Annotated in this window: 49 protein-coding genes (2 of these 49 only partly in view); 37 read left to right on the top strand and 12 right to left on the bottom strand. The window is 62.6% G+C overall.

Features of this window, described 5'->3' with window-relative positions; all coding sequences use genetic code 11:
- Nucleotides 1-1,787: the 3' portion of a methionine synthase gene (metH, locus tag PQQ86_RS01215; protein ID WP_408270012.1), read on the top strand. The gene continues 979 nt to the left of window position 1, outside the view; the window shows 1,787 of its 2,766 coding nt (coding positions 980-2,766); the start codon falls outside the window, past its left edge; it ends in the stop codon at nucleotides 1,785-1,787.
- Between the two features lie 158 nt (nucleotides 1,788-1,945).
- Complete coding sequence (locus PQQ86_RS01210) at nucleotides 1,946-2,155, top strand: hypothetical protein (protein WP_054035664.1); 210 nt, start codon at nucleotides 1,946-1,948, stop codon at nucleotides 2,153-2,155.
- Nucleotides 2,156-2,287: 132 nt separating this feature from the next.
- On the opposite strand, the gene PQQ86_RS01205 is transcribed toward PQQ86_RS01210, so the two are convergent.
- The gene (locus PQQ86_RS01205; protein ID WP_054035663.1) at nucleotides 2,288-2,614 is read right to left on the bottom strand and encodes a DUF1840 domain-containing protein; all 327 of its coding nucleotides are present in this window, start codon (nucleotides 2,612-2,614) and stop codon (nucleotides 2,288-2,290) included.
- Between the two features lie 450 nt (nucleotides 2,615-3,064).
- Between PQQ86_RS01205 and argS the strand changes: the two genes are divergently transcribed.
- From argS to PQQ86_RS01175, 6 genes are all read left to right on the top strand, one after another.
- Nucleotides 3,065-4,855, top strand: coding sequence for an arginine--tRNA ligase (gene argS, locus PQQ86_RS01200; protein ID WP_408264285.1), 1,791 nt, complete (start codon nucleotides 3,065-3,067; stop codon nucleotides 4,853-4,855).
- A gap of 61 nt (nucleotides 4,856-4,916) precedes the next feature.
- Nucleotides 4,917-5,735: an SPOR domain-containing protein gene (locus PQQ86_RS01195; protein WP_408264282.1), complete on the top strand. Its 819-nt coding sequence runs from the start codon at nucleotides 4,917-4,919 to the stop codon at nucleotides 5,733-5,735.
- 184 nt (nucleotides 5,736-5,919) lie between these two features.
- Nucleotides 5,920-6,558 carry a thiol:disulfide interchange protein DsbA/DsbL gene (locus tag PQQ86_RS01190; protein WP_093645709.1) on the top strand — a complete coding sequence of 213 codons (639 nt, stop codon included), beginning with the start codon at nucleotides 5,920-5,922 and terminating at the stop codon, nucleotides 6,556-6,558.
- A gap of 16 nt (nucleotides 6,559-6,574) precedes the next feature.
- Nucleotides 6,575-7,348 (top strand): SDR family oxidoreductase, encoded by a 774-nt coding sequence (locus PQQ86_RS01185; RefSeq protein ID WP_408264280.1) that lies wholly within the window; start codon nucleotides 6,575-6,577, stop codon nucleotides 7,346-7,348.
- A gap of 3 nt (nucleotides 7,349-7,351) precedes the next feature.
- On the top strand, nucleotides 7,352-8,170 hold the full coding sequence (locus PQQ86_RS01180; RefSeq protein WP_408264279.1) for a helical backbone metal receptor: 819 nt from the start codon (nucleotides 7,352-7,354) through the stop codon (nucleotides 8,168-8,170).
- A 234-nt stretch (nucleotides 8,171-8,404) separates the two neighbouring features.
- Complete coding sequence (locus tag PQQ86_RS01175) at nucleotides 8,405-9,991, top strand: ABC transporter substrate-binding protein (RefSeq protein WP_408264277.1); 1,587 nt, start codon at nucleotides 8,405-8,407, stop codon at nucleotides 9,989-9,991.
- 84 nt (nucleotides 9,992-10,075) lie between these two features.
- Here the strand turns inward: PQQ86_RS01175 and PQQ86_RS01170 are convergent, their stop codons facing one another.
- Nucleotides 10,076-11,146 carry an MBL fold metallo-hydrolase gene (locus tag PQQ86_RS01170; RefSeq protein WP_408264275.1) on the bottom strand — a complete coding sequence of 357 codons (1,071 nt, stop codon included), beginning with the start codon at nucleotides 11,144-11,146 and terminating at the stop codon, nucleotides 10,076-10,078.
- 188 nt (nucleotides 11,147-11,334) lie between these two features.
- Here PQQ86_RS01170 and PQQ86_RS39745 point away from each other — a divergent pair, with 188 nt between their 5' ends.
- The 12 genes from PQQ86_RS39745 (at nucleotide 11,335) to bioB (ending at nucleotide 25,644) form a co-directional block, all read left to right on the top strand.
- Complete coding sequence (locus PQQ86_RS39745) at nucleotides 11,335-11,739, top strand: MerR family transcriptional regulator (RefSeq protein ID WP_459252421.1); 405 nt, start codon at nucleotides 11,335-11,337, stop codon at nucleotides 11,737-11,739.
- An 86-nt stretch (nucleotides 11,740-11,825) separates the two neighbouring features.
- Entirely contained in the window at nucleotides 11,826-13,655 is a 1,830-nt protein-coding gene (gene aceK, locus PQQ86_RS01150) for a bifunctional isocitrate dehydrogenase kinase/phosphatase (RefSeq protein ID WP_408264273.1), read from the top strand.
- 94 nt (nucleotides 13,656-13,749) lie between these two features.
- Nucleotides 13,750-14,526 carry a carbonate dehydratase gene (gene can, locus PQQ86_RS01145; RefSeq protein WP_408264271.1) on the top strand — a complete coding sequence of 259 codons (777 nt, stop codon included), beginning with the start codon at nucleotides 13,750-13,752 and terminating at the stop codon, nucleotides 14,524-14,526.
- Nucleotides 14,527-14,533: 7 nt separating this feature from the next.
- Nucleotides 14,534-15,742, top strand: a complete 1,209-nt coding sequence (locus PQQ86_RS01140; protein WP_408264269.1) for an acetyl-CoA C-acetyltransferase — start codon at nucleotides 14,534-14,536, stop codon at nucleotides 15,740-15,742.
- A gap of 39 nt (nucleotides 15,743-15,781) precedes the next feature.
- Nucleotides 15,782-16,459: an SDR family oxidoreductase gene (locus PQQ86_RS01135; protein WP_408264267.1), complete on the top strand. Its 678-nt coding sequence runs from the start codon at nucleotides 15,782-15,784 to the stop codon at nucleotides 16,457-16,459.
- A 48-nt stretch (nucleotides 16,460-16,507) separates the two neighbouring features.
- Nucleotides 16,508-17,638 (top strand): acyl-CoA dehydrogenase family protein, encoded by a 1,131-nt coding sequence (locus PQQ86_RS01130; protein WP_408264265.1) that lies wholly within the window; start codon nucleotides 16,508-16,510, stop codon nucleotides 17,636-17,638.
- A 7-nt stretch (nucleotides 17,639-17,645) separates the two neighbouring features.
- Nucleotides 17,646-18,095 (top strand): YchJ family protein, encoded by a 450-nt coding sequence (locus PQQ86_RS01125; RefSeq protein ID WP_408264263.1) that lies wholly within the window; start codon nucleotides 17,646-17,648, stop codon nucleotides 18,093-18,095.
- 587 nt (nucleotides 18,096-18,682) lie between these two features.
- Nucleotides 18,683-19,963: a dienelactone hydrolase family protein gene (locus PQQ86_RS01120; protein WP_408264262.1), complete on the top strand. Its 1,281-nt coding sequence runs from the start codon at nucleotides 18,683-18,685 to the stop codon at nucleotides 19,961-19,963.
- A gap of 1,290 nt (nucleotides 19,964-21,253) precedes the next feature.
- Complete coding sequence (gene bioA / locus PQQ86_RS01115) at nucleotides 21,254-22,603, top strand: adenosylmethionine--8-amino-7-oxononanoate transaminase (protein WP_408264260.1); 1,350 nt, start codon at nucleotides 21,254-21,256, stop codon at nucleotides 22,601-22,603.
- Complete coding sequence (gene bioF / locus PQQ86_RS01110) at nucleotides 22,603-23,787, top strand: 8-amino-7-oxononanoate synthase (RefSeq protein ID WP_408264258.1); 1,185 nt, start codon at nucleotides 22,603-22,605, stop codon at nucleotides 23,785-23,787. Before bioA ends, bioF begins: the two co-directional genes overlap by 1 nt.
- Nucleotides 23,787-24,515 carry a dethiobiotin synthase gene (bioD, locus tag PQQ86_RS01105; protein WP_408270003.1) on the top strand — a complete coding sequence of 243 codons (729 nt, stop codon included), beginning with the start codon at nucleotides 23,787-23,789 and terminating at the stop codon, nucleotides 24,513-24,515. Before bioF ends, bioD begins: the two co-directional genes overlap by 1 nt.
- Nucleotides 24,516-24,549: 34 nt before the next feature.
- A complete protein-coding gene (gene bioB / locus PQQ86_RS01100; RefSeq protein WP_408264256.1) occupies nucleotides 24,550-25,644 on the top strand; it encodes a biotin synthase BioB in 1,095 nt (364 codons plus the stop codon).
- A 93-nt stretch (nucleotides 25,645-25,737) separates the two neighbouring features.
- Here bioB and PQQ86_RS01095 read toward each other — a convergent pair whose 3' ends face one another.
- Complete coding sequence (locus PQQ86_RS01095; protein WP_408264255.1) at nucleotides 25,738-26,763, bottom strand: sulfate ABC transporter substrate-binding protein; 1,026 nt, start codon at nucleotides 26,761-26,763, stop codon at nucleotides 25,738-25,740.
- Between the two features lie 122 nt (nucleotides 26,764-26,885).
- Nucleotides 26,886-27,488 carry an RBBP9/YdeN family alpha/beta hydrolase gene (locus PQQ86_RS01090; protein ID WP_408264253.1) on the bottom strand — a complete coding sequence of 201 codons (603 nt, stop codon included), beginning with the start codon at nucleotides 27,486-27,488 and terminating at the stop codon, nucleotides 26,886-26,888.
- 290 nt (nucleotides 27,489-27,778) lie between these two features.
- Between PQQ86_RS01090 and PQQ86_RS01085 the strand changes: the two genes are divergently transcribed.
- The 6 genes from PQQ86_RS01085 to PQQ86_RS01060 all read left to right on the top strand — a co-directional run bounded on the left by PQQ86_RS01085 (nucleotide 27,779) and on the right by PQQ86_RS01060 (nucleotide 32,089).
- Nucleotides 27,779-28,720 (top strand): 2-hydroxyacid dehydrogenase, encoded by a 942-nt coding sequence (locus tag PQQ86_RS01085; protein ID WP_408264251.1) that lies wholly within the window; start codon nucleotides 27,779-27,781, stop codon nucleotides 28,718-28,720.
- A 223-nt stretch (nucleotides 28,721-28,943) separates the two neighbouring features.
- Entirely contained in the window at nucleotides 28,944-29,870 is a 927-nt protein-coding gene (locus tag PQQ86_RS01080; RefSeq protein WP_408264249.1) for a hydroxymethylglutaryl-CoA lyase, read from the top strand.
- Between the two features lie 66 nt (nucleotides 29,871-29,936).
- Entirely contained in the window at nucleotides 29,937-30,458 is a 522-nt protein-coding gene (locus PQQ86_RS01075; RefSeq protein ID WP_408264248.1) for a YbaK/EbsC family protein, read from the top strand.
- A 4-nt stretch (nucleotides 30,459-30,462) separates the two neighbouring features.
- Nucleotides 30,463-30,690, top strand: a complete 228-nt coding sequence (locus tag PQQ86_RS01070) for a DUF1289 domain-containing protein (protein WP_408264246.1) — start codon at nucleotides 30,463-30,465, stop codon at nucleotides 30,688-30,690.
- A complete protein-coding gene (locus PQQ86_RS01065) occupies nucleotides 30,687-31,172 on the top strand; it encodes a MaoC family dehydratase (protein ID WP_408264244.1) in 486 nt (161 codons plus the stop codon). Before PQQ86_RS01070 ends, PQQ86_RS01065 begins: the two co-directional genes overlap by 4 nt.
- On the top strand, nucleotides 31,169-32,089 hold the full coding sequence (locus tag PQQ86_RS01060) for an MBL fold metallo-hydrolase (RefSeq protein WP_408264243.1): 921 nt from the start codon (nucleotides 31,169-31,171) through the stop codon (nucleotides 32,087-32,089). The genes PQQ86_RS01065 and PQQ86_RS01060 overlap by 4 nt, the downstream gene beginning before the upstream one ends.
- 342 nt (nucleotides 32,090-32,431) lie before the next feature.
- Here PQQ86_RS01060 and PQQ86_RS01055 read toward each other — a convergent pair whose 3' ends face one another.
- Nucleotides 32,432-33,331 (bottom strand): DMT family transporter, encoded by a 900-nt coding sequence (locus PQQ86_RS01055; protein WP_408264241.1) that lies wholly within the window; start codon nucleotides 33,329-33,331, stop codon nucleotides 32,432-32,434.
- A 114-nt stretch (nucleotides 33,332-33,445) separates the two neighbouring features.
- Here PQQ86_RS01055 and PQQ86_RS01050 point away from each other — a divergent pair, with 114 nt between their 5' ends.
- Complete coding sequence (locus PQQ86_RS01050; RefSeq protein ID WP_408264239.1) at nucleotides 33,446-33,916, top strand: Lrp/AsnC family transcriptional regulator; 471 nt, start codon at nucleotides 33,446-33,448, stop codon at nucleotides 33,914-33,916.
- Nucleotides 33,917-33,991: 75 nt separating this feature from the next.
- Here PQQ86_RS01050 and PQQ86_RS01045 read toward each other — a convergent pair whose 3' ends face one another.
- A complete protein-coding gene (locus tag PQQ86_RS01045; RefSeq protein WP_408264238.1) occupies nucleotides 33,992-34,882 on the bottom strand; it encodes an alpha/beta fold hydrolase in 891 nt (296 codons plus the stop codon).
- 323 nt (nucleotides 34,883-35,205) lie between these two features.
- Here PQQ86_RS01045 and PQQ86_RS01040 point away from each other — a divergent pair, with 323 nt between their 5' ends.
- Nucleotides 35,206-36,165: an NAD(P)H-dependent flavin oxidoreductase gene (locus PQQ86_RS01040; RefSeq protein ID WP_408264236.1), complete on the top strand. Its 960-nt coding sequence runs from the start codon at nucleotides 35,206-35,208 to the stop codon at nucleotides 36,163-36,165.
- A 60-nt stretch (nucleotides 36,166-36,225) separates the two neighbouring features.
- Here PQQ86_RS01040 and icmF read toward each other — a convergent pair whose 3' ends face one another.
- The 4 genes from icmF to PQQ86_RS01020 all read right to left on the bottom strand — a co-directional run bounded on the left by icmF (nucleotide 36,226) and on the right by PQQ86_RS01020 (nucleotide 43,240).
- Complete coding sequence (icmF, locus tag PQQ86_RS01035; RefSeq protein WP_408264234.1) at nucleotides 36,226-39,801, bottom strand: fused isobutyryl-CoA mutase/GTPase IcmF; 3,576 nt, start codon at nucleotides 39,799-39,801, stop codon at nucleotides 36,226-36,228.
- Between the two features lie 78 nt (nucleotides 39,802-39,879).
- The gene (locus PQQ86_RS01030) at nucleotides 39,880-40,818 is read right to left on the bottom strand and encodes a LysR family transcriptional regulator (protein ID WP_097391018.1); all 939 of its coding nucleotides are present in this window, start codon (nucleotides 40,816-40,818) and stop codon (nucleotides 39,880-39,882) included.
- Between the two features lie 218 nt (nucleotides 40,819-41,036).
- Nucleotides 41,037-42,125, bottom strand: a complete 1,089-nt coding sequence (locus tag PQQ86_RS01025) for a porin (protein ID WP_408264232.1) — start codon at nucleotides 42,123-42,125, stop codon at nucleotides 41,037-41,039.
- Nucleotides 42,126-42,691: 566 nt separating this feature from the next.
- Complete coding sequence (locus PQQ86_RS01020) at nucleotides 42,692-43,240, bottom strand: hypothetical protein (RefSeq protein WP_408270000.1); 549 nt, start codon at nucleotides 43,238-43,240, stop codon at nucleotides 42,692-42,694.
- 556 nt (nucleotides 43,241-43,796) lie between these two features.
- Here PQQ86_RS01020 and PQQ86_RS01015 point away from each other — a divergent pair.
- The 9 genes from PQQ86_RS01015 to PQQ86_RS00975 all read left to right on the top strand — a co-directional run bounded on the left by PQQ86_RS01015 (nucleotide 43,797) and on the right by PQQ86_RS00975 (nucleotide 55,989).
- Complete coding sequence (locus PQQ86_RS01015) at nucleotides 43,797-44,825, top strand: bile acid:sodium symporter family protein (protein WP_408264230.1); 1,029 nt, start codon at nucleotides 43,797-43,799, stop codon at nucleotides 44,823-44,825.
- Nucleotides 44,826-45,101: 276 nt separating this feature from the next.
- Nucleotides 45,102-46,955, top strand: a complete 1,854-nt coding sequence (locus PQQ86_RS01010) for an EAL domain-containing protein (protein WP_408264228.1) — start codon at nucleotides 45,102-45,104, stop codon at nucleotides 46,953-46,955.
- A 200-nt stretch (nucleotides 46,956-47,155) separates the two neighbouring features.
- Nucleotides 47,156-48,142, top strand: coding sequence for a LacI family DNA-binding transcriptional regulator (locus tag PQQ86_RS01005; protein WP_408264226.1), 987 nt, complete (start codon nucleotides 47,156-47,158; stop codon nucleotides 48,140-48,142).
- A complete protein-coding gene (locus tag PQQ86_RS01000) occupies nucleotides 48,139-49,413 on the top strand; it encodes an AGE family epimerase/isomerase (protein ID WP_408264224.1) in 1,275 nt (424 codons plus the stop codon). Before PQQ86_RS01005 ends, PQQ86_RS01000 begins: the two co-directional genes overlap by 4 nt.
- 5 nt (nucleotides 49,414-49,418) lie before the next feature.
- The gene (locus tag PQQ86_RS00995; protein WP_408264223.1) at nucleotides 49,419-50,336 is read left to right on the top strand and encodes a carbohydrate kinase family protein; all 918 of its coding nucleotides are present in this window, start codon (nucleotides 49,419-49,421) and stop codon (nucleotides 50,334-50,336) included.
- A 133-nt stretch (nucleotides 50,337-50,469) separates the two neighbouring features.
- Nucleotides 50,470-50,700: a hypothetical protein gene (locus tag PQQ86_RS00990; RefSeq protein WP_408194319.1), complete on the top strand. Its 231-nt coding sequence runs from the start codon at nucleotides 50,470-50,472 to the stop codon at nucleotides 50,698-50,700.
- A 61-nt stretch (nucleotides 50,701-50,761) separates the two neighbouring features.
- The gene (locus PQQ86_RS00985; protein WP_115781641.1) at nucleotides 50,762-51,007 is read left to right on the top strand and encodes a hypothetical protein; all 246 of its coding nucleotides are present in this window, start codon (nucleotides 50,762-50,764) and stop codon (nucleotides 51,005-51,007) included.
- A 182-nt stretch (nucleotides 51,008-51,189) separates the two neighbouring features.
- Nucleotides 51,190-52,173 carry an ion channel gene (locus PQQ86_RS00980; protein WP_408264222.1) on the top strand — a complete coding sequence of 328 codons (984 nt, stop codon included), beginning with the start codon at nucleotides 51,190-51,192 and terminating at the stop codon, nucleotides 52,171-52,173.
- Nucleotides 52,174-52,401: 228 nt separating this feature from the next.
- The gene (locus PQQ86_RS00975) at nucleotides 52,402-55,989 is read left to right on the top strand and encodes an indolepyruvate ferredoxin oxidoreductase family protein (RefSeq protein WP_408264221.1); all 3,588 of its coding nucleotides are present in this window, start codon (nucleotides 52,402-52,404) and stop codon (nucleotides 55,987-55,989) included.
- 117 nt (nucleotides 55,990-56,106) lie between these two features.
- On the opposite strand, the gene PQQ86_RS00970 is transcribed toward PQQ86_RS00975, so the two are convergent.
- Nucleotides 56,107-56,808, bottom strand: coding sequence for a copper homeostasis protein CutC (locus tag PQQ86_RS00970; protein WP_408264220.1), 702 nt, complete (start codon nucleotides 56,806-56,808; stop codon nucleotides 56,107-56,109).
- 111 nt (nucleotides 56,809-56,919) lie between these two features.
- A protein-coding gene (locus tag PQQ86_RS00965; RefSeq protein WP_408264218.1) for a sensor domain-containing phosphodiesterase crosses the window boundary here: on the bottom strand, nucleotides 56,920-57,671 show its 3' portion. It continues 517 nt past the right edge of the window; the window shows 752 of its 1,269 coding nt (coding positions 518-1,269); the start codon falls outside the window, past its right edge — the gene reads right to left on this strand; its stop codon occupies nucleotides 56,920-56,922.

The raw sequence follows: 57,671 nt of genomic DNA, 5'->3' as shown, positions 1-57,671 counted from the left end.
AAGAAGAGAACCTCGAGTGGCGTAACCAGCCTGTCGAGAAGCGTCTCGCGCACGCACTGGTGCTAGGCATCACCAACTTCATCGTCGAAGATACTGAAGAAGTGCGCGCGAAGATCACCGCTGCCGGCGGCCGTCCGATCAACGTGATCGAAGGCCCGCTGATGGATGGTATGAACATCGTTGGCGACCTGTTCGGTCAGGGCAAGATGTTCCTGCCGCAGGTCGTGAAGTCGGCGCGCGTGATGAAGCAGGCGGTCGCGCATCTGATCCCGTACATCGAAGAAGAAAAGAAGCTGCTGGCCGAAGCCGGCGCCGACGTACGCGCGAAGGGCAAGATTGTCATCGCCACGGTGAAGGGCGACGTGCACGACATCGGCAAGAACATCGTCTCGGTGGTGCTTCAGTGCAATAACTTCGAAGTGATCAACATGGGCGTGATGGTGTCGTGCAACGACATTCTCGCTAAAGCGAAGGTCGAAGGCGCGGACATCATCGGCTTGTCCGGACTGATTACGCCGAGCCTCGAAGAGATGGCCTACGTCGCCTCGGAAATGCAGCGCGACGACTACTTCCGTGTAAAGAAGATCCCGTTGCTGATCGGCGGCGCGACCACCTCGCGCGTGCACACTGCGGTAAAGATCGCACCGCATTACGAAGGCCCGGTGGTGTACGTGCCAGACGCGTCGCGCTCGGTCTCCGTGGCGTCGAGCCTGCTGTCCGATGAAGGCGCAGCGAAGTACGTCGACGACCTCAAAGCCGACTACGACCGTATCCGCGATCAGCACGCCAACAAGAAAGCCCTGCCTATGGTCACGCTCGCCGAAGCCCGCGCGAACAAGACCAAGGTCGATTGGGCGGGCTACCAGCCGGTCAAGCCGAAGTTCATCGGCCGCCGCGTGTTCAAGAACTTCGATCTGAACGAACTGGCGAACTACATCGACTGGGGTCCGTTCTTCCAGACCTGGGACCTGGCCGGCCCGTATCCGGCGATCCTGAACGACGAGATCGTCGGTGAATCGGCCCGCCGCGTGTTCTCGGATGGCAAGTCGATGCTCGCGCGCCTGATCCAGGGCCGCTGGCTGCAGGCCAATGGCGTGATCGCGCTGTTGCCGGCCAACACGGTGAACGACGACGACATCGAGATCTACACGGACGAATCGCGCTCGGAAGTGGCGCTGACGTGGCGCAACCTGCGTCAGCAAAGCGTGCGGCCGGTGGTGGACGGCGTGATGCGGCCGAACCGCTCTCTCGCCGACTTCATCGCGCCGAAGGATTCGGGCGTGGCCGACTATATCGGCATGTTCGCGGTCACGGCGGGTCTGGGCGTGGACGTGAAGGAAAAGCAGTTCGAAAAGGATCTCGACGACTACAGCGCGATCATGCTCAAGGCGCTCGCCGACCGCTTTGCCGAAGCATTCGCCGAAGCGATGCATGCCCGCGTGCGCCGCGATCTCTGGGGCTACGCGAACGCCGAAACCCTCTCCAATGAAGACCTGATCGCTGAAAAATACCACGGCATTCGCCCGGCGCCGGGTTACCCGGCCTGCCCGGACCACCTCGTGAAGCGCGACATGTTCGACGTGCTGCAAGCCACTGAAATCGGCATGAGCGTGACCGAATCGCTGGCCATGCTGCCGGCGGCCAGCGTCTCCGGCTTCTACCTGGCACACCCGGACAGCACTTATTTCTCGGTCGGCAAGATCGGCCAGGACCAGCTGGAAGACTACGCAAAACGCATGTCGTTGTCGAAAACAGACGCTGAGCGGGCGCTCGCGCCTTTGCTGTAAGCCTTGCGGGGGCGGGCAACCTACTATATCGGGCACGCTAGGCTGAATATTTGCGGCAGTGTAATTTTCGGCTTTGTAGACTGAAACGGCATCAACCCGCCAGACGCGGCCAAAACGCGTCGGCTTATCAAATTGCAATCGTCAACGGAGAAAATCGTATGAAGAAGCTGACGCTGTTATTGACTGCTGTTTCGCTCGCCGCAGGCGCCTCAGTGGCGCTGGCCCAGCCCGCCGCTCCGGCCGGTTCCAGCGCGGTCAGTTCGTATTCGCCGCCCACTGTGAAGCACGTCAAGAAGCCCAAGAAGCAAAAAATGAAGAAGGGTGCGTCGGCACCGATGGCTGCCCCGGCGGACGCCGCCAGCCAGTAAGCAGGTTCGGCAGACGGGCCATCAAGCCCCGTGAAAGACAAAGAGCCCGCAAATGCGGGCTCTTTTCATTGACACGTCACGACCAGCGCCGCGAGACGCGGCGAACACCACCGCCGGCGGACCGCCGCGGGATCAGAGACCCCAGACGATATCCGCGTTTTCCTTCTGCGCGGCGCGCAGCATGTCGAGGAACGGATACGCACGCTGGGCGAGTCCCGGCGGGATCTCATGATGCTCGTGGCCGTCTTCGCCTTCGTGAAAATGGCCGTCGTGCTCGGCACGTTCCTGTTTGTCGACGCTGATCGCCGATTCGAGTTTCGTGATCGCGACGCTCAGTTCGTCGTGGGTGATGACACCACGCTCACCCAGGCGCTTGCCGACAATGCCGACCAGATACTGAGCGAGATTCTCCAGCATCATCACGTCCGGCGCGGCGCGACATTTGAAAGTAATCAGCATGACTGTTCCCTTTTTCGTTATGTTGGATTGACGCGCGAACGGCTGTAAGGCGGCCGTCGGCGCGCGTTACGTTGGCACGCCGATCAGGCACGGCGGCCACGGCCCTTGGTGGGCATCTCATTGAACATATTAGCACCTGCTAAAATCCGTCTGGACGGAAAAGCGCGCTGCAATGCTCCGCGTGCGGCATAGCGAAGGTGGCGTGGCTGGGCCCCGGTTGGCCTCACCCGCCTGCTGCCGCACCAGGCCGCCGCAGCAAGCGTCCTGGTCTGGCGCCGCGCACCGCGCCAGACGCGTTGCACGCTACGTGCCTGATAACGCCCCGAAGTGCCTGGCGCGTTCCGGCGGGTGCATCGCCGCTTTCCACGCTTCTGACGAATCGGCTGCGCCTCGCGCGCGGCCGCCGCTTCTTCCGCATCACCGGATTGCCTCACTGGACTCGCAACAAGCATGCTGCCTGCACATAAACATACCCTCGAAACACTGCTCGCCGACACGGTGAAGCAGGTTGCTGACGCAACCCAAGGCGCGAGCGAAGCCGCCTTCGTGTCGCCCACGATCACGCTGGAGCGTCCCAAGGTCGCCGCGCACGGCGACGTCGCCTGCAATGTGGCGATGCAACTCGCCAAGCCGCTGCGCGCCAATCCGCGCCAGCTGGCGCAACAGATCGTCGACGCGCTGCTCGCGCAACCGCAGGCCAAGGGTCTCGTGGAAGCCGCCGAAGTGGCCGGCCCCGGCTTCATCAACCTGCGCCTCGCGGCCGTCGCCAAGCAGGCGGTGATCGCCGCCGTGTTCGCCGAAAAGGATGCCTTCGGCCGTTCGCAACGCGAAGCCGGCAAGCATGTGCTGATCGAATTCGTCTCGGCCAACCCGACCGGCCCGCTGCACGTCGGCCACGGCCGCCAGGCCGCGCTCGGCGACGCGCTCTCGAGCGTGCTGGCCTCGCAAGGCTGGGACGTGCACCGCGAGTTCTACTACAACGACGCCGGCGTGCAGATCCAGACGCTCGCCCTGTCGACCCAGGCGCGCGCCCGTGGCCTCGCCCCGGGCGACGAAGGCTGGCCGGCCTCGGCGTACAACGGCGAGTACATCGCCGACATCGCCAGAGACTATCTGAACGGCGTCACGGTTGCCGCGAGCGACGGCGAACCCGTCACGGGCGCGGCCGACGTCGAAGACCTCGAAGCGATCCGCCGCTTCGCGGTCGCCTACCTGCGCCGCGAGCAGGACATGGACTTGCAGGCCTTCGGCGTGAAGTTCGACGAGTACTACCTCGAGTCGTCGCTGTACAAGGAAGGCCGGGTCGAGAAGACCGTCGCGGCGCTGATCGCCGCCGGCAAAACCTACGAACAGGAAGGCGCGCTGTGGCTGCGCACCACCGACGACGGTGACGACAAAGACCGCGTGATGCGCAAGACCGACGGCACCTACACGTACTTCGTGCCGGACGTCGCCTACCACGTCGCCAAGTGGGAACGCGGCTTCACCAAAGTCATCAACATTCAGGGCTCGGACCACCACGGCACGATCGCACGGGTGCGCGCCGGCCTGCAAGGTCTCGGCATCGGCATTCCGAAGGGCTATCCCGACTACATCCTGCACAAGATGGTCACGGTGATGCGCAACGGCGAAGAGGTGAAAATCTCGAAACGCGCCGGCAGCTATGTGACGGTGCGCGACCTGATCGAATGGTCGGGCGGCGCTACGCCGGGTTCCGAAGCCGCCGTCGACCTGATCGACGAAGAGACGATTCGCCGCGGCCGCGACGCCGTGCGCTTCTTCCTGATTTCGCGCAAGGCGGATACGGAATTCGTGTTCGACATCGACCTCGCCTTGAAACAGAACGACGAAAATCCGGTGCACTACGTGCAGTATGCGCATGCGCGGATCTGCTCGGTCATCGCGGAATGCAAGGCGCGCTACAGCACGGACGAAAGCACGCTGGCGGAGGTGGACGTGTCGCCGCTCACCAGCGAACGCGCCATGGCGCTGCTGAACAAGCTCGCCGAATTCCCGGACATGCTGGAGCATGCCGCCGGCGAACTCGCGCCGCACGCAGTCGCGTTCTATCTGCGCGACCTCGCCGGGGAATTCCACTCGTTCTACAATGACAGAGCCGAACGCGTGCTGGTCGACGACGCTGCCGAGCGCAATGCGCGCGTCGCGCTGCTTGCGGCCACACGTCAGGTGCTGGCCAACGGTCTCGCGACGATCGGCGTCTCCGCTCCCGTCAAGATGTAAGTCCTCCGGCGCAACATGCATGCGGCCGTCGTTATAATCGACGGCCGTTCCAGGATTCTTTTTGCAGGTGATTCATACGATGGCAAAACCACGCCGCACAACAAAGCAATCGCAATCGAAACAAACCGGGGGGACTTTTCTCGGCATCGTGCTGGGCCTGATCGTCGGTCTCGCGATCGCGGTAGTGGTGGCGCTGTATATCACCCGTGCGCCTACGCCGTTCGTCTCGAAGGTCGCGCCGCCCGCGGCGCCCGACACCGGTGCGAGCCAGGCACAGCAATACGACCCGAACCGTCCGCTGCAAGGCAAGACGCCGGGCCAGCCGGTGCCGCAAGCCGCGCAACCGGCGCCGCCGAACACCGCGCCGGGCCAGACCAACGCGCAGACGCAGTCGGGCATGCTGGAAGAACCGCAGATCGTCGAAGTGCCGCCGTCGAGCGGCAATGCGAACGGCACGGCAGTCGCACCGAAACCCGCGCAGGACAACGGCAACGGCACGGCCACCGCACCGGCGAAAAAACCGCAAGGCGCAAGCGCGCCAGCCGCCACTGCGGCAGGCTCCGCGCCGAAGGGTACGTCGCCCACCACGGCAGCGAACGCCAAGCCGGGTTCGGGCGCGGCGCCGGCACCGGGTGACGCGAACACGGGTTACTTCCTGCAAGTGGGCGCCTACAAGACCTCGGCCGATGCCGAGCAGCAGCGTGCGCGTCTCGCTTTCCAGGGCTTCGAATCGAAGGTCACGCAGCGCGATGCGGGCGGCGTGACGTACTACCGCGTGCGTATCGGGCCGTTCTCGAAGTTCGAGGACATGAATTCGAGCCGTCAGCGTTTGTCCGACGCGGGCGTGGATACAGCCGTGATCCGCTTTACGAAGCAATAAGCAAACAATAAACAAACGGTGATTTGCCGGAACGCGCCGCCGCCGAACTATCGGCGTGCGGCGCGGGTCACAAGCACAACCGACAAGCGCAACGGACGACTAGAGCGTCTAACGCCGACATTGAAAACGGTGACGGGCATTTGCGTGGCGCCACCGCTTTACCGCCTACTTGGGTCATCACAACATGAAAAAACTGCTGAGCATTCTGTTCCTCTCGCTGGGCCTGGTTGCCGCCACGGCGCATGCATCGCCGGCCGCGCCGGTTTCCGGCAAGGACTACACCGTGCTGTCCACGCCGCAACCTACGGACGTGCCGGCCGGCAAGATCGAAGTCACCGAATTCTTCTGGTACGGCTGCCCGCACTGCAATGAATTCAACCCGTACCTCGAAGCATGGGTGAAGAAGCAAGGTCCGGACGTCGTGTTCAAGCGCGTGCCGGTTGCCTTCCGCGATGACTTCATTCCGCACTCGAAGATGTACCACGCGCTCGACGCACTCGGCCTCGCCACGCAACTCACGCCGAAGGTCTTCAATGAAATCCACGTCAACAAGAACTACCTGCTGACGCCGGAAGACCAGGCCAAGTTCCTCGCGAAGAACGGCGTCGATCCGAAGAAGTACATGGACGCGTACAACTCGTTCTCGACGCAAAGCGCGCTGCAAAAAGACAAGAAGCTGATGGACGACTACAAGATCGACGGCGTGCCGACGCTCGCCGTGCAAGGCAAGTATGAAACCGGTCCGGCTGCGACCAACAGCCTGCCGGGCACGATCCAGGTGCTCGACTACCTGGTGCAGCAAGTCCGCGCCAAGAAGATGTGATGTTGAAGGCGCCGGAATGAGCTCCCCTCTGAAGGTTTTCATTACCGGCGCCTCGAGTGGCATCGGCCTCGCGCTCGCCGCCGAATATGCGCGACGCGGCGCGATTCTCGGCCTGGTCGCCCGCCGCGGCGACGCCCTCGCCGCCTTCCAGCAGTCCCATCCGCAGAATTCCATTTCCACGTATTCCGTCGACGTCCGCGACTGCGAGGCGCTCGCCGAAGCGGCCGCGCAATTCATCGCGCAGCACGGTTTGCCGGACGTCGTGATCGCCAATGCGGGCATCAGCCGCGGTGCGGTCACCGGGCACGGCGATCTGCGCACCTTCCGCGAAGTGATGGACATCAACTATTTCGGCATGGTCGCCACCTTCGAGCCGTTCGCCGCTGCCATGGTCGCGGCGAAGAAAGGCACGCTGGTCGGGATCGCCAGCGTTGCCAGCGTACGCGGCTTGCCGGGGTCGGGCGCGTACAGCGCGTCGAAGTCGGCTGCGCTCAAGTATCTGGAAGCGTTGCGCGTCGAGATGCGGCCGCTCGGCGTCGGCGTGGTCACGATCGCCCCCGGCTATATCCGCACGCCGATGACCGAGCACAACCCGTACACCATGCCGTTCCTGATGGACGCCGACCGCTTCGCGGTGAAGGTCGCCGGGGCGGTCGAGCGTCAAACCGCGTTTGCCGTGTTCCCCTGGCAGATGCGCATCGTGGCGATGCTGCTGCACGTGCTGCCGCGCTGGCTCTACGACCGCGCCTTCGAACGCGCGCCGCGCAAACCGCGCGCCGCCACCGAGTAAGTCATGCAGCCTCGTGCGGTCGATGCAGCCGGCGTCGCGCACGAAATGGGGGGCGCCGGTACCCGCATCGTCTCGCTGGTGCCCAGCATCACCGAATTGCTGTTCGCTCTCGGGCTCGACAGGCAGATTGTCGGACGCACCGGTTTTTGCGTGCATCCACACGACAAGGTGCGGCAAGTGCGCAAGGTCGGCGGTACCAAGTCCGTGAATGTCGACGCGATTCGTGCTTTGCGGCCCACCCATCTGATCGTCAATATCGACGAAAACGAGCGCGGCACCGTCGAGCGATTGCGTGCGTTCGTGCCAAATATCGTCGTGACCCATCCGCAGACGCCGCAGGATAATCTCTCGCTGTACGCGTTGCTGGGCAGGATCTTTGACCGCGAGCAGGAAGCACAGCGCTTGAGCGAGGCGCTCGAAATACGTCTGCATGAGGCTGCGGCGCAGGTGTTTCCCAAGCAAAACGTGTTGTATCTGATCTGGCGCGAACCATGGATGACGGTAGCGCGCGATACCTATATCGCCGCGATGCTGAGGCTCGTGAACTGGCAGACACTGCCCGACGTGGAGGGCGGCGCGGCCGGCGCAGCGCGTTATCCCGTGCTCGACTTTGACCACGCGCCGTGGCTTGCAGGCGTCGATCGCATACTGCTCTCCAGCGAACCCTATCGTTTCACACAAGCGCATTGCGACGCGCTGAAGCGTGACCCGCGTCTGGCCGGCAAGCGCATTGAGTTGATCGACGGGGAGTTGGTGTCGTGGTACGGCGTGCGCGCGATCGAAGGCATTGGCTACCTGTTGCAGCGCGCGGCTGCGTCATGAGCGGCAACACCCTTCACCCATATGGATATGCGGATTAAATTGTTGTCGCCGCAACCACCCTTCGATAAGCTTTCGCGAAGGCCGAGACGCGCGTGTACAGTAGCAGCCAAACCATGCGCCAGCGCCGGAAACGTATCACAATAAAGACGACGGCCAGACCGGTCGCCACCCGTCAACGGAACATAACCACACAACCAGACGCACTGCCTGACTGCGCTTGTTATGGGAGATCCTATGCGCTTCAAACTGCTCGCAGCCGCCGTACTGTTCACGGCGCCCGCGCTCGTGCTCGCCAAACCGCTGACCGTCTGCACCGAGTCGAGCCCCGATGGCTTCGATGTCGTGCAGTTCAATTCGCTCGTAACGACCAATGCGTCGGCCGACGTGATCTTCAATTCGCTGGTCTCGTACGACGAGGCTACGAAAAAAGTCGTGCCCGCGCTGGCCGACAAATGGGACGTGAGCGCCGACGGCCTCACCTACACGTTCCATCTGCGCCCGAACGTGCAATTCCAGACCACCGACTACTTCAAGCCCGGCCGCGCGCTGAATGCCGACGACGTCGTCTTCACGTTCGACCGCATGCTCAACGATAGCAATCCGTGGCACAAGGTGGCAGGCGCGAGCGGCTTCCCGCACGCGCAATCGATGGGCTTGCCGAAGCTCATCAAGTCGATCAGCAAGGTCGACGACAGCACCGTGAAGTTCGAACTGAACGCGCCGGATGCAACCTTCGTGTCGATCCTGACAATGGGTTTCGCTTCGATCTATTCGGCTGAATATGCCGACCAGTTGCTCAAGGCCGGCAAACAGGTCGACCTGAATGCGAAGCCGATCGGCACCGGTCCGTTCGAATTGAAGAGCTACACCAAAGACGCGGTGATCCGCTACGACGTGAACCCGACGTACTGGGGCACGAAACCGAAGATCGACCGCCTGATCTACGCGATCACGCCGGACGCCACGGTGCGTGCGCAAAAGGTGAAGGCCGGCGAATGCCAGATCGCGCTGTCGCCGAAGCCGCAGGATCTCGCTGAAGCGAAGGGCGACAAATCGCTCGCCATCGTGCAGACGCCCGCGTTCATGACCGCCTTCGTCGCACTGAACACGCAGAAGAAGCCGCTCGACAACCAGAAGGTGCGCGCGGCCCTGAACATGGCGTTCGACCGCACCACCTATCTGAAAGCGATCTTCGACAACACCGCGACGCCGGCCGTCAATCCGTATCCGCCGAACACGTGGAGCTACGACAAAGCCGTGAAAGCGTGGCCGTACGATCCGGTGAAGGCGAAGAAACTGCTCGCGGACGCGGGCTATCCGAACGGCTTCGAAACGACGATCTGGGTGCGTCCGAACGGTAGCGTGCTGAACCCGAACCCGAAGGCCGGCGCCGAACTGCTGCAAGCCGACTTCGCCAGGATCGGCGTGAAGGCAGATGTGAAGGTGATCGAATGGGGCGAGCTGATCAAGCAGGCCAAACAAGGCCAGCATGACACGCTGTTCATGGGCTGGGCTGGCGATAATGGCGATCCGGACAACTATCTGTCACCGCTCTTCAGTTGTAATGCGGTGAAGTCGGGGATCAATTTCGCGCGCTTCTGCGATCAGGATCTGGACAAGCTGATCGCTGACGGCAAGACCACGCCCGATCAGGCCAAACGCGCGAAGGCGTATGAACAGGCGCAGCAGATCATCCACGATCAGGCGCTGTGGATTCCGCTGGGTTACCCGACCGCAGCGGCCATCACGCGTACGAACGTCAGCGGCTATCACGTGAGTCCGTTCGGACGGCAGAACTTTGCGACGGTGGCGGTGCAGTAAGACTCTGCCTTGCCGCTTAAAAAAAAGCCCGGTTGCTTTTCGCAACCGGGCTTTTTTTATCGACGTATCAACCTGTCGACGCAATCACGCCGAAAACCGGATCACCCCATCCGCATCGTGCGTGCGCTTCAACTCACCCGCGAGCCACAGCAGATGCAAGTGCGCCAACGCCTCGCCCATCGCGAACGTCATCTGATGGATGTCGAGTTGACGCTTGAACATCAACGGCACGATATCCGCGGCGCTCTGCGGCTTCTCCGCACAGGCCTCGCGCACTTCAGCCAGACGCGCGTCATGATGCTCCCGCAATTGCTTGATGCGCGTACGCACGCCGCGAAACGGCTTGCCATGCGACGGCAGCACGAGCGTGTCTTCAGGCATCGTCTCGTAGCGGCCGAGCGATTCCAGATACAGCGCGAGCGGCGTGCCTTCCGGCTCCATGTCGAACACCGAGACGTTGGTCGAAATGCGCGGCAGCACCATGTCGCCGGAGATCAGCGTCCCCGTCTCTTCGCAATGCAACGCGCAGTGTTCCGGCGAATGGCCGAAGCCCGTTACCACGCGCCACGTCTTGCCGCCGATCTTCACGCCATCGCCTTCGCGCAGGCGGCGGTACTGCCCAGGAATCGCCGGCACGAGGCTCGAGTAGTAGCTCGTGCGATTGCGCAGCTTATCGAGCGACGCCTCATCGTTCAAGCCGTGACGCGCAAAATGGCGCGCCGCGCCCTCGCCGCCCGCATTCGAACCGTCGCCAGCCGCCATCACGCGGGCCTGCATGTATTCGCCAAGCGTCATCCACAAGCGCACGTCCCAGCGTTTCTTGTCTCCGCCGCTGCAAATCCAGTGCGCAAGGCCGATGTGATCCGGGTGGCAATGCGTGACGATCACGCGCAACACCGGCAGGCCGTCGAGCACCGAGTCGAACAGTTTCTCCCAGTTCTCCTTGATCGTGTCCGACGTAATACCGCAGTCGACTACCGTCCAGCCTTGTTGACCATCGATCTCATCGCGTAGCAGCCACAGATTGATGTGGTCGAGTGCGAATGGCAGCGGCATGCGCAGCCAGAACACGCCGGGCGCGACTTCCATCGTCTGGCCCGCTTCGGGCAGGGTGTCCTTGAACGGGTAATCGAGTTGATGTTCGAGTGCATTCATTGTGGTTGTCTTCCTCCGTCGGCCATCCGGCATGGCGAGGTATGCGATGCCGGACGGCGTGGTTGCGGCCCGGCCGGGACATGCCGGTGCCGTATTGCGCCGTAGTTGCGTTTCGATCAAGTTGACGATAACGTAAACGTCGATTCTATCGTTCAATCCGATTTTCTGCCCGGCTACGGGATGCCCCGATGAACACGCAATACACGATCACCGAACTCGCGCGGGAATTCGACGTCACGCCGCGGGCGATCCGCTTCTACGAAGACCAGGGTTTACTCTCGCCCAGCCGTGAGGGATCGAGCGGCTTGCGGCGCGTCTATTCGGGCCGCGATCGAACCCGCCTGAAGCTCACGCTGCGCGGCAAGCGGCTCGGCTTCACGTTGTCGGAGATCCGCGATCTGCTCGACGTCTACGAGTCGCCGACCGACACCGTACCGCAATTGCACGCCTTCCTTGCCACGGTGGCACGCCATCGCGACGTGCTCGAACGTCAACTGGACGATCTGAACGCAACGCTCGAAGACCTCGCGCAGTACGAAACCCAGGCGCGCGCGCTGCTGGAGAACGGTTCACGCGAGACCAGATCCGCCTGAGCGGAGAACGGCGCGACGCGCCGCGGGTGCACCCGGACGATACAATCACGGGTGTCTTCACGACATGGGACGAATGCACGGCCGATATGAATCACTTTCCCAAACTGCTGTCGTCACAGATCGGCTTTGACGTCGCCCAGACGATGCTCGAAGGATTCGACCGGCACTACCGCATCTTCCGTGACGCCGCGATCCATGCCAAGACGCTCTTCGAAGCCGCCGACTGGCATGGCCTGCAAACGCTGGCGCGCGAGCGCATCACCTCGTATGACGATCGCGTCGAGGAATGCGTCGAACTGCTCGAAGACGAATACGACGCCGAGAATATCGACGACGAAGTGTGGCAGCAGATCAAGCTCCACTACATCGGCCTCCTGACCACGCATCGCCAGCCCGAGTGCGCGGAGACGTTCTTCAATTCGGTGTGCTGCAAGATCCTGCACCGTTCGTATTTCAACAACGACTTCATTTTCGTGCGCCCGGCGATCTCGACCGAATACATCGAGAACGACGAACCGGCGGCGAAGCCGACCTACCGTGCGTATTACCCCGGCAAGGACGGTCTTGCCGCGACGCTCGAGCGCATCGTCACGAACTTCCAGCTGGAGCCGCCGTTTGAGGATCTGACGCGCGATGTCGAATGTGTCATGCGGTCGATCCACGACGCGTTCGGCGTATTCGACGAAGCGCCCAACTTCCAGATTCACGTGCTCTCGTCGCTGTTCTATCGGAACAAGTCGGCGTATATCGTTGGGCGGATCATCAACGGCGACCTGCTGCTGCCATTCGCAGTGCCGCTGCGCCATGTGAAGCCCGGCGTGCTCGCGCTCGATACGGTGCTGCTCAAACGCGACCAGTTGCTGATCATCTTCAGCTTCTCGCATTCGTACTTCCTCGTGGACATGGAAGTGCCCTCCGCTTACGTCGAATTTCTCGGCACGATCATGCAGGGCAAACCGAAGGCGGAAATCTATACGTCGGTGGGTTTGCAGAAGCAGGGCAAGAATCTGTTCTATCGCGATCTGCTGCACCATCTGAAGCATTCCAGCGATCCGTTCATCATCGCGCCCGGCATCAAGGGGCTCGTGATGCTGGTGTTCACGCTACCGTCGTTTCCGTACGTATTCAAGCTGATCAAGGACCATTTTCCGCCGCCGAAGGAAACCACGCGCGAGCAGATCAAGCGAAAGTATCAGCTCGTCAAGCGTCATGACCGGTTGGGCCGCATGGCCGACACACTCGAATATTCGAGCGTCGCGCTGCCCATTTCGCGGCTCGACGATGCGCTGTTGCGCGAACTCGAAAAGGAAGTGTCATCCTTGATCGAATACGACGGCGACAACCTGGTGATTCGTCACATGTATATCGAACGCCGGATGGTGCCGCTCAATCTGTTCCTGCAAAACGGCAGCGATGACGACGTCGAGCACGGCATCAAGGAATACGGCAACGCGATCAAGGAATTGATGCAGGCGAACATCTTCCCTGGCGACATGCTGTACAAGAACTTCGGTGTGACGCGTCACGGCCGCGTCGTGTTCTACGACTACGATGAAATCGAATACCTGACGGAATGCAACGTGCGCGCGGTGCCGGCGCCACGTAACGACGAAGACGAAATGTCGGGCGAGCCGTGGTATTCGGTCGGCCCGCACGACATTTTCCCGGAGACATACGGCACGTTTCTGCTCGGCGATCCACGCGTGCGCCGGTCCTTCATGCAGCATCACGCGGACTTCTTCGATCCAGCGCTGTGGCAACGGCACAAGGATCATCTATTGAAAGGCGAACTGCCCGACTTTTTCCCGTACGACAGCAGCGTGCGCTTCTGCATCCGCTATCCGGAACGATTCGCTGATACGGCGTCCAGACCAGCGGAGAACCAGGCAGATGAACGCACCGTGCGCGTGGCGTAAGCATCATGCCCCGCTCGCATCGTTGAATGCATCGTCCGAACCTTACGCAATGACATCGACCGGTCAATCGGTCGAGCAACCGCCCAGACTCAACATGAACACGAACGCTTCTCCCGCTGCCAATCCGCTTGCCCATCTGTTCGACAACAACGACGCGTGGGTGGCCCGCAAGCTGTCCGAAGATCCGGAGTACTTCTCGCGCCTCGCGCACCAGCAGACACCCGAGTATCTGTGGATCGGCTGCTCCGATTCGCGCGTGCCGGCCAACCAGATCATCGGCCTGCCGCCAGGCGAAGTGTTCGTGCACAGAAATATCGCCAATGTGGTGGTGCATACGGATCTGAACTGCCTGTCGGTGATCCAGTTCGCTGTCGATCTGCTGAAGGTCAAGCACATCATGGTGGTGGGGCACTATGGCTGCTCAGGTGTTGGCGCGGCGCTGCACGGCCGCCGCGTGGGTCTGGCGGATAACTGGCTGCATCACGTGCAGGACGTGCGCACCAAGCATGCCGCGCTGATCGAAGAATGGCCGCTCGGCGAGGCGCGCCATCGGCGGCTGGTCGAACTGAACGCGATCGAACAGGTCATGAACGTATGCCGGACCACCATCATCAACGACGCGTGGGCACGTGGCCAGGAACTCACGGTGCACGGCTGGGTGTATGGCGTCCATGACGGCAAGGTGCGCGACCTCGGCATGACAATCAACGACCCCGCGGCACTCGATGCAACCTACAAGCGCTGCATCGCGGCCGTATCGGCCGGTGGTGCGTACCAGGCAGACAACGATGCAGCGGCCGCCGATGCGGCCCAGCTCGGCGACGTGCCGGCCATCGTCGAAGGTGTGATCAAAGAACTTAAGCATGAATGAAACCCGCATGAGTGAGGCAAACATGAGCGAGACAAAGTCAGATCCGATCGTGATCGTAGGTGTGGCCCGTACGCCGATGGCGGCATTTCAGGGCGATTTCACAACGCTAACCGCGCCGCAGTTGGGCTCGGTTGCAATCGAAGCCGCCGTGCAACGCGCCGGGTTGAAGCCCGAACAGATCGACGAAGTGGTGATGGGTTGCGTGCTGCCCGCCGGCCTCGGCCAGGCGCCCGCGCGGCAGGCCGCACTCGGCGCCGGCTTGCCGTTGAGCACCGGCAGCACGACCGTCAACAAGATGTGCGGCTCCGGCATGCGCGCGGCGATGTTCGCGCACGACATGCTGGCCGCGGGCTCGGTCGACGTGATCGTCGCGGGCGGCATGGAGAGCATGACGAACGCGCCATATCTTTTGCCGAAAGCGCGTAACGGCATGCGCATGGGCCACGGCCAAGTGATCGACCACATGTTCTACGACGGTCTCGAAGACGCCTACGAAAAAGGCCGTTTGATGGGCTCCTTCGCCGAGGAATGCGCAGCCTCGTTCGACTTCACGCGCGAAGCGCAGGATGCGTTCGCCATCGAGTCCCTGAATCGCGCGAAGCGCGCGAATGAAGACGGCTCGTTCGCATGGGAAATCGCGCCGGTGAAGGTGGAAAGCCGCAAGGGCGACGTGACCATCGATCACGACGAGCAGCCGTTCAAGGCGAACCTCGACAAGATTCCGACACTCAAACCCGCGTTCAGCAAAACCGGCACCTTGACGGCAGCGAACTCGTCATCGATTTCCGATGGTGCCGCAGCGCTTGTGATGATGCGTGAATCGACCGCGAAGCGTCTCGGCGTCGAACCGCTTGCTCGCGTGGTTGGCCACTCCACCTTCGCCCAGGAACCGGCGAAGTTCACCACCGCGCCGGTCGGTGCGATTCGCAAGCTATTCGAGAAGAACGGCTGGCGCGCCGACGAAGTGGATCTGTACGAGGTCAATGAGGCGTTCGCGGTGGTCACCATGGCCGCAATGAAGGAACATCACCTGCCGCACGACAAGGTCAACGTGAACGGCGGCGCCTGCGCACTGGGCCATCCGATCGGCGCTTCGGGCGCGCGGATTCTCGTCACCTTGATCGGCGCGTTGAAAAATCGCGGTCTGAAGCGCGGTGTCGCGACGCTGTGCATCGGCGGCGGCGAAGCGACCGCGATGGGCATTGAACTGGTTTGACGCGCTGTTACCAGACGTTTGCAAGCTTGAGGTGATTCGATGAAGACAGTGTTGATCGTCGGTGCATCGCGCGGCATCGGCCAGGAGTTCGTGCGGCAGTACATGAAGAGCGGCTGGCGCGTGCTCGCCACCGCACGCGACGGCGCCGCGCTCGACGCGCTGAAGGCACTCGGCGCGGAGACTTTTTCACTCGACGTCACCGCACCTGATGAAATCGCCGCGTTCGGCTGGAAGCTCGACGGCGAACGGCTCGACGCAGCGGTGCTGGTGTCCGGCGTGTACGGCCCACGCACCGAGGACATCGAGACGATTACGGCGGAAGACTTCGACCAGGTCATGCATACCAACGTGCGCGGTCCGATGCAGTTGATGCCGATCCTGCTGCCGCTCGTCGAAGAAACGGGCGGCGTGTTCGCGGTGATTTCGAGCAAGATGGGTAGCATCGGCGACGCAAGCGGCACAACCGGCTGGCTGTATCGGGCGAGCAAGGCTGCGCTGAACGACGCGCTGAAGATCGCATCGCTGGACGCCACGCGCGCAACCTGTATTTCGCTGCATCCTGGCTGGGTGCGTACAGACATGGGTGGCGCGCAAGCGGCGATCGATCCGGCGCGCAGCGTCACCGGCATGCGTGAGGTGCTCGCGCAGGCCGCAGCCGCACATGAAACATTCAACGGCCGCTTCTACCAATACGACGGCACGGCGCTCGACTGGTGAAGATAGTGGCGAAGAGACAGGTGGGGAGACTAATGAGGAGACCGAGCCATGGTGCTTGACCAGGATCATCTGATGGTCCGCGACGCGGTGCGCACGTTCGTCCGCGAAGCCGTTACGCCGCATGCGGCGCAATGGGACCGCGACCGCACCTTTCCGAAGGACGTGCATCGCCAGCTCGCCGAGCTTGGCGCGTACGGCGTGCTGGTGCCCGAAGCTTACGGCGGCGCCGGCATGGACGCACTGGCGCTCGCGCTGATCCTCGAAGAAATCGCTGCGGGCGATGGCGGCACCTCGACCGCGATCTCCGTCAATAACTGCCCGGTGTGCAGCATCCTGCTGACCTATGGCAACGACGCGCAGAAACGCGACTGGCTCACGCCGCTCGCGCGCGGCGAGATGCTCGGCGCGTTTTGCCTGACCGAACCGCAAGCGGGTTCGGACGCCTCAGCGCTACGCACCACCGCGACACGTGATGGCGACAGCTACGTATTGAACGGCGTCAAACAGTTCATCACGAGCGGCAAGAACGGCAACGTCGCGATCGTGATGGCTGTGACCGACAAGGCAGCGGGTAAGCGCGGCATCAGCGCGTTCATCGTCCCCATCGATACGAAGGGTTACGTCGTCGCGCGAGTCGAAGAAAAGCTCGGTCAGCATTCGTCGGATACCGCGCAGATTATTTTCGAAGATTGCCGCGTGCCGGCCACGAACCTGATCGGCGCGGAAGGCGAAGGCTATCGGATTGCGCTATCGGGGCTCGAAGGCGGGCGCATTGGTATCGCGGCGCAAAGCGTCGGCATGGCGCGCGCCGCGTTCGAGGCGGCGCTGGGGTATGCGAAGGAGCGCGAGAGCTTCGGCCAGCCGCTGTTTTTGCATCAGGCCGTGCAATTCCGCCTCGCCGATATGGCGACCCAGCTCGAAGCCGCGAGGCAGTTGATCTGGCACGCCGCTTCGCTGAAAGACGCCGGGCAGCCTTGCCTGACCGAAGCCGCGATGGCCAAGCTGTTTGCATCCGAAGCCGCCGAGCGCATCTGCTCGGCAGCATTGCAGATTCACGGCGGTTACGGCTATCTGAGCGACTTCCCCGTCGAACGCATCTACCGCGATGTACGCGTGTGCCAGATCTACGAAGGCACCAGCGACATCCAGAAAATTTTGATCGCACGCGGTCTTGCCTGAAAGTCTGATGAATAAGCCATTGTTGTCAACGCAACGACCGTCCGACTGCCCCTGCGGCGGCGCCGCGCCCGATCAGCGCAGCGGCGCCAAACCGCCCCGCTTCACGCGATGCTGTGGCCGCTATATCGATGGCGGTGAAACAGCACCGCGCGCGCTCGAACTGATGCGCTCGCGTTACAGCGCGTATGTTGTGGGCGCAACGGATTATTTGCGCGCGACCTGGGCACCGCACACCTGCCCCGCGGATCTCGACGCCGACCCTGCCGCCCCCGACGCGCCGCGTTGGCTCGGACTGCAGATCAAGTCCTTCGCTGAAGTCAGCGCCGATCATGCGACCGTCGAATTCGTCGCACGATACAAAGTAGGTGGTCGCGCCCACCGGCTGCACGAACTGAGCCGCTTCATACGCGGTGTGGACGGACGCTGGCGCTATGTCAACGGTGACGTAAATGAATAAGCCGTACCTTCGAAAGCCTTACACCGCTTAGCGGCGCGCAATATCACCGTCATCACATATGGCCCTCAAACGAGGGCTTTTTTTTCGTGTTGGCTCGACACCACAGCGTGCGTATTTCGACAAATTACTTCGTGCAGCCAGGCGCTGCGACGCAGGCGCTTTTCGGCCCCCCGACGGGCGAAAGGGCCCTGATCCGCAGGCGGCAATTATTGCGTCGCGGGTTCTCCTTTATTGCACAAAACAAAATTGTCGTGCCAGGATGAGGCCGTAGGTTTGTGACGTCACGTTGCGAGAACAGGTCCATACCGCTTCCGCAAAATGCGCAGGCAGCTGCCGATAGCCCACCAGTAAGGGTTCGGCGGCGGTTCCGGGCAGCATGTGTGGCGCTCATCATCGGCGCGTGGGGTCGCGTCGGCCGTTTGGGTTCATCCCGTGCGATCTCGATCAGCGTGCGTGCGCTTGCCGCACTACGTACGCGAGTGTGTTTTTGTTTGTCGAAAACGCCGATGAAAGGCAATCGTCAGTGACGATATTCGACAGACAAAACGTCACGGTGTTAAGGGCAGGTTTTTGAGGCAGGTGCGTCAATGGTGTTCAGCAAGGTTCTGACGAAGTGTGCGGTGACGTTTGCAACGGCAATGTGCGCCGTCGCACTCGCGCATGCCGAGCCGGTCGCCGACACCCAGGCGGGGCCTCTCACTCGCGCGCACGTGCCGCGCATCGCACTCGACGACGACGTCTATCTGCCCACCGCGGGCCTCAACGAACAGATCATCCGCGTGCCGGCTAACGCTGCCGGCACCGTCACACTCGAAACCACGATCTACAAACCGGACGGCGCAGGTCCGTTTCCGATGATCGTTTTCAACCACGGCAAGATTCCCGGCGACCCTCGCACGCAGGAACGCAGCGACCCGCGGCCGTTTGCGCGCGAATTCGTGCGCCGGGGCTATGTGGTGGTGGCGCCGAACCGCCAGGGCTTCGGCCATTCGGACGGCACGTATCAGCAGGACGGCTGCGACGTCGAACGCAACGGTGTCGGCCAGGCCGGCGACGTGGCCGCGACGATCGATTTCATGTCGAAGCAGCCGTACGTGGATGCCACGCACATCGTAGTGGCCGGCACCTCGCACGGCGGTCTTGCGACGATCGCTTACGGTCCCGAGGCTGCATCGGGCGTACGGGCCTTGATCAATTTCTCGGGTGGTTTGCGGCAGGACGCGTGCGCCGACTGGCAGGGCAACCTGACGCGCGCATTCGGCGCGTATGGCGAGAAAACGAAGGTGCCGTCGCTGTGGTTGTATGGCGATAACGATTCGGTGTGGACCGCGCCGCTGGTGGCCGGCATGTATGCCGCGTATGCCGCGCACGGCGCGAGCGCGAAGATGGTGGATTTCGGCAACTACAAGAATGACGCGCATCGGCTCGTGGGCGATCGCGATGGCGTGCAGATCTGGTGGCCTGCTGTCGAGGCCTTTCTTGCGCGTGTCGGGATGCCGACGGGTGTGCAGTATCGGGTTGATGATCCTTCGGCACCGAAGGCGAGCGGTTTTGCTGCTGTTGATGCGGTTGATTCTGTTCCGTTTGTTGATGAAGCCGGACGTAATGGTTATCGCAACTTCTTGCATCAGTACCCTAGCCGGGCTTTTGCTGTGTCGGATTCGGGGGCCTGGTCGTGGGCGGAAGGTGGTGATAATCCGATGTCTGTTGCCATTGCTAATTGCCAGAAGCAGAGTTCGGCGCCTTGCCGGTTGTATGCTGTGGATAACTCCGTTGTATGGGGGAGTGGGTCTTCGCAGACGGCTGATTCCGGTTCTTCGTCAGCAGGGTCTGCTAGTGATCGGCGGGCTATTGCTAGCCGGAATTAACGATTTTGAATTGCCCTCGCGGGGGTTGTTTGGTTGCCTGCGCGGCGCTTTTTGTCTGTGTTCTTAGGGCTTTGGCCTTTCCTTGATCTGGCTTTGGTGCCTTTCCTTGATCTGGCTTTGGTGCCTTTCCTTGATTTGTTAGTGGTCTATTAGCGTTGCCCCTGTGCGGGGCGGCACTTACTTTCTTTGCCGCCGCAAAGAAAGATAAGCAAAGAAAGCGGCTCAAACCGCTCATGCTAAGTGGGCACCGTGGTCTGCAACGAGTAGTGGTGCATCTGGAATCTGGGTTCGTGCACCTGCATACGCCAGTGACAAGGGCGTCATACTTCCGGCGACGCTGCGCGCGCCGAAGCGTACTTCACAAAACCTCCCCCTACGTTTCAACTCCCCCGTTTCGCTCGGCACCACTGTTGCTATTGCATATCCAAAGGCACACGCACAGGCGCAGCTACTGCTACTGCTATTGCTACTGCTACTGCTACTGCTATTGCTACTGCTACTGCTACGGCTACGGCTACGGCTACGGCAACGGCAACGGCAACGGCAACGGCAACGGCAACGGGCATTGCAGCGCACCTACATATCATTTGAAACGGGGGTTCTCCGGAGAGTGCAGAGGTGCGTCGCCGAGGCGAAGCCGACGGCCCCCACGGACCTCAACCGAAGCCCGTGGTTTCCCATGCAGACCCGTCCGCGACGCACGCAGTGCGGAGTGGGAGCTGATGACTCCTTTGTCACTAACGCGGAGTGTGCGAGGGCACGGATTCCAGATGTACCACTACCCCAAGCAAACCACGGTGCCCACTCAGCATTAGCGGTTTGAGCTGCTTTCTCTTGCCTACTTCTCTTTGCAGCCGGCAAAGAGAAGTAGGTGCCGCCCCGCACAGGGGCAACGCCAATAGACCACTAACAAAACAAGGAAAGGCCAACACCCCAAGAACACTGACAAAAAGCGCCGCGCACGCAAAACCCCCGCCAAAAAACCGCCGCGCAGGCAGCAAACCCCAAATTCCCGCCCGTAGGGCTCAACTACTTTGACGTCGTCAACTGCGCCGATCAGCGACCTTCAGACCGAAACAGAAACCACCTGTAGCGAACAGCACCAAACCCCATCGCCGCAGGCAAAAACCACCCCCCAACCCCTAGTGCACAGCGAGAAATAAACCGCTAATCTCGACCCCGCAAGCCTCCCCAAGGCCGCGCGCAGCACAAGAAAAAACCCGCAGCGCGAATGAAATGGCCCTAAAAAAGCCAGCCGTGCAACGGCAAAAAAGCACCTCGGAGTACCTTTTGGAAAAGTCAGCATCCCCTGAAGACTGGATCACCCGCAGCCTGCGTGCCGTCTGGCACCCCTGCACCCAGATGAAACACCACGAGCGCCTGCCGCTCATCCCGGTCGCACGCGGTCAAGGCGCATGGCTCTACGATCGCGCGAACAACCGCTATCTGGACGCGATCAGCTCCTGGTGGGTCAACCTGTTCGGTCACGCCAACCCGCGCATCAACGCGGCATTGAAAGATCAACTCGATACGCTCGAACACGCAATGCTCGCCGGCTGCACGCACGAGCCAGCCATCGAACTCGCGGAGCGCCTCGGCGCACTCACCGGCAACACGCTCGGTCACGCGTTCTTCGCGTCCGATGGCGCATCGGCCGTTGAAATTGCGCTGAAGATGAGCTTCCACTCGTGGCGCAATCGTGGCTTCGCGGACAAGCAGGAATTCGTCTGCGTCGCCAACAGCTATCACGGCGAAACCATCGGCGCGCTCGGCGTCACCGATGTCGCGCTCTTCAAAGACGCCTACGATCCGCTCATCCGCAACGCGCACGTCGTCGCGTCTCCCGATGCGCGCCTCGCACAAGCAGGCGAAACTGCTGCCGACGTCGCACGCCGCGCGCTCGATCAGGTTCGCTCGTTGTTCGAAGCACGCGCCACGAAAATCTCGGCGCTGATCGTCGAGCCGCTCGTGCAATGCGCGGCCGGCATGGCGATGCACGATGCGTCGTATATCGCCGGCTTGCGCGCGCTGTGCGATCAATACGGCGTGCATCTGATCGCCGATGAAATCGCTGTCGGTTGCGGTCGCACCGGTACGTTCTTCGCTTGCGAACAAGCCGGAATCTGGCCGGACTTCCTGTGTCTGTCGAAAGGGATCAGCGGCGGCTATCTGCCGCTCTCGATCGTGTTGTCGCGCGATGAAATCTTCGACGCCTTCTACCACGACGACACTGCGCGCGGCTTTCTGCACTCGCATTCGTACACGGGCAATCCGCTCGCGTGCCGTGCGGCGCTCGCCACGCTCGATCTGTTCGTAAGTGACAACGTGCTCGCCGCAAACGTACAGAAATCCGCCAGGCTAAAGGCCGCGCTCGCTCCGCTCGCCGAACATAAGCAAGTGCGCAATCTGCGCCAGTGCGGCACGATCTTCGCGTTCGATGCAGTGATCGACGATGCTCAGCAAGCCAAAACATTCTCGCGCCGCTTCTTCGAAAACGCGTTGCAGCGCGAACTGCTGCTGCGCCCGATTTCGACCACGGTGTATCTGATGCCCCCCTACATCCTCGACGACGAAGAAATCGCGCTGCTCGCCTCGCGCACACGCGAAACTTTCGAAGCCACGCTCGCGGAGACCCGCTAATGCATCTGCTCGACACACTCACCGAAGGCCTCAAGGAAATCGACGCGCGCGGTCTGCGCCGCCGTCGTCGTACCGCTGACACGCCGTGCGCCGCGCACATGACAGTTGACGGCCGCGCGATCATCGGCTTCGCCAGCAACGACTATCTTGGCCTCGCCGCGCATCCGAAACTGATCGCCGCCATTGCTGAGGGCGCAGAGCGCTACGGCGCCGGCAGCGGCGGTTCCCATCTGCTCGGTGGCCACTCGCGCGCGCACGCGCAACTCGAAGACGATCTGGCCGAATTCGTCGGCGGCTTCGTCGACAATGCCCGCGCGCTCTACTTCAGCACCGGCTACATGGCGAATCTCGCGACGCTCACTGCGCTCGCCGGCCGCGGCACGACGCTCTTCTCCGACGCGTTGAATCACGCATCACTGATCGACGGCGCGCGCTTGTCTCGCGCTGACGTGCAGATCTATCCGCACTGCGATATGGCAGCGTTGAGCGCGATGCTCGATGCCTCGGACGCCGAAGTCAAAGTGATCGTCTCCGATACGGTATTCAGCATGGACGGCGACATCGCGCCCCTGCCGCGTCTGCTCGAACTCGCGGAACAGCATGACGCATGGCTGATCGTCGACGATGCGCACGGTTTCGGCGTGCTCGGTCCGCAAGGCCGTGGCGCGATTGCAGAAGCGGCGTTGCGCTCGCCGAATCTGATTTCAATTGGCACGCTCGGCAAGGCCGCCGGCGTGTCGGGCGCATTCGTCGTCGCTCACGAGACAGTGATCGAATGGCTCGTGCAGCGCGCGCGTCCGTACATCTTCACGACTGCGTCGGTGCCGGCTGCGGCGCATGCGGTGTCGGCGAGCCTGCGCATCATCGGTGGCGAAGAGGGCGATGCGCGCCGTGCGCATCTCCAGAAACTGATCGAACGCACGCGCGCGATGTTGAAGGCCACGCCATGGCTGCCGGTAGATTCGCACACTGCCGTGCAGCCGCTGATCATCGGCGCGAACGATGCCACGCTCGACATCGCGGCCACGCTCGATCGTGCCGGTCTCTGGGTGCCGGCGATCCGTCCGCCGACCGTGCCCGTGGGTACGTCGCGGCTGCGTATTTCGCTTTCTGCCGCGCATTCGCAAGCGGATCTGGACCGGCTCGAAGCAGGCTTCCAACAACTCGCGGCGCAGGCGGCATGATGGGCTCGAGTAAAAGCGCGCTGTCGCTATTCGTCACCGGTACCGATACGGAAATCGGCAAGACCTTCGTCTCCGCCGCGCTGCTGCGTGGCTTTGTTCGCGAAGGTCTGCAAGCCGCCGCGATGAAGCCGATTGCCGCGGGCGCGTTCGAAGTGAACGGCGTGCTGCACAACGAAGACGCCGATCAACTCGACGCCGCGTCGAGCGTCCTGCTGCCGCCGGAGATTCGCACGCCGTATCTATTGAAAGAACCGGCCGCGCCACACATCGCAGCCGCGCTGGAAAACGTCACGTTCGATATCGACCACATCGTCGATTGCCATGCGCAGGCCTTGACGCGAGCTGAGATCGTCGTGGTGGAAGGCGTCGGCGGTTTTCGCGTGCCGCTGACCGCAACGCAAGACACTGCCGACCTCGCCGTCGCGCTGAAGCTGCCGGTCGTGCTGGTGGTCGGCATGCGCCTCGGCTGCATCAGCCATGCGCTGCTCACTGCTGAAGCGATCGCAGCGCGCGACCTTACGCTCGCCGGCTGGGTGGCGAATCGCGTCGATCCGGACATGACGTTCCCTGACGAAAACATCGCTTCGATTCGCGAGCATCTTGCGCGTGAGTACGACGCACCCTTGCTCGGCATCGTGCCGCATTTGAGCCCGGCTTCGCCCGAGCTCGCGGCAGATCAACTCGACATCAACCGACTCCTGCAGACGCTGCGCCACGCGCAGCGCTGAAAACCCATTACATCCATCCTTGAGGATTGACGACATGACGCAACTGAACATCGCTCCGACGCCAGCCGACACGGCCGCCGCCAACAACAACGCTGCAGCAGGCGCCAAGCCGATGGCCAAGTGGCGCGTCGCCGACATCGTCGCGCTGTACGAACTGCCGTTCAACGACCTGATGTTCCGCGCGCAACAAACCCATCGCGAACACTTCGATGCCAACACCGTGCAACTGTCGACGTTGCTGTCGATCAAGACCGGCGGTTGCGAAGAAGATTGCGCGTACTGTCCGCAGTCGGTACATCACGACACGGGCCTGCAAGCCGACAAGCTGATGCCGGTCGATGAAGTATTGGCCGCCGCCAAGGTCGCCAAGGAAAACGGCGCGACGCGCTTCTGCATGGGCGCGGCGTGGCGCAATCCGAAGGACCGTCACCTCGAACCGATCAAGGACATGATTCGCGGCGTGAAGGCAATGGGCCTCGAAACCTGCGTGACGCTCGGCATGCTGGAAACGCATCAAGCACAAGGTCTGCGCGAAGCAGGTCTCGATTACTACAACCACAACCTCGATACATCGCCCGAGTTCTACGGACAGATCATTTCGACGCGCACCTATCAAGACCGTCTCGATACGCTGGAACGCGTGCGCGATGCGGGCATCAACGTATGCTGCGGCGGGATTGTCGGTTTGGGCGAATCGCGCCGTGAGCGCGCCGGCCTGATCGCGCAACTGGCGAACATGGAGCCGTATCCGGAATCGGTGCCGATCAACAACCTGGTGCAAGTGGAAGGCACGCCGCTGACCGGCACCGAAGCGATCGATCCGTTTGAGTTCGTCCGCACGATCGCGGTTGCACGTATCACGATGCCACGCGCGATGGTGCGTCTGTCGGCAGGCCGCGAGCAGATGGACGAAGCATTGCAGGCGTTGTGTTTCCTCGCCGGCGCGAATTCGATTTTCTACGGCGACCAGTTGCTGACCACCAGCAACCCGCAAGCCGAAGCAGACCGCAAGCTGCTCGAACGCCTTGGCATTCGCGCAGAGGCAGCGCAGCAGATGCCGTTGGATCAGAGCGGTTGCGAGCATAGCTGCGCGCATGATCAAAGCAACGCGCACGCTGCGCCGAACTAAGGAACTACGCGCACGAAGCGCGTGCGATAAATCGCACGCAATGAAAAAGGCCACCTCGTTTCCAAGGTGGCCTTTCTATTTCCAGGCAAAGATTTACTTCTTGTCGACGATGATCTGATCAAACGTCCCGCCATCGGAGAAATGCGTTTGCTGTGCTTTCTGCCAACTGCCGAACATCTCTTCGACAGTGAAGGTCTTGATCGACTTGAACTCCGACGCGTGCTTCGCGAGCACGTTCTTGTCACGCGGACGCAGATGGTGTTGCGCAATGATTTCCTGCGCGGCCGGCGACCACAGATAGTCGAGGTACGCCTGCGCTTCCTTGCGCGTGCCGCGCTTGTCGACCACCTTGTCAACGATCGACACCGGCGGCGCAGCCAGCAGGCTCACCGACGGATACACCGCTTCGAAATTGCCCGCTCCCACACCCGTGTCGATCAACGACACTTCGTTTTCGAACGTCACCAGCACATCGCCGATACCGCGTTGCGTGAACGTCGTAGTCGCTCCACGGCCGCCCGTGTCGAGAATCGGCACGTTCTTGAAGATCGCCTTTTCGAAATCGATCGCTTGCGCATCGGTGCCGCCGTGCTGCTTGCGATAACCCCATGCGGCCAGATACGCGTAGCGGCCGTTACCCGAAGTCTTCGGATTGGCGATCACCACTTGCACGCCGGGTTTGGCGAGGTCGTCCCAGTCCTTGATGTGCTTCGGGTTGCCCTTGCGCACGAGGAACACCATCGTCGTGGTATACGGAGCGCTGTCGTCCGGCAGACGCGCACGCCAGTTGGCGGGCACGAGTTGGCCCTTTTCGGCGAGCAGGTCGATGTCGTTCGGCTGGTTCATCGTCACGACGTCAGCCTGCAGCCCTTGCAGTACGGACAGCGCCTGCGCGCTCGATGCGCCATGCGACTGTCGAATCGACACGGTCTCGCCGCTCTTCTCTTTGTATGCCGTGATGAAGCCGGCGTTGATGTCCTTGTACAGCTCGCGCGTCACGTCGTACGACACGTTGAGCAGCGACGTGTCTGCGTGCGCCGTCGAGATGCCGCCGAGCGCGAGCGTCATTGCCGTCATGCCGGCTGCCAGCCAGCGCGATGTCCCCGTCTTGCCTGCCATCTTGTCCCCGCCTATCGATGATGAAAATCTGTGGCCGCACAAACGTGCAGCGTGAAGCGGGATTCTAACGGATCGCTTACTGGTTCACTCGCGCTCAACTGCGCGCTCACGACCTCCTTCACTCAAACGAACGCGTGTTGCGCGACCTCGAGCGTCTCCTCGCGAAAGCGCAGCGGCGCCGCGCAATGCACCAGCGTATCGACGAAATACTTGGCACGCGGCCACGGGCCAAATCCCGCCGCCGTGTTGATATGTCCCGCGTCGCCGAGATTGACGAATGCGCTGCCGAAACGCTGCGCGAGATCGCGCGAACCGGCAAGCGGCATCCACGGGTCGGTTTCGCTGCCGATCAGAATCGACGGCACGCCGAGACGCCGCGCGTCGAACGGTCCGGCGAAGGCGAATTTCTCCGGGCTTGCAGGTGCGACGAACAGCACGCCGACCACATCGTTCGCATACGACGCCTGCTGCAACGCGTGCGCAGTCGCGAGGCAACCGAAGCTGTGGGCGGCCAGCACGAACGGCCCGCGTTCGAGCGCGAGCAGATCGCGCAGCGACTTCGCCCAGACGGCGACGTCCGGGGCGTCCCAGTCGGCCTGTTCGACGCGCAGCGAGCGCGCGAATTGCCGTTCGAGCCAAGTTTGCCAGTGCGCGCCCTCGCTGCCGTGCAGGCCGGGAACGGTGACGAGCCGCGGCGGCCATGTCGATTTGGTGCATGAAAGCATGTCTGTCCCTCGCTGCCGGAATCCGGGAATGATTGTCCCGCCGGGCGCCGCACGGGCGAACCAAGTTTTTGTGCTTTGTTTATGGGGCAAACGCGCGGCCATGCAGCCGGGGAAATCGCACGCTCGTGCGCAAACGCGCGCGATTCGTGGCGAAAAAGTAGAATGAAGCCTATCCGTAAAAGGAGGAGGCCCATGCCGCAAGCGTCGCCTGAAGCGCCGCCGGGGTTGCAGCCGTTCTACCGGGCCTCTCCCGTCATCCGACTCGACAACGCACGCGCCTTCCGGACCGAATGAAAATCCTCTTCTACATGCCGCATTCCGACGCCGCCGCGTGGCTTCACGACTTCGCCCATGCGCTGCCGGAAGCCGATTTGCGCGAATGGCAACCGGGCGACACCGAACCAGCCGATTTCGCGGTCGTGTGGCGCCCGCCGCGGGAGATGCTGGCCGGCCGCGACGGTCTGCGCGCAATCTTCAATCTCGGCGCGGGCGTCGACGCGATCCTCGGGCTCGAACACGAGCAGCCCGGTACGTTGCCGCGCAGCGCCCAGTTGATCCGCCTCGAAGATACCGGCATGGCCCTGCAGATGGCCGAGTACGTGACGCATGCGGTGCTGCGCTACCTGCGCCGTTTCGACGAATACCAGACGCTGCAAAGCGAACGCCGCTGGGAAGTGCTCGATCCGCATCCACGCGAGACCTTCACGGTTGGCGTGCTCGGTCTCGGCGTCCTCGGTACGCATGTCGCGCAAGCCGTTGCGGCGTTCGGCATGCCGGTGCGCGGGTATAGCCGCAGTGCGCGGCAAATCGACGGCATCACGACCTTCGCCGGCGAGGCACAGTTCGATGCGTTTCTCGACGGCGTGAAAGTGCTGGTCAATCTGCTGCCGCATACGCCGGATACGGGCGACGTGCTGAACACGCGCACCTTCTCGAAGCTCGCAAAGGGTGCCTATCTGATCAACGTCGCGCGCGGCGGGCATCTGGTCGAACAGGATCTGCTCAAAGCGCTGGCAAGCGGCCAGGTCGCCGCCGCGGCGCTGGACGTGTTCCGCGAAGAACCGCTGCCGCCCGATCATCTGTTCTGGCAGGAACCGCGCATCACGATTACGCCGCATATTTCCGCGCTCACCTTGCGCGAAGAGAGCGTCGCGCAAGTCGCGCGGAAAATGACGGCGCTGATGCGTGGCGAAACGGTGAGCGGCGTGGTCGATATCGATCGTGGATACTGAACGCGGATATTGAGCAAAAATATCGAGCATGGATTTTGAACACCACCGAATTCATCTGAAGGAGCGCCGCCACGCGCAGGCTCATTGCTGGGACCGCTTTGCATGGGACCGCTTTGCATGGGACCGGAGTAATGCGCTAAAGCGCAAACTCCGGTCGACCGCTTTGCATGGGACCGGAGTAATGCGCTAAAGCGCAAACTCCGGTCGACACAGGAGAGACATCATGGCCTTGCCCCAACACGTCAAAATCGTCGAAGTCGGCCCGCGTGACGGACTGCAGAACGAGAAAGAATTCGTCCCCACCGGGATCAAGATCGAGTTGATCAACCGCTTGTCGGCGGCCGGCTTTCGCAACGTCGAAGCCGCGTCGTTCGTATCGCCGAAATGGGTGCCGCAGATGGCCGACGGCGCCGACGTGATGGCCGGCATCGAGCGCCGCGCCGGTACGATCTACTCCGTGCTGACGCCGAATCTGCGCGGTTTCGAAGGCGCACTCGCCGCGCGCGCGGACGAGATCGTGATTTTCGGCGCCGCCAGCGAAGCGTTCTCGCAGAAGAACATCAATTGCAGCATCGCGGAAAGCATCGATCGATTCGCGCCGGTCGCGCAGGCGGCAAAGGAACATGGCCTGCGGATTCGCGGCAGCGTGTCGTGTGCGCTCGGCTGTCCGTATCAAGGCGAAGTACCGGTGGCGTCGGTGGCCGATGTGGTCGAACGTTTCGCTGCGCTCGGCTGCGACGAGATCGATATCGCGGATACGATCGGCGTCGGCACGCCGAAGCGCACGCGCGAAGTGTTCGAGGCCGTCACCAGGGTGTTTCCGCGCGAACGTCTGTCGGGACACTTCCACGACACCTACGGTCAGGCGCTCGCGAACATCTACGCGGCGTTGCAGGAAGGCATCGAGATCTATCACGCGTCGGTGGCGGGGCTTGGCGGCTGCCCGTATGCGAAGGGCGCAACCGGCAATGTCGCGACCGAAGACGTGCTGTATCTGATGAACGGCCTTGGCATCGAAACCGGCATCGACCTCGCGCAAGTCGTCGCGATCGGTGATTTCATTTCGACGTCGATCGGCCGGCCCAATGTCTCGCGCGCCGGCAAGGCGTTGCTTGCCAAAGCCCGCAGCGAACAGGCCAACTGCGTTTGACGCGCGCCACTCATTTGGCCATTCATTCCCGCATACACTTCGCCAAATCATTCAGGACCCGAAACAATGACGGATCACGCTTCCATCGACTCCGACGATCTCGCCGCATTGCCTGATTCCGCACGCCGTGTCGCGCTTTTGTTGCGCGAACGCGGCCACGCCGGACGGATCGTGATGCTGCCGGAAACCGGCAAGACTTCTGCCGAAGCCGCAGCCGGCCTTGGCTGCTCCGTTGCGCAGATCGCCAAGTCGATCCTGTTTCGCCGCCGCGAAGACGACGCGCCGGTACTGGTGGTCGCGAGCGGCGCGAATCGCGTCGACGAAAAGAAGGTCGCGGCGCAAGTCGGCGAGATCGGCCGTGCGGATGCGAAATTCGTCCGCGAGAAAACGGGTTATGCGATCGGCGGTGTCTGCCCGATCGGCCACGCTACCGAACCCGTCACGCTGATCGATCTCGACCTGCTGGAACTCGACAGCCTGTGGGCCGCCGCGGGTCATCCGCATGCGGTGTTCAATCTGACGGCGCAGGAGTTGATTGCGTTGACGGGTGCGCCGGCGTTCGACGTGGCGCTGCGCGAGACGGCGTGACGCAATGACAGCGGGCATCGATAACGAAGACGACGAGGCTGCCGTGCCGTCACCGTGCATCAGCGTGTGCAGGATGGATGCCGCGACCGGTTGGTGCGAAGGCTGTTTGCGCACGATCGACGAGATTGCCAGTTGGTCGTCGTTCGACGACGACGCGAAGCGCGCCGTCTGGGACGCGATCGAGGAACGCCACGCGGAATTCATGGCCAGGCAGGCAAAGGGGCAGAGGTGAACGCCGCGCCGCGCATCGTGACGATCGGCGAGACGTTCAGCTCGACACTCGAGCTATCGGCGGAATCCGTGAAGTCCTTCGCCACGCTCGTCAACGATTTCAATCCGCTGCATCACGACGACGCCTACGCCGCGCAAAGCCGCTTCGGCGGATTGATCGCGTCCGGCACGCAACCGACCGCGTATTTCATGGCGCTACTGGCGACCTATTTTTCGACGTACGCGCAACCGCTCGGCCTCGAGTTCGATATCAAGCTGAAGAAAGCCGTTCACGCGAACGATACGTTGACGATCACGTGGCGCGTCCGCGACGCGTACTGGAAGCCAAGTCTGAACGGCGATCTGACACATCTCGAAGGAAGCGTGGTGAATCAACGCGGCGACACCATGTTGATCGGCACGTCGACAATCCTGGTGATGCCGAAACCCGAAGCGTCGGCGAATGCTGACGCGAGCACAAACCCGGACACAGGCGCACCATGATCAACCTACCGGCATCGATCCGAGTGTTCGAACGAGGCTGGCTATCGTCGAACAATGTGCTGCTGGTCGACGACGCATGTGCCGCACTCGTCGATACCGGCTACGCGACGCACGCGCCGCAAACCGTCGCGCTCGTGCGGCAAACGCTCGGCGCGCGACCGCTCGATCTGATCGTCAACACGCATCTGCATTCGGATCACTGCGGCGGCAACGCGCTGTTGCAGTCGACATGGCCCTGCCGTACCGCGATTCCCGCATCCGAAGCCGGCGCGGTGCGCGATTGGGACGAAACCCGTCTGACGTTTCGCGCCACCGGCCAGACCTGCGAGCGCTTCACCTTCACGGAGACGATCTCGCCCGGCGCGCAACTGCGGCTCGGCGCGCTCGATTGGCAAGTGCTCGGCGCACCTGGCCACGATCCGCATTCGTTGATGCTGTATTGCCCCGACGAACGCATCCTGATCAGCGCGGACGCGCTGTGGGAAAACGGTTTTGGCGTGATCTTTCCCGAACTGGAAGGTGAAAGCGGCTTCGCCGAAGAACAGGCTGTGCTCGAAACCATTGCGAAGCTCGACGTGCGGCTCGTGATTCCCGGCCATGGCTCGCCCTTCGCGAATGTCGAGCAGGCGCTGGAACGGGCGTTTTCACGCGTTGCGTGGCTACGGGCCGATCCGGCACGTAATGCGAAGAATGCGTTGAAGGTGTTGATCGTGTTCAAGCTGCTCGAAGTCCGCGCGATGAGCTTCGACACCTTGCTGCGGATGCTCGACGATGCCGCTGCGATGCGCGCGGCCGCCGCCATGCTCAAGCCGCGTGGCGAATGGTCCACATTGGTGCGCGCGATCGTCGAGGAGTTGGCGGCCAAAAAAGGGCCATTGGAGATCGATGGCGAGCGCATCGTCGCCCGCCAGGCTTGACGCGCACGGGGCTGGCGGCCGGGCGGTTGGCAGCAGGCGGTAAGCACGAAAACCGTCGCCCCAAAAAGAAAGCCGCTCGACCATCAAGGCGAGCGGCGGAAATTCTGTCGGACGTGATCAGCGTCGCTATGAATGATACGCGTGCCGGTTTTTTGACCGCATCAGTGATTTCCCTACAGAAGCTTGACACCGCCTTTTAAACCCGCATACAGACAACATTACGAAGCTTCGTAGTCACACGCGCTGAACGTCATTGGTCCGTCTATATGAACAATGCAACGCGCCGATTGCTCCGGAATCCGTAGTATTGCCGGCTGATTCATCGGCATCTCAACCATTCCCTCAGGTCGAAGACAGGCGTTTCTGCGGCACGATGCGCCAGCCGAGGTTCACGCCGGCGGCCGCGAGCAGGATCAGCACCGCACCGAGCACCTGAATCCACGCGAGTGTCTGCCCGAACGCAACCCGGTCGACGATGATCGCCACCACCGGATAGATGAACGACAACGCGCCAGTCATCGAGGTCGGCAGCTTCTGGATCGCCCCGTAGAGCAGCACGTACATGAGTCCCGTATTGACGATACCGAGCACGATCAATTCGAGCCATTGCACGCCGTTGGTCGGCAGCGCATCGAAGCGCACGAACGGCGCCAGCATCACGACGCCGAGCGACACCTGGATCAGCGCAATCAGATGCGGCGGCGTGCCCTTCAGGCGCTTCGTGATAATCGACGAGACCGCGTACATCGCCGCCGCGCCCACCGCATAGGCGACCCCGACCAGATACTGGCCCGGCACCGCCAACACCGCCGGCTCGACCTTCACCACGAACACGAGGCCGACAAACGCGACCACCAGCCAGGCCACCGTCGACGCGCTGACGCGCTCGCGAAACACCAGCGCGCCGAGCGCGACCAGCATGAACGGCTGTGTGTTGTAGACGGCGGTCGCCATCGAGATCGAAGCGCGTGAATAGGCCGCGAACAGCAGCACCCAGTTGATGACGATCGCCGCGCCGCCGAGCAGCGCGAGGCCGAGCATTTTCCACGAAAAGAGCTTGCGCCTGAACAGGCCGAGCACGGCGCACACAAGCGCCAGCGTCGCGCCGCCGAAAATACAGCGAAAGAACACCACATTGAACGGACTCTGCTGCGACGACACCACCAGCCAGCCGATGGTGCCGGACATCAGCATGGCCATGGTCATTTCCGCCGCGCCGCGGCGAATCTCATTAGACGCCATGATTCGATCCTCGAATTGATTCCTGCATGAGAAGCAGTGTAATTAATCCGATCGCCCGAATACAGGGATAAACTTAAGACTTCCAGCGAATCAACCTAATAATCGAAGGCCGTCATGACCAAACGCCTTGCTCCCACCACACCTGCAACGCTCGATGAAACCGATCGCGCGCTGCTCGCCGCGCTGGCGGCGGACGCCCGCCAGCCGGTCAGCGAACTGGCGCGCCGGGTTGGCCTCTCGGCGCCAAGTACGGCCGAACGCGTCCGCAGGCTCGAAGCGCAAGGCGTAATCGAGCGATTCACCGTGCAGATCGATCCACGCGCGCTCGGCTTCACGCTGCAGGCAATCGTGCGCGTGAAGCCCTTGCCCGGGCAGTTGCATCTGGTGGAAGACGTGATCCGGCGGATTCCGGAGTTTGTCGAATGCGACAAGGTGACGGGCGACGACTGCTTCATCTGCCGCCTCTACCTGCATTCGATCGACCAGCTCGACGAGATTCTCTCGAAGGTGACCGAGCGCGCGGAGACCAGCACCGCCATCGTCAAATCGACGCCGGTCGCGCGGCGCTTGCCGCCGCTAGGCTGAGCGGAACGCCCCGCCGCGTCGCGTCACCTCGCGCGTGAACGAGCGGCGGCAGCGTTGCGCGCTGGGCGAAGCCACTTACTGCTCGATCGCCTCGAAGAACGACAGCATTTCCGTGACCAGTTCGTCCGACGCCTCTTCAGGAATGTAATGCCCGCACGGCAATGACCGCCCGCTCACGTCCCGCGCGACGTGACGCCATTCCGCCAGCGCGTCGAAGCACTTCTCGATCACTCCCTGCTCGCCCCACAACACACGCAGCGGACAGCCGATCTTGTGGCCGCGCTCGATGTCGGCACGGTCGTGTTCAAGGTCGATGCTCGCCGACGCCCGGTAGTCCTCGCACATCGCATGCACGGCGCCGGGTTGCGCCAGCGCGCTGCGATAAGCGTCAAGCGCTTCGGGCGCGAACGGCGCGAGGCCCGCGTGACGGCTGCCCATCACCGCATCGACATACGCGGCCGGGTTCGCGCCGACCAGCGTTTCCGGCAGCGGCTCCGGCTGGATCAGGAAGAACCAGTGGAAGTAATGGGTCGCGAAGGCGCGGTCGGTGGCTTCGTACATAGCGAGTGTCGGCGCGATGTCGAGCAGCATCAAGCGCTCGACGGCGTCGGGATGATCGAGCGCCATCCGGTGCGCGACGCGGGCGCCACGATCATGGGCGCACACGAGGAATCGTTCGAAGCCGAAGTGGCGCATCACGGCGACCTGATCGGCCGCCATTGCGCGTTTGGAATACGGCGTGTGGTCGGGGTCGCTGGGCGGTTTGCCCGAGGCGCCATAGCCGCGCAAGTCGGTGACGATGACAGTGAAGTGCTCCGCCAGTTGCGCCGCGCACCGCTGCCAGATCAGATGCGACTGCGGGTGACCGTGCAACAACAGCAGGGGCGGCCCTGCCCCGCCCTTCACTCCGAAAATATCGACGTCGCCCACGGCGACACGAAAGGGCGTGAAATCCTCGAAGGCCATAGCGGGTCTCTTGTCGTTTGGGAGTCAAACCATTGTAGAAGCGCAATGTGTCGATGCGGGGTGGGATAGCCCACGCAAGCATAGAACCTGAACACTCCTTCCAACTGTTCTAAACGGACACGATGCGGCAGCTTCGCCTATAATCGAACGATCGTTCTTTAATTTTCGCGCGGTCATGGCAAACGCGTGGCAGGTGCGTGGTGGGACCGCAGCGGCAGCGCAGCCGCTGGTCAGTCTCGACGCACCATAGGCCATGGGCCGCTAAACTCACTATCGCCGGGCGCTCTACACCGCACCGGTCCGTTCATCAGGAGACTCGCACCATGGCATTGCCCGCCGTCCTGCAAAAACTCGCGCTGCCCGTCGTCGCTTCGCCGATGTTCATCGTCAGCTATCCCGAACTCGTGTTGGCTCAATGTAAGGCCGGTATCGTCGGCTCGTTCCCCGCGCTGAATGCTCGCCCGGCCGAACTGCTCGACGAATGGCTCACGCAGATTCAGGCACAGCTCGCCGAGCATAAGGCGGCTCATCCCGATGCAATCATCGGGCCGATCGCCGTCAACCAGATCGTCCATCAGTCGAATACGCGGCTCGAGCACGACGTGCGTGTGTGCGTCGAACACAAGGTGCCGATTTTCATCACCAGCCTGCGCGCTCCGGCGCGCGAAATCGTCGACGCGGTGCATAGCTACGGCGGCATCGTGCTGCACGACGTGATCAACCTGCGGCATGCGCAGAAGGCGCTGGAAGCGGGCGTCGACGGGCTGATCCTGGTGGCGTCGGGCGCCGGCGGTCATGCGGGCACCACCTCGCCGTTCGCGCTGGTCGGCGAAGTGCGGCGCATGTTCGACGGCCCGATCGTGCTGTCCGGCTCGATCGCCAACGGCGGCTCGATTCTCGCCGCGCAGGCCATGGGCGCGGACCTCGCCTATATGGGCACGCGTTTCATCGCGACCCAGGAAGCGCACGCGGTCGACAGCTATAAGCAGGCAATCGTCAATTCCACGGCCTCGGACATCATCTACACGAACCTGTTCACCGGCGTGCACGGCAACTACATCCGCGAAAGTATCCTGAACGCGGGGCTGGACCCGGAGGCGCTGCCGGAATCGGACAAGACCGCGATGAACTTCGGCAGCGACAAGGCGAAGGCGTGGAAAGATATCTGGGGCGCAGGCCAGGGCGTCGGCCTGATGGACGACGTGCCGAGCGTCGGTGAGCTGGTTCGGCGGCTGACGAAGGAATATGACGACGCGAAAGCGCGGCTGGGGATAGCGCGGTAAGTGCCTTGTTAAGGTGTTTTGCTGCGACCCTCGGTTCTGGAGCCGCAGCATGTCTGGCACTTACATATTGCGGCGGTATTGCCCGCCCACTTCAAACAACGCGTGCGTGATTTGCCCGAGTGAGCAGACGCGCACGACGTCCATCAGCACCGCGAACACGTTGTCATCGTCGATCACTGCGCGCTTCAGGCGCTCAAGTGCTGCGGGCGCGTCGTCACGATGCTGCGCCTGAAAATCGCGCAGGCGTTTCAACTGGCTCTGTTTTTCTTCGTCGGTGGAGCGGGCGAGCGCGATCGGCTGCGGCGCTTCATGCGGATGCGCGCTCAAGAACGTGTTCACGCCCACGATCGGATACGAGCCGTCGTGCTTGCGATGCTCGTACAGCATCGACTCGTCCTGGATGCGCCCACGCTGATAGCCTGTTTCCATCGCGCCCAGCACGCCACCGCGTTCCGTGAGTCGATCGAATTCCGCCAGCACCGCTTCCTCCACCAGATCCGTCAGCGCCTCGATCACGAAGCTGCCCTGATTCGGATTCTGGTTCTTCGCCAGACCCCATTCGCGGTTGATGATCAACTGGATCGCCACCGCACGGCGCACCGAATCCTCGGTGGGCGTGGTGATCGCTTCGTCAAATGCATTGGTATGGAGCGAATTGCAGTTGTCGTAGATCGCGATTAGCGCCTGCAGCGTGGTGCGGATATCGTTGAAGTCGATTTCCTGCGCGTGCAGGCTACGGCCCGAGGTTTGCACGTGGTACTTGAGCTTCTGGCTGCGTTCGTTCGCGCCGTAGCGTTCGCGCATTGCAATGGCCCAGATGCGTCGCGCGACACGGCCGAGCACCGTGTACTCCGGATCCATGCCGTTCGAAAAGAAGAACGACAGATTCGGCGCGAAGTCGTCGATCGACATGCCGCGCGCGAGATAAGCCTCGACATAGGTGAAGCCGTTCGCGAGCGTGTAGGCCAGTTGCGAGATCGGGTTCGCGCCCGCCTCGGCGATGTGATAGCCGGAGATCGACACCGAATAGAAATTGCGCACGCCGTGGTCGACAAAGTACGCCTGAATATCGCCCATGACTTTCAGGCTGAACTCGGTTGAAAAGATGCACGTGTTCTGGCCTTGGTCTTCTTTCAGGATGTCGGCCTGTACCGTGCCGCGCACGTTTTCCAGCGCTGTGCGGCGAGCGGCCGCGAGTTCTTCGTTGGTGGGCTGGCGTCCTTCCTGTTGCAGCCTGTCGTTTAGACGCGCGATCTGCTGATCAATTGCGACGTTAAAGAACATCGCGAGAATCGTCGGCGCCGGACCGTTGATCGTCATCGACACCGACGTCTCTGGCGCGCACAGATCGAAGCCGTCGTAGAGCGTTTTCATGTCGTCGAGCGTTGCGACGGAGACGCCCGAGTTGCCTACCTTGCCGTAGATGTCGGGGCGCTCGTCCGGCTCTTCGCCGTAGAGCGTGACCGAATCGAAGGCAGTCGAAAGACGTTTGGCCGGCATGCCTTCGGAGAGCAATTTGAAACGGCGGTTGGTGCGAAACGGATCGCCTTCGCCGGCGAACATCCGTGTCGGGTCTTCGTTTTCGCGGCGGAACGGAAACACGCCCGCGGTGAACGGAAAGTAGCCGGGGAGATTGTCGAGCATCAGCCAGCGCAGGATCTCGCCGTGGTCGACGAATTTCGGCAGCGCGACTTTGCGGACCTCGGATCCGGATAGCGTCGTGACGGTGAGCGCAGTGCGAATTTCGCGGTCACGTATGCAGACGATGTGTTCGTCACCGGAATAGGCGGCCACGGTTTGCGGCCAGGCGTCGAGGAGTTTGCGTTCGCGCTCGCCGAGGGCGGCGGTGCGTTGGGCGATGAGAGTGTCGAGTTGGGTTTGGGGTGTGTTCGCGGAGTTTGCCGCGGCATTTGAGTCTGCGGCAGCAGAGGTCGTGGCTGCGGCATCAAAGGATGCTTCTGCTCCTGCACCTGTATCCGCTTCGGCGAGCATGCGGCGCGCTTCCGTAAGTTGCCAGCGCTCACGCGCCACCCGCGCTTGCGCGTCGGCACGCTCGCGGTACGCGTGAACAGTCTGCGCGACATCCGCCAGATAGCGCACGCGTGCCGGCGGCACGATGGCATTGCGGCCAGTCGAAAAGCGTAGGTCGTCGAGCACCGGCAGACGGCCGCCACCCGAGCGCAGGCCGTGCGCACGTAGCGCCTCGGCGACGTGCTGATACAGCGCGGTCACGCCGTCGTCGTTAAAGCGCGAGGCGATCGTGCCGAACACCGGCATCGCGTCGGGCGCCTTCGCGAAGTCGCCACGGTTGCGCTGCACCTGCTTCGCGACATCGCGCAACGCATCCGGCGCACCTTTACGGTCGAACTTGTTAATCGCGACGAAGCTGGCGAAGTCGAGCATGTCGATCTTTTCCAACTGGCTCGCCGCACCGAATTCCGGCGTCATCACATACAGCGATTCGTCGACGAATGGCACGATCGCCGCATTGCCCTGCCCGATCCCGGACGTTTCCACGATGATCAGATCGAAACCCGCGGCCTTGCACAGCGTGAGCACGTCTTCCAACGAACTCGTGATCTCACTCGATGCGTCACGCGTCGCCATCGAGCGCATATAGACGCGCGCGCCGCCGCCCCAATCACCGATCGCGTTCATGCGGATGCGGTCGCCGAGCAGCGCGCCGCCGGACTTTCGACGCGACGGATCGATGGCCAGCACGGCGATAGTGAGGGCGTCACCATAGTCGAGTCGAAAACGGCGAATCAGTTCGTCGGTGAGCGAGGATTTGCCGGCGCCGCCGGTGCCGGTGATGCCCAGAACGGGGACCTCGATCGCTTCAGCGAGGACCGATAGTATTTCCTGCTCGGCTGATTTGACGCGCCCCGCTTCGTACGCGCTGACCAGTTGCGCAAGTCGGCGGAAGGTGAAGGCGGCAGGGTCTGCTTGTTCGGCTGTGTTGGCAGTGCTGGTGGTGCCGGCAATCTCGCGGCCCTGGAGCGCTCCACCCGCCTGCCGTGCCTTGCCGGAAACATCGCACACATTGGTGTGATCATCGGCCCGCGTCTCGACGTGCGACGCTGTGCGCGACGCGAAACGCGGCAGCCCACTCGCCGACAAATCGGCCACCCACTCGCCAACCGGACTCTCCCGCACGGCGGCAGCGGCGCGCGCCACTTCAGCGCAGCGCGCAATCATGTCGTCGATCATGCCTTGCAGGCCGAGCCGCTGGCCGTCATGCGGCGAGTAGATCTTTTCGACGCCATAACGCTCGAGCTCGGCAATCTCGTCAGGAACGATCACGCCCCCACCGCCGCCGAATACCTTGATGCGCTCGCCGCCGCGCGCACGCAGCAAGTCGACGAGATAACGGAAGTATTCGTTATGGCCGCCCTGATAGCTGGACACGGCGACGCCGTCGGCGTCTTCGTGCAGCGCGGCGGTGGCCACCTCATCGACGGAGCGGTTGTGGCCGAGGTGAATCACCTCGACACCGCTCGCTTGCAGGATGCGCCGCATGATGTTGATCGACGCATCGTGGCCGTCGAACAGGGCAGCCGCGGTGACGAAACGCAGGCGCCGGCCCGCAGGCAGCTTATGGCCACCGGCGCGCTGCGGCGTGGACAGATCGGTCATGTCTCCCCCAGATCGTTACGCGTATGGGTGCTGGCAACCAGTATAGCTAAACGGGTAGGAGCGGCTCGGCCGGACCACCTACCGCACCGCGAGCGCCTTGATCTGCTCGAGCGAAGGCCACAGCGATTCGTTCGCGAACCGCTCGGCCAGGAAGTCGACAAACGAACGCACCTTGGCCGACAGATGCCGACGGCTCGCGTAGACCACATGGATCGGTAACTCGCGCGGCGGCACATCGTCCACCAGCAGCGGCACCAGGCGCCCCGTGGCCAGATCGTCGCCGATCACCTCGGTGCCGAGCATCGCGATGCCCGCGCCTTGCAGCACGATCACACGCTGCGCCTCCAGGTGGTTGACGATCAGATTGCCGGACAGACGCACGCGCGGCGAGCCATCGCCGGTCGTGGGCGCGATTTCGAGCGCGGACACGCCCGCGTACTGCAGGTAATTGTGGCGCGCCAGATCGGCGACGGTTTTCGGCGTGCCGTGCCGGCGCAGATAGGCCGGCGACGCGCATAGCACCAGATGCGCGGTCGCAATCTGCCGCGCGATCAGCGAAGACGATTTCAGTCCGTTCGGCGAGGCCCGGATCGCGACGTCGAAGCCTTCGTCGATCAGTTCGACCACACGGTCGGACAGGGTCATGTCCACGGTGACCTGGGGATACTGCGCGGCGTAGTCGGCCACCGCGGCCATCACGTGGCTCAAACCGAATGCCGATAGCGACGACACACGCAAGCGCCCTTGCGGCACGACGCTCGCCGCGCCGACCACCTGCTCGGCTTCTTCGAGTTCGCTGAGCACCTGACTCAGACGCTCGTAGTATTCGCGGCCCGCCTCAGTCGGTGCGACACGGCGCGTGGTGCGGTTCAGCAAACGCGCGCCGAGCTGCTGTTCGAGGTGCATCACGTGCTTGCTCGCCATTGCCGCCGACATCTCCATCCGTTCGGCCGCGCCGACAAAACTGCCGACTTCGACCACATGGCGGAACACTTTCATGCTGACAAGGGTATCCATCTCAATCGCTCGCCTCAGGAATCAATCGACGCCATTTTGCCGGGTTTATCAAAAACTGGGCGGCAAATCGGACAAACGCGGGCACCAGAAACGGACGCCAGAAGCAGCAAAGCCCACTTTCCGGGGAAGGTGGGCTTTGCAGGTATTGCCTTGGTCCGACAGAGTTGGCATCACGCGGCACCTGCTCGCAGGCGCCGCCCGCCTTGTTCCCCAGACGCCTAGAACTTCGCGCGGAGGCCGACGCCGTACGTGTCGCCGCTCGACTGGCTGCTGATCTTGTCGTACATGTAAGCCGCGTAGATATCCGTGCGCTTGGACAACGGATAGTCGTAGCCGACCGAAGCCGTTTGACGGGTCTGGTTGAAGCCGCCACCGTCGCGCGAATAGGCGTACGACGCCATTACCGAGCCCGGGCCGGCCGGTACCGTCACGCCGCCCTGCCCCGTATTCACGTGCCAGCTCGAAACGGTCTGCTGGTTATACGTGTACATGTACTGGCCATAGAACTTCACGAATTTCATGTCGTAGGACGCGCCGACCTGCGCGACGCTCTGGCTCTTCAGGCCCGGAACGCCCGACGTATCGAAGCTGCCGAGGTCGCCCGGCACGCTGTTGAAGTTCACGTACTGGTACACCGCGGTCGCCGCGAACGGGCCGTGGAAATACAGCACCTGACCGCTCCACTTCTTCGAGCCGTTCTCACCGGCCGTGTTGCCGAGCGCGTACATCGCCGTCGCTGACAGGCCGTTGAAGTTCGGCGACGAGTACGACACCGCGTTGTTCCAGCCCGAATCGCCCGTCACGCCCTGATCGGTCGAGTAGGTCGGGAACGTGCCGAGACCGAGATAGGTATGCCATACCATCGGCGAGAACTGGTACGAGTCGACGAACGGGTTGAACAGAATCGTCGACACGAACAGCGGCGTGGTCAGACGGCCTGCCGTCACCGTGCCGTACGGCGACTCGATACCGACGTAGGCGTTACGCGAGAACATCGTGTCGCCCGTGAAGCGGCCGTACTGGCCGTTCTGCGCGAGGAAGAAGCCTTCCAGCGCGAAGATCGCCTTGTAGCCGTTGCCCAGATCCTCAGCCCCCTTCAAGCCCCAATACGACGTCGACATACCGCCACCGGACACCTGGACCGCCGTCTTGCCGCCCGGGAATTTCTGCGCGCCAACCCATTCGTCGACCTGACCGTAGAGTTGTACGCTCGATTGCGCAAAAGCAGACGATGCACTGGCCAGCAGGGCGGCACACGCGGTTGCCTTGAGGGTGGTCTTCAGCGCACTGCTGATGCTTGTTTTCATGGGTTCTCCTGTCTTTGTCAAAAAGGTGAGGCTGTGCGAAAGGGGGAGCTCGCGCGAATGATTGTTGTTGTCCGTTCGATCATCGAGCCAATCTGGGCGGGACCATCTTTGCGGACCATTTTTATGGACAAAAATATCGTGGGTTATTGCGGGTATAGCGATCTGATTAGTTTTGTCACTTATCGGCCTGATAAAGCAGTGACCGTGTACTTGCTCACTGCATCGCCGCGGACTTCGCGGTTCGGCGCAAAGCGTTACTGACATTGCGCCCGACTGGGTGATAACGGTTCAGATGACATGCGGATGACGCGCCGCGGCGAAAACGATCAAATTTGACGACGGGAGAGGGTTTGCTGCCGAATGTTTTCAAAAAAGTGTGGCGTCGAAACGTCACATTGACAGGGGCTTTCAGGACGGCAGCGACGCGCAATGCCGCAGCAATCGGTTTGAAAGCCGGCAAAGCGGATTCGGCGAAGCGTGGGAGAGGAGTTCGGTGAAACGAACGGTAAGGCGAGGAGCGGCGTTATTAGACCGCGTTTGGCGGGAGTAAGACTCCCGTACTGCCATTAGTTACGGTACGGCGAACCTTCCTGCTGACGCGGGTCGTCCCCGGGGCGTTGCATTGCGCGCGAGGCGCCGCGCTCTTCGTTGTAGCGGGCGACATCGGCGCGAATCGAACCGGTGCGAACTGGCGCGTTGGGCGGCGGACGCGGCACAGCGCGCGATTCGGCGCTGACAGGCGTGATAGCGCCGGCGTACTGCATGCCGCCGCGGCCGTCGTTTGGATATCCGGCCGGTCCGGTAGCGCGACGTATGCCTGGGTTGTAACCGCCAAAGCCGTTGGCGTAGCCGCCGGTGGCAAAGTTCGCACCGCCACGCGGCAAGCGCACGTTGTTGTCGGCCACGTTATTGCGAGCCGGTCTTGCATTGGCGGCGCCATAGTAATAGCCGCTGTTGCGCACATCGCCACGCATTGCGTGGCCCGCGGCGGCATGCGAATAACTGCCGCCACCGCCGCCGTGCGGCACGCCCGGCACTTTTGCACAGGCGAACGAGCACAGCGCAGCGATAACCGCGCCCAACGCCCAGTGCTTCGTTCTCGACAACCCGTCCACCAAGTGACTCACATGCCCGAAGACCTGCCTGAAGTCCACCGTTCGAGCTGCGATGGACTTGTTCTGGGACCGGCACGAGCGCTGCGTATCTGTCGCGGCGCGGGGCATCCCGATGGCCTTTGAGCAGTAATTTATGGGTCCCGGCAAAGGGTGTCGAGCCAAAAAGTGTTAGGCCCGGACCGCTGTTGTAACACCTTGTTACTGCGACGTTTTTCTGCGACAGAGCCCTTGCGCGAAAGCCCTGAAACAGCTTGGCTGAGCGGCTTTTGCGAGATCCACCGCGGGGACTTGCGTATGACAAATCCAGGTCGGTTTTTTTCGCCGGATTGTCAAAACGGCGGTGGACCAAACAGATACGGTCGCCAATACTGGAACTGCCCGCCGGCGCCGCATGAGACCGCCGGGGCAACGCATCCGATGCGTAATGCTCATTAATCGATTCGGTAAATGAATTTGCATATTCAATCGGTTTTCAACAACAATAGCTGTTTCCCATAGCCTGAGGCGGGCACATTTGCGCGCCCTGCTTTCCGCATCACCGAATCGAGATTCCGCCATGGCTCGCCCGAAACTGCTTCCCGACAATTTCACCTTATGCCTCGTGGGCACCGTGATCCTTGCCAGCTTCCTGCCGGTTCATGGGCAGGCCGCCGTCGGGTTCAACTGGGTGACGAACGTTGCGGTCGGCCTGCTGTTTTTCCTGCACGGCGCCAAACTCTCACGCGAAGCGATCGTTGCGGGCGCGACGCACTGGCGTTTGCATCTGGTAGTGCTGCTCAGCACGTTCGCGCTGTTTCCGCTGCTCGGCCTCGCGCTTAAGCCGCTCCTTTCGCCACTTGTCACGCCGGCGCTCTATGCGGGGGTCCTCTTCCTCTGCACGCTGCCGTCGACGGTTCAATCGTCGATCGCGTTCACGTCCATTGCCAAAGGCAACGTGCCGGCTGCCGTATGCAGCGCGTCGGCCTCGAGCCTGCTGGGCATCTTCATCACTCCCGCGCTCGTCAGCCTCGTCGTCACTAATCAGGCTGCGAGCGGGGGCGCCTCGCCGTGGCATACGGTGGGCAACATCGTTTTGCAACTGCTGGTGCCGTTCGTGGCCGGACAGTTGCTGCGCCCGTTGATCGGCAAGTGGATCGAACGTAATCGCGGCGTGCTGAAGTTCGTCGACCAGGGCTCGATCCTGCTGGTGGTGTACGGCGCGTTCAGCGAGGCCGTCGACGAAGGCCTGTGGCACCAGATCCCGCTGTCCGCACTTGGCGGCCTGTTGTTGATCAGCGTCGTACTGCTCGCGCTCGCACTGGCCGTGACGATCCTGGTCAGCAAGCGGCTCGGCTTCAACCGCGCCGACCAGATCACAATCATCTTCTGCGGTTCGAAGAAAAGCCTCGCCGCCGGCGTGCCGATGGCCAAGGTGATTTTCGCCTCGCATGCGGTGGGCGCCGTGGTCTTGCCGCTGATGCTGTTCCACCAGATCCAGCTGATGGTGTGCGCCGCGCTCGCGCAGCGCTGGGGGGCTCGCGACATCAGCGGCGAAACCCGCGCGGCTTCGCGCGAGCGGCCCGCTGCCGCCGTCGCGCGCCGTTGAATACGCGCGCAATGCAAACAGGACATTCATAAGCGCCCTCCCTGAGCGTCATTTGAAGAAAGCCGCCTCGTGCGGCTTTTTTGTTATTTCACGCTCAAACGCCTTTGCTGTCGCCTCAGCCGGATGGCATAGGCAAAGTCCTGGCCTTGGCACAACCGCCACCAGCGGGCCCAAGGCCGCGACGCACCACCCCGGTGCAACGCTTCACTAAAACTTCACTTAACTCCCGGCAAGATGGGTCGATAAGACGAAGGTCGATCGCTACGCCTAACTGCCATGCAACCTCGTTCGCCCTCCCGATCCGCTACGCCGCGCATCGAGGAGTTGATCGCCCGGCGTGACTTGTCCGCCGTATTCCAGCCGATCATCGATTTCGACGACGGCGCGATCCTCGGCTACGAAGGTCTGATCCGCGGCCCCGCCGGCACACCGCTCGAAACGCCGTTCGCCCTGTTTTCGCAGGCGCTTGCCGAGGGCTGCGCGCTTGAACTCGAGCAGGCTGCCGCGCGCACCTGCATCGACGCGTTCGCGAAACTCGATTTCGACGGCAAGCTGTTTCTCAATTTCAGCGCGGGCGCGATCCGTCAATTGGCCGACGCGCAGGAAGACACACTCGCGCTGCTGCGTCATCGCGGCGTCGATCCGCAACGGATCGTGATCGAGCTGACCGAGCAAAGCACAATTCTGGATATCGCCAGCTTCCTGCCGGTGATTTCAGCGCTTCGCACGGCCGGCGCGCAGTTTGCGCTCGACGATTACGGCACCGCGAACGCCAGCATGAATCTTTGGGTGCGCCTGCAACCGGACGTCGTGAAGATCGACCGCTTCTTTATCCACGGCATCGCAAGCGACTCGCTGAAATTCGAAGCCGTGCGCGCGATGCAGCACTTCGCCAGCGCAAGCGGCGCGCGGCTGGTGGCCGAAGGCATTGAAGACGAAGCGGATCTGATCGTGGTGCGCGACATGGGGATCGGCTGCGGACAAGGGTTTTTCTTCGGCCGGCCGCATGCCCAGCCGGCCAGCAGCGTCACCGACGACGCCCGCGACGCACTGCGTGCCGGTCACATCGCCGTATTTCCGGAGACCACGCGCACAGCGAGCAGCGCGTCGCCGTCGGGCGGCATGGCATCGGCGAAGATGATGGTGCACGCGCCCGCGCTGCCGCGCCACGCGACCAACAACGACGTGCTCGAACTGTTCAACCGCCTGCCCGATCTGCACGCGGTAGCGGTGGTCGAACACGACGAACCGGTTGCGCTCATCAACCGTCGCAGCTTCATGGACCGCTACGCGCTGCCTTACCACCGCGAGCTGTTCGGCAAACGGCCGTGTCTGCAGTTTGCGAACGCATCTCCGGTGATCATCGAGCAATCGATGACCGTCGAACAGATGGCCAAACTTCTCGCAAGCGACGATCAGCGCTATCTCGCCGACGGCTTCGTCATCACCGACAACCACGGCAAGTACGCCGGTCTCGGCACCGGCGAGAAGCTGGTGCGCGCGGTAACCGAGGTGCGCATCGAAGCCGCGCGCTACGCGAACCCACTGACCTTTCTGCCGGGCAACATCCCGATCAGCTCGCACATCGCCCGCCTGTTGGGTCACGACGCGGGCTTCTACGCATGCTACGTCGACCTCAACCACTTCAAGCCATTCAACGACCAGTACGGCTACTGGCAAGGCGACGAAGTGCTGAAATTCGCCGCCGCCGTACTCGCCGATGTCTGCGACCCGACTCGCGATTTCCTGGGCCACGTCGGCGGCGACGACTTCCTGATCCTGTTCCAGAGCGAGGACTGGCAGGAGCGTGTACTGCGCGCGATTCACCTGTTCAACGAAGGCGCGCAGCGCTTCTACGCGCCCACGGACCGGCTGACCGGCGGCATCCACGGTGAAGACCGGCGCGGCAATCCGACCTTCTTCGGCTTCGTAACAATGGCGATCGGCTGCGTGCGCGTCGAGTCGGACGGCGGGCCGTCTTTTTACAGCAGTGAGGAAATTGCCTCCGTCGCGGCACTTGCGAAGCGGCGCGCGAAGCACGAGACGAGCGGCTTCGTGCTGATCGACGCGGATGAGAGCGTGGCGCTGTTACGGGGACAAGCCGACATGGCGGCGATGCCTGTCGACTGAGTGCGCTGGCGCGCCGAGGGCAACGCCCATGCCTTGTTTAGTTTATTTTACTAAACAACATAAATCAGGCCAGGAGCGCCGTCTACGGGTATCTCCGGGTACGGATAACACGTTTCAAAGGCTGTTTTAGCGACGTTTTACTATACAATCGGCCGAACCCAAATACCGTGCGGCCGCCCCACTTGCGGCCGCTTCATTCGATGGCCACAACCATCCGCGACGTCGCCCGCGCGGCCAGCGTGTCGATCGGCACCGTCTCACGCGCATTGAAGAATCAGCCCGGCCTTTCCGAGGCCACCCGTGAACGCGTGGTCGAAGCGGCGCGGCAACTCGGCTATGACGCCGCCCAGTTGCGGCCGCGCATCCGCCGCCTCACCTTCCTGTTGCACCGTCAGCACAACAACTTCGCCGTCAGCCCGTTCTTTTCGCACGTGCTCCATGGCGTGGAAGACGCGTGCCGCGAACGCGGCATCGTGCCTTCCGTGCTCACCGCCGGTCCAACCGAAGACGTGATCCAGCAGATGCGCCTGCATGCGCCGGATGCGGTAGCGATCGCCGGTTTCGTGGAGCCTGAAACGCTGACCACACTGGTGGCGATGCACCGCCCGCTCGTGCTGATCGACCTGTGGGCGCCGGGCCTGCGCTCGGTGAATCTCGACAACGCCGCGGGCGCCACGCTCGCCATGCGGCATCTGTTCGAACAGCAGCGCAAGCGCGTCGCGTTCATCGGCGGCTCGCTCGCGCACTTCAGCATCGCCCAGCGCGCGCTCGGTTACCGGCGCGCGTTTTTCGAAGCAGGGTTGTTGTTCGACCCATCGCTGGAAGTCACCATCGACGCAGGCCTCGATCCCGACAGCGGCGCCGCGCGCGCGATGCATCAGTTGCTCGACGCACCAGGCCCGCGCCCCGATGCCGTATTTGCCTACAACGACGCCGCCGCGCTCGCCGCGCTGCGCGCGTGCCTCGCGCGCGGCATCCGCGTGCCCGAGGACATCGCGATCATCGGCTTCGACGACATTCCCGCCGCCGCTCACGCCACACCACCACTATCGACCATTTCGGTCGACAAGGAAGCGCTCGGCCGGCGCGGCGTCGAACTGCTGCTTGAAGACACGCCCGCTGAACTCGAAGTCCGCTTGCCCGTCCATCTCATTGCCCGTGCCAGTACTTTGGTAAAAACGCCATGACGCAATCCGATCCGCTTCACCCCGCCAACGGCGCCGCCGCGGCGGCGCCCGTCGACAGCTTTCGCAGCCGCGACTTTCTGCTCTCTCATGTGCAGGACACGCTGCGCTTCTATGCGCCGAACGTGCTCGATCCAAGCGGCGGCTTCTTCCATTTTTTCCGCGACGACGGCTCGGTCTACGACAAGACCACACGGCATCTGGTAAGCACGTGCCGCTACGTCTTCAACTACGCGATGGCGTATCGCCAGTTTGGCGACCCGCAGCATCTCGAGTACGCGCGCCACGGCTTGCGCTTCCTGCGCGACGCGCATTGGGACGCTGAGCACCAGGGCTACGATTGGGAACTCGAATGGCGCGACGGCCGCAAACGCACGCTCGACGCGACGCGTCACTGCTACGGCCTCGCCTTCGTGCTGCTCGCGTATTCGCATGCAGCGATGGCGGGCATCGAGGAAGCGAAGCCGATGATCGGCGCGACCTTCGAGTTGATGGAACATCGCTTCTGGGACGCCGCCGCCGGCCTCTACGCCGACGAAGCGACACCCGACTGGCGCGTCAGTTCGTACCGCGGCCAGAACGCGAACATGCACACCACTGAGGCGCTCCTGACCGCGCACGAGGCGACCGGGCACCTGGTCTATCTCGATCGTGCGGAACGGGTGGCGTCGAACATCACGCTGCGCCAGGCGAAGCTGTCGCAAGGCCTCGTATGGGAACACTTTCACGCAGACTGGTCGGTCGACTGGCATTACAACGAGGAAGACAGCTCGAACATCTTCCGTCCGTGGGGCTTCCAGCCGGGGCACCAGACCGAGTGGGCGAAGCTGCTGCTGATTCTCGAGCGCTATCGTCCGTTGCCGTGGCTGCTGCCGCGCGCGATCGAACTATTCGACGCCGCAATGACGCATGCGTGGGACGAAGATCACGGCGGCCTCTACTACGGCTTCGGCCCGGACGGCACCGTGTGTGACCACGACAAGTATTTCTGGGTTCAGGCGGAGACGTTCGCCACTGCGGCGCTGCTCGCCAGGCGCACCGGCAACGAACGCTTCTGGGACTGGTACGACGAGATCTGGCGCTACAGCTGGGCGCATTTCGTCGATCACAAGTACGGCGCGTGGTACCGCATCCTCACGTGCGACAACCGTAAATACAGCGACGAAAAGAGTCCCGCCGGCAAGACCGACTATCACACGATGGGCGCGTGCTACGAGGTGCTGGCGCACGCACTGCCTGACGGCGCGACCGCTGCGTCCGAATCCGCGGAGTAAGCAAAATGAGCAACTTGAACGCGAACACCGAATTCCCCTTCTTCGTCTCGGCCGGCGACATCCTCACCGATCTCGTACGGACCGGCGCCTCGCAGTGGCTCTCGCGTCCTGGCGGCGCCGGCTGGAACGTCGCGCGCTGCGTGGCACGGCTCGGTTTGCCGACGGCGTGTGCCGGCTCACTGGGCGTCGATAACTTCTCCGACGAACTGTGGAACGCAAGCGTCGCCGCGGGGCTCGATATGCGTTTCATGCAGCGCGTGGAGCGCCCGCCTCTGCTGGCGATCGTTCATCAGACGCATCCGCCTGCGTACTTTTTCATGGGTGAGAACGGCGCCGATCTGGCGTTCGATCCGACGCGCCTGCCGGCTGGCTGGATCGGGCAGGTGAAGTGGGCGCATTTTGGCTGCATCAGCCTGGTGCGTCAGCCGCTTGGCGACACGCTTGCCGCGTTGGCCGCCGAGTTGCGCTCGCGAGGGGTGAAGATCAGTTTCGATCCGAATTACCGGAATCTGATGGAGCATGGCTACGAACCCACGTTGCGGAAGATGGCCGCGCTGGCCGATCTGATAAAGGTGTCGGACGAAGATTTGCGCATGCTGTTCAAGACGGACGACGAGGCTGGCGCGCTTGCCCAGCTGCGGGCGATGAATCCGGCCGCCACCGTGCTGGTCACGCGTGGGCCGGAGACGTCCATGTTGATCGACGGCGCCATGGTGGTGGAGGCCCGGCCGCCACGGGTGGAAGTGGTCGATACGGTGGGAGCGGGCGATGCCTCGATTGGCGGCCTGCTGTTCAGCTTGATGACCGCACCGCAGCGAGCGTGGCCGGAGCACCTGGCCTTTTCTCTGGCCGCCGGTGCCGCGGCGTGCCGCCATGCTGGCGCGCATGCGCCTTCTTTGGATGAGGTTGTGGCGCTGCTGTAGTTTTTTTGCCTTGTGCGGCGCGTATCGTTGTCGACATCGGTTGGCAACATTCGGCGCCGTACCGCGATAAACCGAACCACGGTCATCGTGCTAGGATGAAAAAACCCAACCCTTTGGAACAAGGAGCGTCGCCATGGATGACATCACCTACACCAAAGGTATCTACACGGCCACCGCGTCGATAAGAGAAGTACAAAGCGACACGTGGCAGGGCATTGTTACCCTTTCCCGCGACGACGGTGAAGCAGGCACCGACCAGGAGACCACGGTCTACGAAGTCGAAGCCACTTCGTCCACGCCCGAGGAAGCCCTCGAGGAAGCCAAGGCGCTCGCCCACCGCATCCTCGGGGAAATCGAACTCTAGGCAACCCGGCGCCGCGCCCATCACGCTGCGCCACTCCTGAATCAACCGGCTGGAGGCGATCATGGCTGAACAGCTCTTCCTCTACGGCGTGTATTCGATTCACGTCCGCCCTCTCGAACTCAACGGTGCACGCTGGGACGCGGAATACGAGATCCGGCATCGTGAGAAAGCGGTGAAGTCGTGGACCACCGTCGGTGGCGACAACGGCTACGCGGACGAAGCCGAAGCCGTCGCCGCAGCGCACCAGCAAGCGGTCGACGACATCGAACACGGCGCCGGCATTCCGAAGCCACGGGCCTTTCCGTAACGGCAAAACAGGTGCATCCGGCGAGGCGTGCGTAGCAGCGGCACACTCTGGGCGCGATCCGAATCGCGCTAAACGCCCCGCCAGGACGCCGCCGTCACCGCCTGCGCAGCACGCCGAAAATCACCTTTAGCACGCGAGACGGCGTGCTACGCTTTGCGCGTTTTCATCCTCACGAGCACGCGATGGCTACCGAACCGTCAGACCGCTTTTCCGCCATCGGCGACACCGAAGCCGAAGCCGAAGCACTAGCGCGAAAACGTCGCCCGCGTGGTAGCCGCGAGATGCGCCTGGATGATCGCGTGGTCATTGCGCACGGCATGCCGACGCCGCTCTGGCAGGATCTCTATCACCGTGCACTCGTCGTCCGCTGGCCGATGTTTTTTATCTCGCTCGGCGTCCTGTTCCTGCTGCTCAATACCTTTTTTGCCGCGCTCTACATGCTCGGCAACGCACCGATCGCCAATCAGTTTCCATCGGGCTTCGGCGGTGCATTTTTCTTTAGCGTCGAAACGCTCGCGACGGTCGGCTATGGCGACATGCATCCGCAAACCGTCTACGCGCACTGGGTCGCCACGTTCGAAATCTTTGTCGGCATGTCCAGCATCGCGTTGGCGACGGGGCTGATTTTCGCGCGCTTCTCACGTCCGCACGCAAAGATCATGTTTGCCCGCTATGCGGTCGTGCGCCCGCTCGACGGCCGTATGACGCTGATGGTGCGCGCCGCCAACGCGCGCCAGAATGTCATCGCCGAAGCGCGTGCGAGGCTGCGTATCATGCGCCTCGACACCACCGTCGAAGGCTTTACGCTGCGCAAGCTCTACGATCTGACGCTGGTGCGCGACCAGCATCCTGTGTTCAAACTGGGTTGGGTCCTGATGCACGTCATCGACGAAAACAGCCCGCTGTTCGGCGAAAACGCCGAGACGCTCACGGGCCGAGACGCGTCGCTGCTGCTTACGCTTGAAGGGGTCGACGAATCGACCTCGCAAACCATGCAGGCGCGCCACATGTGGCCCTGCGAGCAGATTCTCTGGCAACACCGCTTCGTCGACGTCATGCGCGAGGAAAACGGCGTGAGTCACATCGACTACTCGCATTTCGACGAGGTCGTGCCGCTCGATTCGGCGCCTGTCGCCGCGTCTACGGCGAAGGCACCCGCGCCGTAAAAACAGGACTGAAACGCACCAGGGCATACCCGAACCCGCCCGCCGCGCGGCAGATCCATCTCAAAACTTCATTAAAACGCGCGCCCCGTCGCGCTGTTTCGTTGAACGCCTCGCCAAGTAGAAAAAATTCACTCCAATTGGCGCTAAAAAATAGAGTCTCTTTCGCCGCGCCGCCTTTTGTGGCCCCCACCCCACGGCGCGCGGATGCAAAACATTGGAGACTCACCCATGACCGCTCGCCTGCCCATCGACGGCACGCCCGCTCTCGCCGACTACAAGCTGTCCGATAACCTCACCGCCACCTGCGGCCGGATCTTCCTGACCGGCACGCAGGCACTGGTGCGCCTTGTGCTGATGCAGCGCGCAGCCGATCGTGCGCAGGGCCTGAACACCGCCGGCTTCATCAGCGGCTATCGTGGCTCGCCGCTCGGCATGGTCGACCAGCAGTTGTGGAAAGCTAAGAAACTGCTCACGGCGAGTGATATTCGCTTTTTGCCGGCGATCAACGAAGAACTCGGCGGCACCGCGGTGCTCGGTACGCAGCGGGTGGAATCGGACCCGGAGCGCACCGTCGAAGGCGTATTCGCGATGTGGTACGGCAAAGGCCCCGGCGTGGATCGCGCGGGCGATGCGCTGAAGCACGGCAACGCGTACGGCTCGTCACCGCACGGTGGCGTGCTGGTGGTAGCGGGCGATGACCACGGCTGCGTGTCGTCGTCGATGCCGCATCAGAGCGATTTCGCGTTGATGGCATGGCATATGCCGGTGGTGAATCCGTCGAACATCGCCGACATGCTCGAATTCGGCTTGTACGGCTGGGCGCTGTCGCGCTTCTCGGGTGCGTGGGTCGGTTATAAGGCGATTTCGGAAACGGTCGAATCCGGTTCGACGGTAGACCTCGATGCGCTGCAAACCGAATGGACGATTCCACAGGATTTCGAATCACCGGCTGGCGGCCTGCACAATCGCTGGCCCGATCTGCCGAGCCTGACAATCGAAGCGCGGATGCACGCGAAGCTCGACGCGGTCCGTCATTTCGCGCGCACCAACAGCATCGATAAATGGATCGCGCCAAGTCCGCATGCGAACGTGGGTATCGTCACCTGCGGCAAGGCGCATCTGGACTTGATGGAAACGCTGCGCCGGCTCGATCTGACGGTCGCCGATCTGGAAGCGGCCGGCGTGCGCATCTACAAGGTCGGCTTGTCGTTCCCGCTGGAAATGACGCGCATCGACGCGTTCGTGTCCGGTTTGTCCGAAGTGCTGGTGATCGAGGAGAAAGGCCCGGTCATCGAGCAGCAGATCAAAGACTATCTGTACAACCGCACGCAAGGCATGCGGCCGATCGTGGTCGGCAAGAACGCCGAAGACGGCACGCTGCTGCTGTCGTCGCTCGGTGAATTGCGGCCGTCGCGCATTCTGCCGGTGTTCGCGAACTGGCTCGCGAAGCACAAGCCGGCGTTGGATCGCCGCGAGCGTGTCGTCGATCTGGTGGCGCCACAAATTCTCTCGAATGCCGCGGATAGCGTAAAACGGACACCGTATTTCTGCTCGGGCTGCCCGCACAACACATCGACCAAAGTGCCTGAAGGTTCAATCGCGCACGCGGGGATCGGCTGTCACTTCATGGCGTCGTGGATGGAGCGCGACACCACCGGCCTGATCCAGATGGGTGGCGAAGGCGTCGATTGGGCCTCGCATTCGATGTTCACGAAAACGCGCCACGTATTCCAGAATCTCGGCGACGGCACCTACTTTCACTCGGGCATTCTCGCGATCCGCCAGGCAGTGGCCGCGAAAGCCACCATCACGTACAAGATTCTCTATAACGATGCGGTCGCGATGACCGGCGGCCAACCGGTCGACGGCAGCATCTCGGTGCCGCAGATCGCGCGCCAGGTGGAAGCCGAAGGCGTGTCGCGTTTCGTCGTGGTCAGCGACGAGCCGGAGAAATACGACGGTCACCACGATCTCTTTCCGAAGGGCACGACGTTCCACCATCGCAGTGAAATGGATACCGTGCAGCGCGAATTGCGCGATACCGACGGCGTGACCGTGCTGATCTACGACCAGACCTGCGCGGCTGAAAAACGGCGTCGCCGGAAAAAAGGCGAGTTTCCCGATCCGGACAAGCGTCTCTTCATCAACGAGGAAGTCTGCGAAGGCTGCGGCGATTGCGGCGTGCAATCGAACTGCTTGTCGGTCGAGCCGCTTGAGACTGCGTTGGGGCGTAAGCGCCGCATCGATCAATCGTCGTGCAATAAAGATTATTCCTGCGTGAACGGTTTCTGTCCGAGCTTCGTCACGGTGGAAGGCGGCAAGCTAAAGAAAGCCGCAGGCGCCGCGTTCGATCCGGCCGCGCTCGCTGCACGCGTCGACGCCTTGCCGATTCCCGCGACGCATCTCGATGCCGCGCCGTACGACATCCTGGTGACCGGTGTTGGCGGCACGGGCGTCGTGACGGTCGGCGCATTGATCAGCATGGCCGCGCACCTGGAAGGCAAGAGCGCGTCGGTGCTCGACTTCATGGGCTTCGCGCAGAAGGGCGGCTCGGTGCTGTCGTTCGTGCGCTTCGCCGCGCGCGACGAGTGGCTCAATCAGGTGCGTATCGACACGCAGCAGGCCGACGTACTGCTTGCCTGCGATATGGTGGTGGGCGCGAGCGCCGATGCCTTGCAAACGGTGCGTCATGGCCGCACGCGCATCGTCGTCAACACGCATGCAATCCCGAACGCGACCTTCGTGCAGAACCCGGACGCGACGCTGCATGCCGACGCGTTGATCGACAAGATGCGCCACGCGGCAGGCGACGATCGCATGTCGACGTGCGACGCCCAGGCGCTCGCCACGCGTTTTCTCGGCGACACCATCGGCGCGAACATTCTGATGCTCGGTTATGCCTGGCAACTTGGCCTCGTGCCGGTGTCGTTCGCCGCGATGATGCGCGCGATCGAATTGAACAACGTCGCGGTGCAGATGAATCAACTGGCGTTTTCGATCGGGCGTGTTGCTGCGGAAGATCCCGCTGCGCTCGAATCGCTGTGGCAAGCCCGGCATCTTGCGAAGCAGGCAGTGCGTGTCGATACGCTCGACGAACTGATCGCGCATCGCGAGGGCCGTCTGCAAACGTACGGTGGCGCGAACTATGTGAAGCGTTATCGCGCACTGGTCGATGCGGCGCGTCGCGCCGAAACCGCGGTCGATGCAAAGAGCGAGCGCATCACGCGTGCGGTGGCGACGACGTTCTATCGTCTGCTCGCGGTGAAGGATGAATACGAAGTCGCGCGCCTGCATACTGATGTGGCATTCCGCGAAGCACTGGAAGCGCAATTCGAAGGCGTCGCGGGTAAGGACTTCGGCATCAAGTTCAACCTCGCGCCGCCAACGCTCACGCGTCCTCAACCAGGCGTGAATCCGACCAAGAAGACCTTCGGTCAGTGGATGTGGCCGGTGCTCGGCGTGATGGCGAAATTCAGCGGTCTGCGTGGCACGATGCTCGATCCGTTCGGCCGCACGCTCGAACGCAAGATGGAGCGAGAACTCTCCCGCGACTACGAAACCACGTTGCAACGCGCGTTCGCGAAGCTCAACGCGAACAATCTGGAAGACGTCGCGAAGCTGGCCGATCTGCATGCGCGTGTACGCGGTTATGGTCACGTGAAGCTGGCGAATCTGGCGGGGGTGAAGCGCGGCGAGCGCGATCTCGCGGCACGCTTGCAGATCGAAGCAGCGACGAGTGTGTCGGTGAAGAAGTCGCTGGAAGAGGTGAAGGGCGCCGGGCAGTTGCGCGGGATTCCGGTGGTCGTCGCGAAGTAACTCTTTCGCCTTGCGGATGAAAAATGCCGCTTCGGGTTCAACCTCGGAGCGGCATTTTTTTGGCTGATGGATTTGCCACTCGCTGCGCCCAATAGCGCGGATTATCTTCCCGATGAATCAGTCACGCTTTTCGTCCAGTAACGCTCTCACCTGCGTGACTTTCGCCGCGTCGACCGGCGCAAGACCGTTGCCGCCAACGCGCACTCCCGAACCGAAGTGAACCGCTTGAACTTGCGTCGCGCTCACGAAGCCGGCGACCGCATCGACGGTCAAACCCGCGCCTGCCAGCACCGTGCAATGTGAGCCGGACGCTTGCCGTACCAGCTCACGCACGATCGACTCTGCCTGCAGCACCGAAGGTTTTCCACCCGAGGTCAGCACATTCGTCACGGCGTCGAAACCGAGCAGCACGTCGAGCGCTTTCTGCAGATCACGCGTTTCGTCGAACGCACGATGGAAGGTGACGGCCAGGCCATCCGCCGCATCGATCGCACGCGCGAGGCCCTCGCGGTCGATCTCACCATCCGCCGTCAGCATGCCGATCACCACGCCGCTCGCACCGGCCGCCTTGACTGCACGCACGTCGCGCAGCATCACGGCGTAGTCGTCGGCGTCATACACGAACGAGCGGCTATGCGGGCGGACGATCACGTTGACGGGTATGGCCGTCGCGGCAACCACCGCTTCGATCAAGCCAAGGCTCGGCGTCAAACCGCCCTCGCCCATCGCGGTGACGAGTTCGAGGCGGTTCGCACCGGCTTGCGCGGCGAGCCGGGCGTCGGCGACGGTCGTGGCGATGACTTCGAGTAGGACTGACATGAGCGCGGCTGTGGGTCGTTAAAAACGACATGATCTCAGAACCGCCGCGCGCCCTGCCAATCTGGCCCGTGAGGACCGCCGCCCACCCTTCAGAGCGAAGCATCCGAACCGCTATTCTTCCACCCAGTCGATATCGCCGCACAGCACGCACGTCTGATCACCGACGCGCGTCGCCACCGACAGCGTCACGCACGGCAGCGCCTCGTTGATCGACAGATACGGACGCGTCACATGCACGCGCTCCGGCGCGTTGATCGCCGCACGGAAATACGGACGACGCAGCCAGTTCGCCCCTTGCGCGTCGGCAAGCGGCAAAAAGCGCGTCTCATGCGCCGCGCGATCGGCACGCAACACGACGTTGCGGCCCGCCTGCTTGCCCTTCGCATCGAGCAGAAAACAGCGCGCGGCATGGTCGAGTGCGAGGAAATTCCAGCACACTTCCTCGAGCGGTTCGCCGGCGGCGAGCCGTTCCGCGGCACGCTCAAACGCCCGCAGATACGGTGTGAGACGGCTCGCATTGCGGCGCTCGCGCGCTTCGGCCTGATCGCGATAACGTTCGGTGACTTCGCTGATGCAAGTCGCGGCGTGCGCCGCGTCGGCCGCACCTGGATTCGGTCGGCCGAAGAAAAACCCCTGCACGAAGTCTGCATCGCAGGCGAGCGCCATCTGCGCTTCATGCTCCGTTTCGACGCCTTCGATCAGCACGAGCTTGCCCGCTTCGTGCAGCAGCGCCACCAACCCCGGCAGAATCGTCGCCATATCGGCGCGATGCGCGGCATGCGACAGCATGATGCGGTCGAGCTTCACGATGTCAGGATTCAACTGCCAGATCCGTTCGACGTTGGAATGGCCCGCGCCAAAAT

The sequence above is a fragment of the Paraburkholderia sediminicola genome, from assembly GCF_046026675.1.
Taxonomy (GTDB): Bacteria; Pseudomonadota; Gammaproteobacteria; order Burkholderiales; family Burkholderiaceae; genus Paraburkholderia; species Paraburkholderia sediminicola_F.
The sequence above is the reverse complement of the archived record's forward strand: the minus strand, read 5'-3'. Positions and strand labels throughout refer to the sequence as shown.

Coding starts and splice junctions, on each gene's coding strand:
- PQQ86_RS01210 (WP_054035664.1), top strand. CDS start 1,946: ATGAAGAAGCTGACGCTGTTATTGACTGCTGTTTCGCTCGCCGCAGGC.
- PQQ86_RS01205 (WP_054035663.1), bottom strand. CDS start 2,614: ATGCTGATTACTTTCAAATGTCGCGCCGCGCCGGACGTGATGATGCTG.
- argS (WP_408264285.1), top strand. CDS start 3,065: ATGCTGCCTGCACATAAACATACCCTCGAAACACTGCTCGCCGACACG.
- PQQ86_RS01190 (WP_093645709.1), top strand. CDS start 5,920: ATGAAAAAACTGCTGAGCATTCTGTTCCTCTCGCTGGGCCTGGTTGCC.
- PQQ86_RS01185 (WP_408264280.1), top strand. CDS start 6,575: ATGAGCTCCCCTCTGAAGGTTTTCATTACCGGCGCCTCGAGTGGCATC.
- PQQ86_RS01180 (WP_408264279.1), top strand. CDS start 7,352: ATGCAGCCTCGTGCGGTCGATGCAGCCGGCGTCGCGCACGAAATGGGG.
- PQQ86_RS01175 (WP_408264277.1), top strand. CDS start 8,405: ATGCGCTTCAAACTGCTCGCAGCCGCCGTACTGTTCACGGCGCCCGCG.
- PQQ86_RS01170 (WP_408264275.1), bottom strand. CDS start 11,146: ATGAATGCACTCGAACATCAACTCGATTACCCGTTCAAGGACACCCTG.
- PQQ86_RS39745 (WP_459252421.1), top strand. CDS start 11,335: ATGAACACGCAATACACGATCACCGAACTCGCGCGGGAATTCGACGTC.
- aceK (WP_408264273.1), top strand. CDS start 11,826: ATGAATCACTTTCCCAAACTGCTGTCGTCACAGATCGGCTTTGACGTC.
- can (WP_408264271.1), top strand. CDS start 13,750: ATGAACACGAACGCTTCTCCCGCTGCCAATCCGCTTGCCCATCTGTTC.
- PQQ86_RS01140 (WP_408264269.1), top strand. CDS start 14,534: ATGAGTGAGGCAAACATGAGCGAGACAAAGTCAGATCCGATCGTGATC.
- PQQ86_RS01135 (WP_408264267.1), top strand. CDS start 15,782: ATGAAGACAGTGTTGATCGTCGGTGCATCGCGCGGCATCGGCCAGGAG.
- PQQ86_RS01130 (WP_408264265.1), top strand. CDS start 16,508: ATGGTGCTTGACCAGGATCATCTGATGGTCCGCGACGCGGTGCGCACG.
- PQQ86_RS01125 (WP_408264263.1), top strand. CDS start 17,646: ATGAATAAGCCATTGTTGTCAACGCAACGACCGTCCGACTGCCCCTGC.
- PQQ86_RS01120 (WP_408264262.1), top strand. CDS start 18,683: ATGGTGTTCAGCAAGGTTCTGACGAAGTGTGCGGTGACGTTTGCAACG.
- bioF (WP_408264258.1), top strand. CDS start 22,603: ATGCATCTGCTCGACACACTCACCGAAGGCCTCAAGGAAATCGACGCG.
- bioD (WP_408270003.1), top strand. CDS start 23,787: ATGGGCTCGAGTAAAAGCGCGCTGTCGCTATTCGTCACCGGTACCGAT.
- bioB (WP_408264256.1), top strand. CDS start 24,550: ATGACGCAACTGAACATCGCTCCGACGCCAGCCGACACGGCCGCCGCC.
- PQQ86_RS01095 (WP_408264255.1), bottom strand. CDS start 26,763: ATGGCAGGCAAGACGGGGACATCGCGCTGGCTGGCAGCCGGCATGACG.
- PQQ86_RS01090 (WP_408264253.1), bottom strand. CDS start 27,488: ATGCTTTCATGCACCAAATCGACATGGCCGCCGCGGCTCGTCACCGTT.
- PQQ86_RS01085 (WP_408264251.1), top strand. CDS start 27,779: ATGAAAATCCTCTTCTACATGCCGCATTCCGACGCCGCCGCGTGGCTT.
- PQQ86_RS01080 (WP_408264249.1), top strand. CDS start 28,944: ATGGCCTTGCCCCAACACGTCAAAATCGTCGAAGTCGGCCCGCGTGAC.
- PQQ86_RS01075 (WP_408264248.1), top strand. CDS start 29,937: ATGACGGATCACGCTTCCATCGACTCCGACGATCTCGCCGCATTGCCT.
- PQQ86_RS01070 (WP_408264246.1), top strand. CDS start 30,463: ATGACAGCGGGCATCGATAACGAAGACGACGAGGCTGCCGTGCCGTCA.
- PQQ86_RS01060 (WP_408264243.1), top strand. CDS start 31,169: ATGATCAACCTACCGGCATCGATCCGAGTGTTCGAACGAGGCTGGCTA.
- PQQ86_RS01055 (WP_408264241.1), bottom strand. CDS start 33,331: ATGGCGTCTAATGAGATTCGCCGCGGCGCGGCGGAAATGACCATGGCC.
- PQQ86_RS01050 (WP_408264239.1), top strand. CDS start 33,446: ATGACCAAACGCCTTGCTCCCACCACACCTGCAACGCTCGATGAAACC.
- PQQ86_RS01045 (WP_408264238.1), bottom strand. CDS start 34,882: ATGGCCTTCGAGGATTTCACGCCCTTTCGTGTCGCCGTGGGCGACGTC.
- PQQ86_RS01040 (WP_408264236.1), top strand. CDS start 35,206: ATGGCATTGCCCGCCGTCCTGCAAAAACTCGCGCTGCCCGTCGTCGCT.
- icmF (WP_408264234.1), bottom strand. CDS start 39,801: ATGACCGATCTGTCCACGCCGCAGCGCGCCGGTGGCCATAAGCTGCCT.
- PQQ86_RS01030 (WP_097391018.1), bottom strand. CDS start 40,818: ATGGATACCCTTGTCAGCATGAAAGTGTTCCGCCATGTGGTCGAAGTC.
- PQQ86_RS01025 (WP_408264232.1), bottom strand. CDS start 42,125: ATGAAAACAAGCATCAGCAGTGCGCTGAAGACCACCCTCAAGGCAACC.
- PQQ86_RS01015 (WP_408264230.1), top strand. CDS start 43,797: ATGGCTCGCCCGAAACTGCTTCCCGACAATTTCACCTTATGCCTCGTG.
- PQQ86_RS01010 (WP_408264228.1), top strand. CDS start 45,102: ATGCAACCTCGTTCGCCCTCCCGATCCGCTACGCCGCGCATCGAGGAG.
- PQQ86_RS01005 (WP_408264226.1), top strand. CDS start 47,156: ATGGCCACAACCATCCGCGACGTCGCCCGCGCGGCCAGCGTGTCGATC.
- PQQ86_RS01000 (WP_408264224.1), top strand. CDS start 48,139: ATGACGCAATCCGATCCGCTTCACCCCGCCAACGGCGCCGCCGCGGCG.
- PQQ86_RS00995 (WP_408264223.1), top strand. CDS start 49,419: ATGAGCAACTTGAACGCGAACACCGAATTCCCCTTCTTCGTCTCGGCC.
- PQQ86_RS00990 (WP_408194319.1), top strand. CDS start 50,470: ATGGATGACATCACCTACACCAAAGGTATCTACACGGCCACCGCGTCG.
- PQQ86_RS00985 (WP_115781641.1), top strand. CDS start 50,762: ATGGCTGAACAGCTCTTCCTCTACGGCGTGTATTCGATTCACGTCCGC.
- PQQ86_RS00980 (WP_408264222.1), top strand. CDS start 51,190: ATGGCTACCGAACCGTCAGACCGCTTTTCCGCCATCGGCGACACCGAA.
- PQQ86_RS00975 (WP_408264221.1), top strand. CDS start 52,402: ATGACCGCTCGCCTGCCCATCGACGGCACGCCCGCTCTCGCCGACTAC.
- PQQ86_RS00970 (WP_408264220.1), bottom strand. CDS start 56,808: ATGTCAGTCCTACTCGAAGTCATCGCCACGACCGTCGCCGACGCCCGG.